The following is a 57,671-nucleotide window of genomic DNA, read 5'->3' on the forward strand; positions in this document are numbered from 1 at the left end:
TTGTTTTTTAAATTTTTATTGTCTTATTTTAACACTTATTTAATGATTTGTAAAATAAAAAATAAAATTTTTAAATCAAATAACATTAAATTTAGATTAAAATTTAATTAAGATTTGTTTTATATAATTTATTATATGCATTGTTTTTATTGTAAAAATGTTGGTTTTTATCTTAATGATAAAAATTTTAAGTTTTTCAAATGCTAATACATTCATTAATATTTTATATTTTAAAAAAAATAGATATATTTTTCACTATATATCTAATCATTTTTTCTATTCAAAAATCTTTTCTAATACATAAAATACTATCCCTAAGACGATAGCAACAAGACTTGCTAAAAGCATTCCAGTGTAACTTACACCAAATACATTAAGTTTCAAATTACTTAAGCCTGTTACTAAAACTACTGATGATAAAATTAAATTTTTAGAGTTGCTATAATCTACTTTTCTATCAACTATTATTCTAATTCCAGAAATTGCTATCATCCCATATAAAATAAAGGTAACTCCTCCAATAACAGCCCCAGGTATAGAAGATATTAAATCTTGCATAGGCTTAATAAAAGCAAACATTATAGAAAAAATACTAGCTCCTACTAAAACCCTATAATCGTATACCTTACTAATTGCCATAACACCTATATTTTCTGCGTAAGTAGTTGTTGCAGGTCCACCTATTAATGATGATAAAACAGTAGAGAAATTATCAGCAAATAAAGTTTTATGTAAGCCTGGATCTTTAAGTAAATCTCTTCCAATAACTGAAGATGTTACAACCTGATGTGATATATGCTCTGATATACTTACAAATACTACTGGTAACATAATTAAAATTGCCTTAATTGAAAATTTGATATGGTAAAATTTTGGAATATATATTAAATTTGCGTAATCAAATTGATTAATACTAACTAATCCAAAATATACTGAACTTATATACCCAATAATTATACTTATTAATATAGCTATTGTTTTATAAAAGCCTTTAAAAAATACAGTCCCTATTATTGCAACTACTAATGTAATTAAAAATACAATAACTTGTTTCGTATCATTTAAGTCAACTCCCAATTTACCTGGTGCTGTAGTATATTTTATTAAATCTAAACCAATTAAAGATACTATAATCCCCATGGATGCTGGTGGCAATACAATATCTAGTATATTTACATTCTCATAATACTTATTTTTGTAATAAATTATTACTGAAAATATAATAGCTAGAACTCCTACAAAGAAAAATCCAGAGATTGCATACTCAATACCATATAACGAACTAATAAGAAGTGTTGGCGCTAAAAATGCACCACTACTTCCTAAAAATGCTGGAGATTTTCCTTGTGTAATTATTATGTAAATTATGGTACCTATACCATTCATTAAAAACGCTGTAGATACATCTATTCCCATAATAAGTGGAATTAAAATAGAACCTCCAAACATAGCCAAAGCGTGCTGCATACTAAGTGGAATTAACTTGTTGTAACTTAATTTTTCCATCTAAACACTTCCTTTCTTTTTTCGTATCATTATATCATTTTTGTATATAAAAAAACTAGAATTATTTATATAAAAATATTTCTAGTTTTATTTTATCTATAATATTTTAAATCCTAATTTTTCAATATCTTCTGCAAAAGTTTTAACTGTTTGATAAGATAATTCTTCTAAACTTGTTCCTCTTTTACTATATTTATATATCATTTCATTTGGAACTGTTATAATATCTACACCTAGCTCATTCGCTTGATGAATATTATAAATTTCTCTCGTACTTGCCCATAAAAGTAAAGCATTTTTCTTTTCACTACATATTTTTACAGCTTCTTTCATTATAGGCATATGATCATAACCAGCATCTGATATTCTTCCTGCAAATACAGAAACATAAGCTTTTGTATTTGGATTTAATGCAGCAACTGTTTCTTTTATTTGCTCTATTGAATAAATAGCTGTTACATTAACCTTAATATTTTCATCACTTAGTTTTTTTATTAAATCTTTTGTGCTTTTTCTATCTATTGTCATTATTGGGATTTTAACATAAACATTATCACCCCAACTTGAAATTTCTTTTGCTTCTTTGTACATTTCTTCTAAATCATTAGAAAAAACTTCAAATGAAACTGGTACTTCACTAATTTTAGATAAAACTTCTTTTGAAAATTTTTTATAATCAGTAACTCCACCTTTTTTCATAAGCGATGGATTTGTTGTAAAACCACTTACTAATCCACTTTCATACATTTTTAACATTTCTTCTATATTTGCACCATCCGCAAAAATTTTTACTGACATATTTATACCTCTACCTTATTTCCATAATAAGCATTTTTTCCATGTTTTCTATTATAGTGTTTATCTTGAATGCTCTTAGGCGCTTCTTCAACTTCATTATTTATTATCTTAGTTAAAACTGCCATTTTTGCAACTTCCTCTAAAACAACTGCATTATATACAGCTTTTTTAGCATTTTCTCCCCATGCAAAAGATCCATGGTTTTTGCATAATACAGCCGGAGTTGCTACATAATCTCTATCCTTAAATGTTTCAATAATAACTTTACCAGTATTTAATTCATACGCACTTTCAATTTCTTCTTTTGTTAAATTTCTACTACAAGGTATTGTTCCATATATGCTATCTGCATGTGTTGTACCATAGCATATAATATCTTTACCTGCTTGAGCAAATGATGTCGCCCATGTAGAATGTGTATGAACTATTCCTCCAATTTTTTCAAAAGCTTTATATAACTCTACGTGTGTCGGTGTATCAGATGATGGTTTGTATTTACCTTCAACAACATTACCTTCAAGATCTACTACAACCATATCTTCTGGTTTTAGTTTATCATAATCAACCCCACTTGGTTTTATTACAAAAAGTCCTTTTTCTCTATCAATTTCAGATACATTTCCCCAAGTAAATTTAACTAAGTTATATCTAGGTAAGTCCATATTAGCCTCATAAACTCTTTTTTTCATTTCCTCTAACATTAATATTCACCCTCTATTTTATCTAGCATTTCTCTAAATGTTTTAACTGCAAATCTTAAATCCACTTTAAAATCTTCTGCTCCTGTATACCAAAGTTCAGTTACATATCTTCTAACCCCTATTTTATATAGTTCAGTTAAACATTCATAAAAATTAACATGCCCAGTTAAAAATGGTATTTCTCTATAATGACCTGGTATAGATTCTTTTATATGAGCTGCAACAGTTTTCCCTTTTCCTAGTCTTATATCATCTAAAACATCATTATTGTATATTACAGAAGCATTTTTAATATTACCTAAATCAGGGTATATCATTAAAAACGGTGAATTAATATACTCTACAACTTCTTTCGCTTTTTTTACAGTATCCATAAAGTCTGTTTCCATAGTTTCAAAAGCTAGTAAAACTCCATATTTAGCTGCAATTTCAACCCCTTTTTGTAGGTTTTCTAAGAAATATTTACGAGTTATTTCATTTCCTTTTCCTTCATAATACACATCATAACCTGCTAATTGTATTACACGAATACCTAAATCATTAGCTAGTATTATTGCCTTTTCTAAAATTTCTAAACTTTTTATTCTAGTAGCTTCGTCCATAGATCCTAGCGGAAATTTTCTTTGACCTGATAATGCCATAGATCTAAAATCAATTCCTACCTTTTTCATATCCATTACTAACTGATCTCTTTCTTCTTTTGACCAATCAAGTCTTGATAATTTTTCAGGTGTTTCATCAACACTTAGTTCTATAAAGTCATATCCAACTTCTTTAGCTGCTACTAATTTTTCATAAAGAGTAAGGCTATTGGGCATAGCCTTTTCATATACTCCTAATACATATTTTTTCATACTTTTATTCCTTATAATATTTGTAAGAATGGTAAATCTGGTTCTAATTCAAAAGCATCTTCAAATCCACGTGGATACATATATTCTCTGTCATCTTTGTTATCTGGGAAGATGAATTTTCCACCTGGTTGCCATATATATGGTTTGAATTTATATCTCATTCTATTTTTTCTCATTTCATATAGAACTTCAATTTCTTTAGGATCTGCCATAAAGTTTGTCCATATATCATAGTGAATCGGTATTATTACTTGTGTATCTAAGCTTTCTGCAACTTTTAATACATCAGAAGAAGTTAATTTATCAGTCATTCCTCTTGGATTTTCTCCGTATCCTACTAATGCAACATCAATCTTATGATCTCTTGCATGTTTAACATAGTAGTTTGAGTAATGTGAATCTCCTGCATGATATATATTTCCACCTTTAGTTTTAACTATATAGTTTACCGCTAAATCGTCCATGTTTGGTGGCATTTTCCCTTTTAATACATCATCATCATTTGCAACTGTTAATAACATTGTTCTATCAAATGATTCAACCATACATATTTTCATATCTTTAATTTCTACTTCATCCCCTGGTCTTACTTCAACCATTCTATCTTCTGGTACTCCCCATTTTCTCCATAAGTCTGTACAAGATTTAGGACCTATAAATTTAGCTTCAGGGCAATTTTGAACTATAGCTGCTGCTACATTTACATCTATATGGTCACTATGACTATGAGTTGCTAAAACAGCATCTATTTTTTTAATTTTAAATGGATCTATAATACAAGGTGTTTTTCTTAAGTTTGGTTGTAATCTAACACATCCTACTGCTCTTTGGTGTTGATGTTTAGGTTTCATAAATGGATTAGTTTTTGTTTTTTTACCAGTTGACACCCATAAGTCAATTACTATATTAGCATCTCCTTCTGTTTTTATCCATGTACCCATATTTCCAAGCCACCACATTGCAACTTTATTAGGTTCTACAATTTCACTTTCTATTTCTTCATTAATCCAAGTCCCCCATTCAGGAAAAGTACTTAGTATCCAATCTTCTCTTGATAATTCATTGATTTTTGACATTTTTTTCACTTCCTTAATTTTTTTTAGATTTTTTTTTAGACAGTTTGATTATTTATTTTATTTACATTCCATTTATACCCTGTTTTTTAGGATATGCAAGGTCCAAATTAAAAACACAATGCTGTACAAAATTAAACCCAATGACATTAAATTCTTTATTTATAAAGAAAAAGTGAAACTTATATAAGTTTCACTAACTGTTTAAAATTTAACTGTTTTTTTCAGTTGTTTTTTCAAAAATCCTAATAATATCTATTTTATTCATTAAACTATCTACTATTATTGTATCAAAATTTGAATTTATATCTATTTCTGTGCTCACAATTAAATCAATATCTAATTTTTCATATACTTGCAAGGCATTTTTATCTATAACAGAAACTATTTCTACATTTGAAATATAGTCTTGTATTTTTTTCACTATATTTCTTTTTATAATTTCTTCTTCATTACTTATAATTAAGATCTTTGTTTTTTTCTTTTCTATAAATAATAAAAACTGCATAACTATACTTGCTATATCATACTCATTAAATTTTAAATTCTCTTTTTTTACTATATTTTTTACTATATCATGTAAATATTTATATTCTTTACTTATCTTATCATAATCCAAATCAACAAAAATTATATTATACTTATTTCTAAAATATTGTACTTTTAAATATGTAACTAAACTATCTATAGCTTTTTCTCTATCATTAATTCTGATATTTGACTCTAACTCAAAATCATCAACAATTTTTTTAGCTAAATTATAGTGCTTTACATAATCTTTACTTGAATTATGTATATCTGTCATTTTTCTAGTACATAGTAATATTAAACTTGATAATAACTTTATTTTCTCCTCTATTACTATATTATACTCGCTTTCAAATACACTACAAATTTCCCCAATCACCTTATACTCTAGTCTTTCTTTTAAAACATTTAATTTTTTTTCAATAGTTTTACCCTTTGTTTTTTTTGAAAATAGGTATATATACGGTAGCGAGAATGCATAGTTTTCAACTGATTTATTAGACATTGTCTTACCTAGTCTATTTTGCAAATATTGCATTTTTTCCATCAGATTTTGAAAAAATTCTTCACTAAATATCTTATCAATATCCTTGTACATTTTTTTTATAAACATATTAATATTGGTATTTTTTAGCCTAGTTATTTTTTTTATTAATCTGTATATATACTGTATCTGTATAAGCTCATCACCTTTTAAATAATATCCTAGTTTAGGACTGTATTCCATTTTAATATTTTTATTAAATTTTAAAATTTCCTCTTTTATGTACTGTATATCCGATAATATAGAATTTTTACTTGTCTTAAACATTTCAATAAAATCATTTATAGTTTGTCTTTTAGGGTATGTTGTTATAAATAAAGCTATAATTAATCTTCTTTCATTTTTATTAAATATGTATTCAAGATCACATAATATAGTTTCTAAAATATCTTTTTGATTTTTATCTAATACTATTCCATTTTTATTATCATTAATAATTAATTTTATATTTTTCTTTTTTAGCTGATCATTTATTTTTTCTATGTTATAGTATACTACACTTCTGCTTTTTGATAAATTTGATGCTATTTTGGATATACTTATACCATCTTTATTTGAGATTAAAATATTTACTATCTCATAAAAACTCTTATCACTATACATAAGCTATTTTTCTAATATGTATAAAGCAATTTCATCAGTTTCTCTATTTGCAGCTATTAAATATTCTTTGCCATCTTTAACAAAGTAGTTTATATTAGCAGCTCCAAATCCTTTATCAATTATTTCATATACATACTCACCATCAATATATCTTAGAACAAATGTTATCATTTCGTCTCTTCTATTTCCTAGAACACAAACATTTTCACTATTTAATTTTCCAGACCATATTGCATGTAAAAAAGTTATATCTTCAGGAAATTCCTTTGCTAATTCAAATTTACCATCTTTTTTTCTGTAAACTCTTAATTTATGACCATGAAATGGTGATATAGCTACTAATTCATCTACACCATCATTATCTAAGTCAATTAATGTTGCATCACTAGCTGCATCAGATACTAATTTTTCTATATCCCAATTCTCACCTTTTTTCTTTGGTGGAGTATATAAATATACACCACTGTCACAAGATACAATTGCTTTTTCTAAACCATCTTCTATATGCTTATAGTACCCATGATTTTTTAGCATATCTTCTTGTATTACAGTAAAATCTTCTTCTTTTAAAACCTCACAATTATCTAAATCACTTGGTAATTCTATAAAATATGTTTTACCTGGTTTTGTCCAGTCATCTTTATACTCATGACCTGATTTTAATGCACAAACTAGTATGTATTTAGTTCCATCTTCTGCTTTTAACACATCAAATCTATGTGCAAAAGGAACTTCTGCTATTATCCTTACTGAAAAGTTATAGTTATTATCTAGTGGTTTTACATACACGATTCTTGCTTCTTTTGAATCATTTGGTGAATGGAATTTTTGAGTCGCTAAAAATGCTCCATTTGCGTTTTCCAGCGGTATTATACTCATTGTCCCACCTGGTTCTTGCCAAATAGTAGCTTTTTTTTCTAAATTATGATTGTATAAAAAACATTCATCTTGTTTTTCAGCAGCTACCACTATATGGTGTTCCCCATTATATTCGATATTTGCCATTTGGTAGCATTTATTTAGTTTATCTAATACTTGTTTTCTAAATTTCATAAATTTCTCCTTTTTAAAAGGGCAGAAATACTGCCCTTTATTTTTATTTATTCAGTAATTACTCCTGCTTCTTTTAATTTTTGTTCCATTTCTTGAGCACTCATAGGATTTTTTAATCCAATTACTATTTTACCAGCATCCACAGCTGATTTGAATTCATTTATAAAAGCTTGAGGACATAATGTTACATCAAAGCTTTTTGCTTGTCCTTTTCCTTCTGATAATGAGCAGTGATGAATTTTTGTGCATTTAATATTGTTTTTCTTTATAACCTTATCTGCTGTTAATTTCATCATTAAACTTGTTCCTGCTCCATTAGCACATGATACTAAAAATGTCATATTTATTCCCCTTTTTCTTCTTGTCTTCTCTTATATTCTTCAAAATCTTCTGTTATTAAGAAGTAATTTTCTTTGTCTTTTAAGTATTGTAATTGAGGTATTAAGATTAATACTATTACAATAAGTGCAACTCCTGCATAGCTTAAGTATTTCATTATAACTGTGAATACAGGCCATACTACTGCCCAGTCCCACATTCCTAAGTATCCACCATAAGCTGCCATTCCTACCCAGCTAGCTATGAATGCTGAACCGAATACTTGACATAATCCTGCTATGAATGGGAATATTAATGTTGCTTTTAATCCACCTTTATTATTTGCATAAACCCCAATTGTAGCGTTATCGAAGAATACTGGAACGAATCCTGCAACAACTAAAACTGGTGATTTTAAAGCTATTAAAGTTGCTATTGCAATACCTTGTCCTATTGCACCTGCTAAGAATCCAATAGTTATAGCATTTGGTGATCCAAAGTTATATGATATAGCACAGTCAACTCCTGGAACAGCTCCTGGTAATAATTTATCAGATATTCCTTTAAAGCTTTGTGTTAATTCTGATATGAATGTTCTAACTCCTAATTGTAATATTGCTAAGTAAACAGCAAATTTTAATGAAGTTTCAACTATATAGAAGAATAAATTTTGTCCTGGTTTCATAAATCCAGCTTCTATTAAGAATGGTTTACCTAATGCTAATAAAATTCCTCCAAAGAACATTAACATTAATACTCCTGTTGCAACCATGTTATCGTTAAATATTGACATCCAACCTGGTAATTCTATATCTTCTATTCTCTTACTTGAAGTTTTACCTTTAGCTCTATCTCTTTTAGCCATTTTTTCAGCTAACCAAGTAAATAAAGCAATACCAAACATTTGTTGGTGAGCTATTGTAAATCCAGCACCATCTGTTAATTCTTGTGAGTATCTAACTAATAAGTTTGATCCAACTGCCCAGTATAGCCCTAAGATTACAGCCATAACTATTAATAATTTCACATCACTAGTTACTAATGCAGGTAATGCAAATAAGATTAACCAATAAGCAGTAGATGCTTGTTGTAATTGTACGTGACCTGTTGTAAATACTGATCTTAGTTTAGTAATTCTAGAAAATCTTACTAAAATTAAGTTTGTAATAAATGCTATTGCAAGTAATAAAACTACATTACTAAATGATTTACCAAAAACTTTTTCAACACCTGCTTGAACTGCGTTTTGTCCAAAATATGGATCTATTACCATAGCTGATAAATGGAATTTATCTCTTAATCCTACTAATATAGGTCTAAAACTTACTACTAATCCACCTGACCCAGCACTTAAAATCATAAATCCAACAATTGCTTTAATTGTACCACTTAAAGTTTCATACCAAGATTTTCTTAATAATAGATACCCTAATAGCACCATAAACCCAATGAAAAAATGTGGTTTAGTTAAAATATTTGCATAAAATATTTGCCAAATTCCACCTAATACTTCTAACATACTAACTCCTCCTATATATCATATTTTTCTGATAATCTTTTTATATCATCTATATTTCTAACATTAAATAATTCTTCTTTTAAATCATCATTTCCTAATACTTCCATTAATTTTTGCATATTTTCTATATGTTTTTCTGGATTAACACTAGCTAGTGTAAAAAATAGCACTGATTTATTTTCTTCATCAAATTCTACTTCTTTTTCAAACTTAGTGAATGCAATTTCTGTTTCAAAAACATTTACTCCTCCTTGTGTTGAGTGTGGCATTGCAATTCCTTCATCAATACATATATATGGACCATATTTATCAACAGATGCTACTAATTCATTTATATAATCTTTGCTTACTATTTTCTTTTCTATAAGTTTACTACAACTTTTTGCAATTGCATCTTTCCAGTCACTAGCATCATCATAGAATGCACATAAATCTTTTTTTATTAGTTCTTTTAGCATAATTTCTCCTTATAATAAAAATTTATATTCCAAACCAAAAATAGGTTATATGAATATAAACTGTCCTAAAATATTCAATTGTAAATAAAATAATCTAAATCAAGAATTTTTCAACTCTAATACTGTATACCTCGATTTTTTAATTTGTCAAATAAATTTATAAAAAAAAAGCTGTAAAATTGTAAAACGTCAAAATTATTGACACCTTTTTGGATTAGTATTTTTTAAATTTTTATCATTGATATTTATTAAAAATTTCTCTAAAATTTGTTTTATGAACCATAAATAAAATATGGTTCTTTTTAATATACAAGGAGGCTATTCTTGTAAAATAGCCCCCATATATTTAATATCTCTTATTTACTTGCTGGTAATAATTCTTTTTGTGTAACTGCTTCTTTTATTCTAGATAAATCTACTGAAGCATCGCTTATACTAAATTGTTTAACTCTTTTATTTACTGGATATAAGTCATATGAATACCAAATAGGTAATAATCCTATCATATTTTCCATATAGTATTTATTCCATTCTTTAATTTTATTTAATCTATATTCTGGATCTCTTAAAGCCTCTAGTGAAACTGTTTCTTTCATTAATTGTTCATTTTTCTTATCTACTAATCTTGCAAAATTAAATCTTGCACTTTCAGCAAAGAATCCTGCTAAATCAAGACTTGAACCTGTACCAAATCCTGCTAGGAATACTTCAAATCCTTCGTTTGATTGTATTACATCATAGAAGTTACTTCCTAATAATCTTCCAGTCGCTAATGTAATATTTAACCCTACAGCTTTCCAATCTTGTATGAATTTTTGAGATAATGCTTCTGCTATGTCAGATCCACCAGCCATAGCTAATCTTATTTCTAATGGTTTACCATCTTTATTTTCTCTTATTCCATCTCCGTCTACATCTTTATATCCAGCTTTATCTAAGATTTCATTAGCTTTTTCTACATTGTAATCATAGTAAGGTGTTTCTGGATGATATTTTTTAAATGCTGGCGGTATTGGTGAGTTAGCTTTTAATTTAAGATTGTTATAGAATTTTTCTACAACTTCTTGTATATTTAAAGCATATCCCATTGCTTTTCTTAATTCTAAGTCTGACATTACCTTATCTTTATCTGTAACATTTATTCCTTTTTCATTATCCCAGTGTCCTAAGTTAAATCCTAAATATGAGAAATTAAGTCCTGGTTTCCCTAATGTTGCTATGTTATCAAAATCTTTATATTCTTTATATGTTGAAGATCCAACATTAACATATGAATCAAATTCTCCAACTTTAATTGATGAAATTAAAGATGATGTTGGTAATATTTTAATTATTTTCTTATCAACCATAGGTCTTGAACTTTCTTCATACCAGTATTCATTAGGAACTAATTCAACACTTTCACCTGGTACTATTTGTGTTAATTTATATGGACCATATGATAATGGTTTAATTCTTACAAGATCACTTTGTTCTAATTTAGATATTTCTATACCTTCAAATAAATGTTTTGGTACAACATATGAAATTAATCCACCTGCACCAGCATATACGTTCGGACTAGCTTCTTTTATATGTATTTTTAATACAGTATCACTTACTTTTTCTAAACCTTTTATAGTATCTGCTTTTTTATCATGATAGTCTTGTAATCCAACAACATTCATTAAATCTTCATCATATCTAACTCCTGTATATTCAGAATCTGCTAATATTTTATATGTATAGATTAAATCATCAACAGTTAATGCATGTCCATCTTCCCATTTTAGACCTTCTCTAAATTTAATTGTTATAACTTTATTATCAACATCAAAATCAATATCTGACATTCCACCATTCGTTACATTGTAATCTTCATCACTCCAGAAAATTGATGGCGCTATATTTTCTATTATTCTCCAGTCAGTATTATCTGTATATAAAGCTGGTGATAATATTCCTTTAAATGGAGTATCTTCTACTAATGCAACATTATATACTCCACCTTTTATAGCTTCTTTTTCTGAAGTATAATTCATTTCAAATTTTGATTTACTTAAGTCTTGTGACTGTTCACTTCTTTTTTTACCTGGTCCACAAGCTATAACTGATACTACTAATAGAGCACTTAGCCCGAATTTTAACATTTTGTTTTTCATATATATTCACTCCTATCCTAATCTTTGTCTTGCATCACTTGCTCTTTTTAGTGCTTGTCCTATATAGTTTATACATAACATTAAAACTAAAATTAGTATTGATGCAGGAACCCAAATCCAAATTTTACTCGTCATAATTTCTGGTTTTCTAGCATAACTTATAAGTGTTCCTAATGAAGGTGTGCTAGGTGGTAATCCATAACCTAAGAAGGTTAATCCAGTTTCTATTCCTATACTTCCAGCAAACATTAGTGTAAGATCTACTAAAATTATTGAACTAATATTTGGTAATAATTCAAATAATATTATTTTAATATCACTTGTTCCTAATGTTTTTGATGCTTGTATATAGTCTTTTCTTGATTCTGATAACGCTTTTGATCTTATAAGTCTTGCTGTACCTATCCATATAAATGCTGATAATATTAATATGAATTTAGGTATTGTGTACTTAGGTATTATAGTAACAAATACTATTATAACCATTGTAGATGGTAGTATCATTATAAAGTCAATTATACGCATTATTGCGTTATCTACCCAACCAGAATAATAACCAGATATAAGTCCTATTCCAATTCCTATTATTTCTGTTATTATAGTAACAGAAAATCCTATTAATATTGAATTTCTAGCTCCAATTATAAGTTGTCCTAAAATACTACGACCACCCATATCAGCACCTAACCAGAATCCTTCTAATGGTCTAGCATATTTATCGCTTAAATTTACTGTCATAACCTCATTTTGATCTAATATAAATGAAGCTATAAATATTGTTCCCATTATTAAAACTAATAATATTAGCGAAAATAGGGCTATTTTATCTTTTTGAAACTCTCTTTTTATTACAGAAAATCCAACAGGAGATTCTATATTTTTTTTATCTTTATTTTTCCCAAACATATTATTCTCCTACTCTATTCTAATTCTAGGATCTACTATACTTAATATTATATCTGATAATAAAGTACCAAATAAAGCAAGTATTCCATATAATAAAACTAATGCTGTAATAATAGAATAGTCATAACTACCTATTGCTTCTATAAATAATTTACCCATACCTGGATATCCAAATATTGTTTCAATAAATACAGATCCACCTAATAGTCCTGTAATTGAATATCCTAAAAAGGCAGCTATTGGAAGTAATGAATTTCTAAATATATGCTTTCTATATATTACTTTTTCAGGTATTCCTTTACTTCTTGCAGTTTTTACATAATCCATATTTTTAGCATCTATTACTTCATTTCTTAGATACTGTATAGTTGCTGTTGTACTTAAAATTGCATATGTAACAGCTGGTAATACTAGGTGATATATCCTATTTATATGATATGCAAATGTACCTGGATTTAGTCCTAAATCAACAGATCCTCCTGTTGGGAATAATTGTAATTTATATCCAAATAACCATAACATTACAAGTGATAATATAAATGATGGTATAGCATAACTTATATAGTTATATACAATTATAGTTTTATCTAATACGCTATCTTGGTATCTTCCTGCTAATATTCCTAAAGGAATTGATATTGAATATGATAATAAAACACTAAATAGTGATAATATCATTGTATTATATGCTCTTTGTCCTATTATTGATGTAACTTTCATTTTGTATGTATAACTTAAACCTAAATCTCCATTAAATAAATTACCTATCCATCTAAAGTATTGTACATACCATGGGTCATATAGTCCTAATTTTTGTCTTAACTCTTCTATACGTTCTGGTGATATATTAGGATCTATTAATCCTGAAAAAGGATCTCCTGGCATTAATTTAGCTAAAATGAAAACTAATACACTAAGTAAAATAATTTGAGGTATCATAATAACAATTCTTCTTAAAATAGTCTTCCACATATTTATTCCACCTCATCCTTCATAGCAACATAGTGAGTATCAGAAATTTTTCTTAAGTCATATACTCTATTATTTTCATCATAGTAAGTTTTTTCATTCTCTTTATAATACTTTTCAATTTCTAATCTATTTTGCTTATTTTTTAGTTTTTCTTTTGGATTAACATCAGGTATAGCTGCTATTAATCTTTTTGTGTAAATATGTTTAGGATTATCGTATATATCTTCTCTAGTACCAGATTCTACAAATCTTCCTTTATACATTATATACATATGATCACACATATGTTTTACAACTCCTAAATCATGTGATATGAAAATATAGCTTAAGCCCATTTTCTTTTGTATTTCTTTCATATAGTTTAGTACTTGTGCTTGAACTGATAAATCAAGTGCTGAAACAGGCTCATCTGCTATTATTAATTTAGGGTTTGTTGCAATTGCTCTTGCTACCCCTATTCTTTGTCTTTGTCCACCACTAAATTGGAATGAATATTTATACATACTCTCTTCGTCTAGCCCAACTATATCTAGTAATTCTAAAACTTTTTTTCTTTCTTCTGTTACTGTTAAATTTTCAAAGTTTCTAATAGGTTCTGCTATTATATCAAGAACTCTTTTTTTAGGATTTAAGCTTGACATAGAATCTTGGAATATCATTTGAACATCTTTTCTAAATTTAGTTTTTCTTCCAACTCTTTTTAAATTTAATTCTTGGCCTTCGTATTCTACCATTCCACTTGTTACTTTTTCTAAGCCCATTATAGCCTTACCAATTGTTGATTTACCACTTCCACTTTCACCAACAAGTCCATATGTTTTTCCAACTTCAATTTCCATGTTTACACCATCAACTGCATAAACATTACTTATAACCTTATTGAAAAAACCTCCCCTTATTGGATAGTGTACTTTTAAATCTTTTACTTTTAAAAAGCTCATCTATATCTCACCATCCTTAAAATAGAAATTTTTATAGCATGTACATTGTACAAAATGCTCCGTAGATACTTCATGCATAGTTGGATTTTCTTCATGTTCGTTTTTATCTATCCAATCTATACGAGATGCAAATCTACAACCATCTCTATTAAGATTTATTATTGAAGGTACTGTACCTTGTATAACATGTAATTTTTCTTCGTTTTTATCTAATTGTGGTATTGAACTAAGTAGTGATCTTGTATATGGGTGAACTGGATTTTCAAATAGTTCGTCAACTGATGCAAATTCAACTATTTGTCCTGCATACATAACAGCTACTCTATCAGCAAGTTCTGCTACTACACCTAAATCATGTGTAATTAAAATAACAGCTGATCCTGTTTCTTTTTGTAATTCTTTAATTAAATCTAGTATTTGTGCTTGAATTGTAACATCTAAGGCTGTTGTTGGTTCATCACATATTAAAAGATCTGGTTTACATGATAATGCTATTGCAATAACTACTCTTTGTCTCATTCCTCCACTTAATTCGTGCGGGAATCTTCTTGCTATTCTTTCAGGATTTGGTATACCAACTTTTTTTATTAACTCTAAAATAATTTCTTTTCTTTCTTCTTTAGTATAATCTGTATGATATATTAAAGATTCTTCAATCTGATCACCTATTCTCATAAGTGGATTTAATGCTGATAATGGATCTTGGAATATCATCCCAATTTTTTTACCTCTTATCTTGTTCATTTCAGCTTCATTTAAATTTTCTATATTTTCCCCTTTAAAAAGTATTTCTCCTTCTACTTTTGTTTTTAACGGATTATGTAAACCCACTATTGAAGTTGCAAGTGTTGATTTTCCGCACCCACTTTCTCCAACTATAGCTAAGATTTCATTTTTCTTAACTTTAAGGCTAACATCATCTACAGCTGCATAGTATTTATCATTTATGCTAAATGATGTTCTAAGGTTTTTTATCTCTATCATATCCTCGTTATTCATATCTACTCCTTAGTTAATTTTTTATTTTTACATTATACCATATATCTTATTAAATTTTAACTAAAAATTCATATTTTCACAATATTACTACTTGGCATTGAATTTAGTATAGATTTACCATAATTCTTACTATATATTCTACTATCTAAAATCACTATATCTCCACTATCTTTTTTACTTCTTATAAGTCTTCCAATACCTTGTTTTAATTTAGTTATCATTAGTGGTAATTGATATTCAATAAATGGGTTTTTCTTATCTTTGGCTATTTTTTCACTAATTGCTTCTATTATTGGGTCATCAGGAGCTACAAAAGGAAGTTTTACAATAATTACATTTTTTAATTTTTCTCCCTTTACATCAACACCTTCCCAGAAGCTATCTGTTCCTATTAAAATAGACTTTCCTTCATCTTTAAACCTATCAATTAAACTTGTTCTAGACATAGTACCTTGTTTTAAAATATTAAATCCATCTACAACTAAGTTACTGTATATATATTCAACCTGCTTATATGATGTACATAATATAAATGTTCCATTACTGTGATCTTTTAAATATTTATGTAAAAAGTCTATTGTAAAATCTAAATACTCATCACTATTTGGATTAAAATTATTTTTTGAAACTATTATTCTCATATTTTTATCATAATCAAAAGGAGATTCCACTGAATAAAATTCAAAATCACGAAGTCCTAATCTTTTTTTTAAGTAATCATAACTATCATCAACTTTTAATGTCGCTGAAGTTAAAACTGTTAGTTTATCAGAAAAGATTTCATCAAATTCTTCTGAAATATCTATTTTACTACTAACTATTTCTAAATTATATCCTATATTATCTAATTTAAACCAATTAACTGACTCAAAACTATCTTTATTTTCATTTATTTCAAATAAGTTTTTTAGATCTAAACTGATTTTATCGTAAATCATAAAAAAGCTAGCTAATATATCTTCTGAAACCGAATACTTATTAGTAAGTTTTAATAAATTATTTTTAAATTCTTCTAGTAGTATGTATTTTTCTTTTATTATTTCTACATATTCATAATATTTTGGAATTTTACTACTTATATTTACTTCTCTTATACTATACTTTTTAGTAGCATATATATTTTGAACTAAGTAATTTGTTAAATTTACAAAAAAATCATATATACTATTTAATACATCTGACATCTCGCTGAATATATCATCAATTTCTTTTTGTCCATCTGATAAATTACTAAGTTCTGTTATAAGTCTTCTTAGATAACCCATTTTAGTATTTCTATTGTATAATATACCCATGTTAGTTAAGAAATTTTTAGAATTAATTTTCTTTTCTAAATAAGCTCTTGCTATATTTTCTATATTATGTGCTTCATCAATAACTAAAATATCGTACTTAGGCAGTATTCCTTCAAATTTTAGTGATGAAAATAAAAGGGAATGATTTACTATTAAAACATTCTTATCTTGTGTTTTTTTTCTATTTTTATAAAAAAAACAATTATCTGTTTTAGAACACGCAAAATTTACACAATAATCTATATCACAGCATACATTATTCCATTCTTCATTTGATAACTCAAAATCTATTTCTTGTCTATCTCCGGTTTTAGTATTTTGATACCACTCAATTAACTTATCATTAGTGCTATTTTTTAATAGTCTATTACCACAAATATAGTTTGATCTTCCTTTTATGATTTGATACTTAATTTTTTCTCCAATAATTTTTTCTAACATAGGCAAGTCTTTTTCTACTATCTGCTCTTGTAAATTTATCGTATTTGTAGAAACTACAACCTTTTTATTATTTTTACTGGCATACAATATAGATGGCAATAAATAAGCAAGTGTCTTACCTACTCCAGTACCTGCTTCTATTACACATGATTTATTCTCATTTATACTTTGTCTTATAATATTTGCCATATTTATTTGACCTTCTCTTACTTCAAAGTTAAAGTCTTTTTGCATTTTATTAAAATATTCTAACATTCTTTCTCCATTTTATTAAAAGAATAGAGAATTTGCATTCTCTAATCTTGTAATATTTCTATAGTGCCTTTTACATTTAATAATGATTTTTTTAATTTTTCAAAGGCTTCTTTATCTTTTATCATAATTCTTATATTAAACAATGATAATACCTGAGAATTTTTCTTTTTTAAAGTTGTATTCATAGATATTATATCTAGCTTATACTCGTTTATAATATTAACATAATCTAATAGTAATCTATCCCTATCAGTAGCTACAATTTTAAAACTATAAGGATATTTTGCATCTGATTTTTCTAATATCTTTTCGTCCCAGTATACATAAACTTCTCTTTCTTTTTCAGTATCTAATAAATTCTCTAGATTCTTACATGTATCTCTATGAATTACTATACCACGACCTCTTGTTACATAACCTTTAATATTTGACCCTGGTAATGGACTACAACATTTAGCAAAATGATATAGTGTATTATCTGCTCCAGAAATTTTAACACCTGATTTATTATTATTATATGTTATTTGTTTATTACCTTTTTCAAGTGCGGTATCTAATATTTCTTCCTCATTAACAACTTTTTCTTCTTTAAATTTATCTAAAAAGGATTGTATATTTAAATCTTTTGTAGCAAATCTATAGTAAAGATTTTTTAAATCATTTATATTATATTTTTTCATATATAAATGCACTTTATTGTCATCTTCTAATTCCTTAAATTTAAGACCTATTTTAGAAAATTCTTCCTCTACTAAAGTTTCTCCTAATTTAACCTTATCTTCAAATTCTTTATCTTTAAACCATTTTCTTATCTTTATTTTAGAAGAGTTATTATTTACCATCTTAGACCAATCTTTACCTGGTCCATTTGTTTTTTTAGATGTTAGTATCTCGACTTTGTCTGCATTTTTTAATACATAATCAAGAGGCACCATAACATCGTTTACCTTAGCACCTATAGTTCTATAACCTATTTGAGTATGTACTTGGAAGGCAAAATCTAATGCTGTTGAATTTGTCTCTAACTCTACTACATCTCCTTTTGGAGTAAATACAAATATTGTGCTATCAAATACAATATTTGTCATTTTTTTAGTAATATCTTCTTTTTGTTCGTATGTCTTTTTTACAGCTTTATAATACTCTTCATTTTTATCTTTTGATTTTTTTTCCTTATATTTCCAGTGAGCAGCAACTCCATCTTCTGCAATTTCATGCATTTTTTTTGTTCTTATTTGTATTTCTACTTTTTTCTCTTTATTATACTCTATTGTTGTATGTATAGACTGATATCCATTTGGTTTAGGAACTGCTATATAATCTTTAAATCTTCCTTGTACTGGTGTAAATAGGCTATGAACTAATCCTAAAACCATATAACACTCTTCTTCTTTTTCAACCAATACTCTTATTGCGATTAAATCCATTATGTCATTAAATTTTTTTTGCTTTTCCACGATTTTTCTGTAAATACTATATAAATGTTTTGGTCTTCCATTAACACTAGCTTTTATATTATACTTTAAAAGATCTTTTTCTATTTCTTCTATAATTTTTTTTGTTTCTCTATCTCTTGTTTCTTTTTTTGTATTAACTAATTTTTTGATTTCTTGATACTCTTCTGGTTTTAAATATTTAAAGCTAATATCTTCTAATTCACTTTTAATTTTACTCATACCAATTCTATGTGCAATTGGTGCAAATATATCTAAGCACTCTCTTGATTTTTCTATTTGTTTTTCTCTACTTTGAAATTCAATAGTTCTCATATTATGAAGTCTATCAGCTAGTTTAATTATTACTACCCTTATATCACGAGACATAGAAATAACCATTTTTCTTACATTTTCTATTTTTTTACCACTTGCTGATGGTAAATTTTTTAACTTTGTAACTCCGTCTACTAACTCAGCTACATCACGTCCAAATTCATATTCAATGTCTGCTAAACTAATTAAAGTATCTTCAACTACATCATGAAGTAGTCCTGCTACTATTGTATCAGTATCCATTTTAAGATCCACTAATATACTAGAAACTTCAATAGGGTGAATAATGTATTCTTCACCACTTTTTCTATATTGTCCTGTATGTGCTTCTCTTGCCAGTATAAAAGATTTTTCAATTTTTTCTAAATCATAATCACTATTTTTTTTAACCTTATCAAATAGCTCATTATATGCTTTTATATAACTCATTTCTATCCTTCTATTATGTTACTCATTTTATCTATACTTTCTTTTAATTTATCAACATAAAACATTTTACCTCTTGTATCATCTAGTGGTATAGATATGCTAATAGCTCCCACTATTTCCCCTTTTATGTTTTTTATTGGTGCTCCTATACAGTAAACACCTAACTGATATTCTTCATATTCAGTAGAATATCCATTTTTTCTTATTCTTTTTAAATCTTGAAGTAATGTATCAAAACTTGTTATAGTTCTTGATGTATATTTAATTATTTCACTACTATCCCATATTTTTTTAACTTCTTCTTGATCTTTATAAGCTAAAATAGCTTTTCCTGAAGATGTACAATACATAGGTGCTTTTTTACCAATTTTCCCTTGTTTTATTATATTCTTATCTTTTTTAGGTACATATTTATCAATATATATTATTTCATTACCATCTTGTATAACGAAATTAATTTCTTGTTCTACTTCATTTGCTAATTTTGTAATAATACGCTTGGAAACTGCAACATAATCAAAATTTTGAACAGCTCTATTCCCTAACCTAAACATTTTAAAAGTTAGGGCATATTTTTTGTTTTTTAACTGCCTTATGTACATATTATCTTTTAATGATACTAATATACGATAAGTTGTAGTCTTATTTAATCCAACTTTTTTACTTATGCTAGTTAATCCAGCTTCTCCTTCTTCAGATATTATTTCTAATACTTTAAGTGCTCTATCTAAACTTTGTAGCGTCGGCATATTTCCACCTCAATTCTAATATTATATAAAAAAACTAGAGAATGCAATTTTTTTGGTTGCCTTTAAAAGCAAGTGGTAGCCATTTATCAAATATGTATAGTATCCGTAAAGCTCACTAGGTCTTTCGTGATTTGTCTAAGCCATAGGTGACAGAGACAGCCCCAATAATATTGAGTAAAGCCCAAAAAAATCTATTTTTTCTCTAGTTAATTAATTATATATTTTTTTACTTATTATTGTCAACAATTTTTTTCAGCTTTAAATCTTCCTCTAATTGTTTTAAATCAACCTCTCCTGGTGCATTTGTAAGTAAGTCTTGACCTTTATTGTTTTTTGGAAATGGTATTACTTCTTTAATACTATCTTCATTTAACATAACCATAAGCCATCTATCTACACCAAATGCAAGTCCTCCATGTGGCGGAACTCCATATTTTAGAGCTTCTAGGAAGAAACCAAATTTATTTTCTTGCTCATCTTTATCAATTAGTAATCTATCAAATACCAGTGATTGTAAATTTGCGTCGTGTATTCTAATACTTCCTCCACCAATTTCAAATCCATTTAATACTAAGTCATAAGCATCTGTTTTTATATCTTCTAATTTATTTTCTTCTAATAATTTAATATCTTCATCTTTAACTTTAGTAAATGGATGGTGCTGTGCTTTATATCTTTTTTCTTCTTCACTATATTCAAACATAGGGAAATCCACTACCCATAAGAAGTTATATTTACTCTTATCAATTAAATTTAACTCATTTGCAAGTTTTAGTCTTAGTGCACCTAATGCATTTAATACAACATTTTTTTCTCCAGCTATAGAAAAGAAAGTACTTTCATTTTCTAGAGCTATGTATGATTCTAATTCATTTTTTATTTCATCATTTAAGAACTTGTATATAGGAGAATTTACTTCATCATTCTCTTTTTTTATAACAACAAGTCCTTTAGCACCATAGTAATTTTTTACAAAATCTTCTAAGTCTTTTACTTGTTTTCTACTAAATAAAGAGTTTACTTTTATTCCCTTTATATATTTAGCTTCATTAAATACAGAAAATTCACTATTTTTTACTATATCTTTAATATCTATTAATTTCATTTCAAATCTTGTATCTGGTTTATCAGAACCGTAGTTTTCCATAGCATAATCATATGTTATTCTTGGGAATGTATAAGTAACTTCAGTTCCAACCACATCTTTAAATACTTTTTTAGCTAAACCTTCAACAAAAGTTATTATGTCTTCTTGATGAACAAAACTCATTTCTAAGTCTAATTGTGTAAATTCTGGTTGTCTATCAGCTCTTAAATCTTCATCTCTAAAACATTTTGCTAATTGATAGTATTTATCTATACCAGCTATCATTAGTGTTTGTTTAAATAACTGAGGTGATTGTGGTAATGCATAAAAGTCACCTTTTGAAGTTCTACTAGGTACAATAAAGTCACGAGCTCCTTCAGGTGTTGCTTTTCCAAGTATTGGAGTATCTACATCTAAAAACCCATTTTCTGTCATATAGCTTCTAATTGAATAAAACATTTGATTTCTTTTCATAATATTATTTAACATTTTAGATCTTCTTAAATCTAAATATCTATGTTTTAATCTTATTGCTTCATTTTGTATATTATCATCACTTATTTCAAATGGTAATTGTTTTGAACTTGATAATATTTCTATATTTTCTGCAGTTACTTCAATATCACCTGTTTCTATCTTACTATTAACACTTGATCTTTTAGTTACAGTACCTTCTACTTTTATTACGTATTCTTTAGAAATCTTTTTTATATCTTCTAATAAGTCTTTTTCTTTTATTAGAACTTGTGTAATCCCGTATCTATCTCTTAAATCTATAAAAGCAAAAGATCCTAAATCACGAATTTTACTTACCCAACCAGCTAATGTAACTTTTTTCCCTTCATCACTTAATCTTAGCTCATTTAATTTATGTGTTCTATACATTACTTCACTTCCTTTATTTTATCAAAACTAATTTCTTCTTGAGTATTATTATTAAAATCTTTTATTGAAACTACTCCTTTTTGTATTTCATCTACTCCTAGTATTATTACCTTATCTGCTCCCCATTTATTAGCTTTTTTCATTTGATTTGAGAAGTTTTTAGCTTCTAATTCATAGTTAATTTCAACTAAAGAATTTTCTAGTTCTTTTATTACTTTAAATAGATAATCTTTTGTTTCATCAAAATATACTATAAACACTTTTTCTAATTTAGCTTTGTATGACTTTTCTTCTAGTAATAACATAAGTCTTTCTATACCAGCCGCAAACCCTATTGCAGGGATTTTTTTACCAGAAAAGTTTTCAAGTAATCTATCATATCTTCCACCTGCTAATACTGTGCTTTGAGCTCCTAAATTACTTGACTTTATCTCAAAAACAGTATCAGAGTAATAATCTAGTCCACGAACCAATTTTTCATTTATTTCATATTTAACTTCCATCTTTTCTAAATATTCTAAAACTTCATTAAAGTATGCTAACGATTCTTCACTATAAAACTCTCTTATTTTTGGTGCATTTAGTATAATATCAGAATCTTCTTTAGAGTCTAACACTCTTAATGGATTTTTTTCTACTCTAATTTTAGAAGTAGGGCTTAGTTTATCATAGTTTTCTAATAAATATTCTTTTAATTTTTTTGTATAGTCTTTTAATGTTTTGCTATCACCTAGTGAGTTAATTTCAACAACTAAATCTTTTAAGCCTAATTTTTCTAAAATTTCTATACCCATTTTAATTATGCTAGCATCTACTAAGGGGTGTCTTTGTCCAAAGTTTTCTATACCAATTTGATTAAACTCTCTAAATCTTCCCTTTTGTGGAGCTTCATATCTATACATAGTACCATAGTAAAACCACTTCGTACTCGCTTCAACCTTATTTAACTTATTTTCTAAATAAGCACGCACAATTCCTGCTGTTCCCTCTGGTCTTAGAGCTATATGTCTATCACCCTTATCATTAAAATCATACATTTCTTTTGATACTACATCACTTTCTTCACCACTACTCCTTTTAAATAGTTCATATTCTTCTAATATTGGTGTAGAAATTCTTGAGTATCCGTATTTTTTTAAAACACTACTCGAAACTTCAACTATATGTGTATATTTATCCATATCTTCATAAAAGACATCTTTCATACCTTTTAATATTTGCATTTTGTCCTCACTTTTTTATTTTGATTTTATCACAATTATTCGCTTGTCGCAACATTTTCTTTTTCTTCAACATGAGCTATTGCGACTTCTGTTGTAATAAATATTGCTGCTGCACTTAGGGCGTTTTGAATAGCGACTCTTGTAACTTTTGCTGGATCTATTATACCATTTTCTATCATATCAACATATTTTTCTTTATTAGCATCGTATCCAAAATTTTTCTTATTAGAATTTGTAATTCTTTCTATTATAACTGCTGGCTCTAGTCCTGCATTTAATATTATTTGTCTTAGTGGTTCTAAAAGTGCTTTTTTCACTATTTTTCTCGCTAGATCTTCATCTTGATTAAGTTTATACTTATCTAAATCTTTTGCAATTTTAGCTAGTGTTACCCCACCACCAGAAACTATCCCTTCTTCTATGGCTGCTTTTGTAGCTGCTAGGGCATCTTCAATTCTCATTTTCATTTCTTTCATTTCAGTTTCAGTAGCAGCTCCTACTTTTATTAAACCAATACCATCAGATAATTTTGCTAATCTTTCATTTAATTTTTCTTTTTCGTATTCACTTGTTGTTTCTTTAATTAATGTTCTTAATTGCTCTTGTCTATTTTTTATTTCATTTTCATATCCGTTACCGTCTATTATTATTGTTTTATCTTTTGATATTTTTATACTTTTACATTGCCCTAAATCATCTAGATCAATTTCACTAAAATTCATCGCCTTATCTTCACTTACAACATTTGCACCAGTTAAAATTGCTATATCTTCTAACATATCTTTTCTTCTTGACCCAAATGCAGGTGCTTTTACAACTGCTATATTAAGTGATCCTCTTATCTTATTTACTACTAATGTTGCTAATACTTCTTTATCTATGTCTTCTGTTATTATCACTAAAGCTCTTGATGTTTCTACTACTTTTTCTAAAATTGGTAGTAATTCTTTCATGCTATTAATTTTTTTATCAGTTAATAGTAAATATGGATTAGTAAAACTTGCTATCATCTTATTTGTATCTGTAACCATATACGGAGATAAATAACCGTTATCAAATTGCATACCTTCAACTATTTCTAAGCTTGTATCTATTGATCTATTTTCTTCAACCGTTATTACACCATTTTTTCCAACCTTTTCTATAGCTTGTAGTATTAAATCACCTATATATTCATTATTAGCGGAAACTGTTGCTACATTTTTTATTTGGTTATTATCCACTACTTCATACGAATATTCTTTTATCTTTTCAACTATTATTTTTGATAATTTTTCTATACCTTTTCTAATTACAACAGGATTATGCCCAGATGATATTAATTTTAACCCTTCATTTATAAGGGAACCTGCTAAAACAGTGGCTGTTGTTGTCCCATCTCCTGCTATATCATTTGATTTAGTTGCAACTTCTTTTACAATTCTAGCTCCCATATTTTCAACTATATCGTCTAATTCTACTTCTCTTGCAATAGTTACACCATCATTTGTAATAATTGGTGCTCCGTATCCTCTATCTAAAACTACATTTCTGCCACGAGGTCCTAGTGTTACTTTTACAGCATCAACTAATATATTAACTCCACTTTGTAATGATTTTCTTGCTTCTTCATTAAATTTAATAAGTTTACTCACTATTTAATATCCTTTCCTAGAACATCTTTTTCTTCTATAATTATATATTCAATATCATCAATTTTAACATTTTCACCCTTAAATTTAGAAAAATATACTATATCATCTAATAAGATGTTAGATACTTCATCTGAAACTTCTACTACTTTTGCCTTATATATATCACTTTCTGTAGTGCTATCTTTTAGTATTATTCCAGTTTTTGTTTTTAAAACTTCCTCTATTTTTTTTAATAAGACTCTTTTACCTAATGGTTTTATCATTTTACACTCCTATTTCTAAAATACCACTTACCTTTTAATTCGGTTAAATTTTTTGAATTTGTTGATAAGATAAGTAACTTAATTTCATATATCATTTCATTTAAATCATTTATTATATCATCATCACTTTCATTATTATATATTTTCTTTAATATATATGCAGAAATTCCAACAGATTTTGCTCCCATAGCTAGCGCCTTTACAATTTCTAATGAATTTGATATTCCACCACTTGCTAAAACTTCTATTTTATCTATATACTCACTAGCATTTATCATAGAATCTTCTAGCTTATACCCAAGATTATATAAATGCTCTCTATTTTTATTATTTCTCATATCTTCTATACGACTAAAATTAGTTCCATCATTTGAACTTAAATCTATCGTTTTAACACCTAGTTTAACTAATTCATCTATAGTTGACTTACTCATACCATAACCAGTTTCTTTTATTATTAAAGGTATATCAATATTAGCTACTAAGTCTTTTATTTTTTCTTTATAGTTAAAGCTCCTGTCACCTTCATGCATAATAAGTTCTTGTATAGGGTTTATGTGAGCCTGTATTATTCTAGGTTCTAATTCTAAAATACATTTTTTAAAATCTTCTAATGACTTATCTAAGCCTAAATTTGCCCCCATTTTTTTAGGATAATAATAGCTATTTTCAGATAAATTTGGTGAATATGATCCAGAAAACATAAAAATGTCTATTTTTTTAGCTATGTTATATAGCCTTTTATTTATATTATCCGATTCATCTGAACCACCTGTCATAGCATTTATATATATTGGATATTTAAAATTAATATCACAAAAACTTGTACTTAAATCAACATCCTCTATCCCAAAATCTATAAGAGAGTTATATTCTAAAAAAACATTTTCTAAAACTTCTTTTTTCTCACATAAAAGCGCGTACTTTATATGTTCTATTTTTCTCATCTATATCACCCTGTCATAGCCTTATTTTTACATTTACCTTATTTTCTCTTTTTTCACCAATATTAACCGAGATTATAAAGTCACCATTCCCCGAGCCACTAATTTTTGTATTTTTATTAGCTCCTATCATTTTTTTAATATTATCATTATGAATTATTACATCTGCGTTTTTTTCAAGATATTCTAAATTAGAACTTAAATTTTTAATACTTTTTTCTAACTTATCTGAATCGCTATTTTCAATAGCTTCTATATACTCATTTACATATTTATTTGAAGCTTTATAGAATATATCAAATTCTTTTTTTGTAATATCTATTTTTTCTATTTGTTTACTTGTACTTGATACTTTTCTTGTATGTATAAGTTCTACATTTAACTCATTTTTTAATTTTATCTCTTTTACACTATATTCAAATGTATTTTTATCTATACTTTCATATGCTATTAGTTTTTCATAAACTATGCATGCAATATCTCCCATACTACCCTTACTATTTGATTCTAACATAGCCTTTACCGATAACTTAAAAAGTGTATCTTTTGAAAAATTAATACCTAGTTCTGATAAAATTGCTTTAATCGTTAATACAACTATACTAGCAGATGACCCTAAACCTAGTTTCATATTATTTTCATATAGCTCTGTTGTATACCTATATTTAAACTTTTCATACTTATTAGCATATGAAAAAGCAACTTTTCTTGCATGATATATTAAATTATCTTTATCTAATACATCACTTAAAACTTCTTCATAATCACTTTTTTGTATATCTAAATAAGTATATTTTTCAACAGGTAAAATAACTGCAATACCACTTTTTTTTAATATTGCGTACTCTCCTGCTAAATATATTTTTGACATAGCTTTATATAACATCTATAATTTTTCCTTCATATTTTTCATTAAATATTTTCTTTATTTTTACTTCATCTTTTTTCTCAAATAAGACTTTAACATTAGCACCTGCGTCCATTGTGTAGTAAATATTTATTCCATCTAACCTTAGTTTTTTTACAAATTCTATTATCTCGTAAGATAAAGGCATAAAATAGTCAATAGACGGAGTCGAACTTTTCATAACTTCGTGCATTAGATTTGTGCTTTTTTCCATAATAATACCAACTTTATTAAAGTCATTTTCTTTTAACGCTCTTTTCATAATATCTGCATACTCTGTATTTTTTTCTATCCATACATCTAATAACTTAGATGTATCTTTTGAAATTTGCATAGCAGCTCTACTACTAATTTTTTTTCTATTTGCATTTACAATAACAGCTATCATTGAAAACTGTATATTGGATTCTAATTTTTCTATTTCTCCATTTTTATCAAATAAGGCTATAGGATATAGGCTACGAGAAGCTGAACCTGACCCTATACTAGCAATTTTACATAGCATATTATCTTCTAAATCAAGATTGAAAAATTTATTTAATTCTATACTTAATGCCATATATCCACTAGAGCTTGATGCTAATCCTGCTGCTGTTGGCATATTATTGTATGTATTTATACATATTTTTTTATTTCTATTTTTTACTACCTTGTCAACAAATGTAAATACTTTATTAGTTTCTTTTTCATCTTGTAAAATATCATTTAAATAAAACAAGTCTTTGCCAGACTCTTTAATTTCAGTTTTTGTATATAGCTTAGTAGAAAGTAGTGAAATACTTGGAACTAATGGTATTAAATATGGTGTAAATTTATCTTTACACCAATATTTAACTATAGCTATATTCATATATGCAATACTACTCATTTATACTCTCTTAATATCAAAATCTAATAAGTATTTTTCTTCTTTTTCTCTCATTACTTTTTGCTCATCTTCTACCATATGATCATAACCTAATATATGTAGCATACCATGAGTTAATAAGTAGTAAAATTCTCTTTTATCAGAATGACCAAAATCTTTTGCTTGTTGTCTTACTTTATCAATAGATATTATTATATCCCCTACAACTTCAACTGGTCCAAAATTTTCAGTTTCATTATATGCAAAAGAAATTACATCTGTTGGTCTATCTATCCCTCTATAATCCTTATTTATTTTATGTATAGTTTCATTGTCTGTTATTACAAATGAAACATAAAAATCTTTTTTATCAAAATCTTCTTTTTCTCCTCTTAAAATATTTTCTACATACTCTTTTATATTTTCTTCAGAAAAATATTCTTCAACATCATTTATATCATACGATATATCCATTTCTACCATTTTTTACCCCTTGTATAATATAGTTATCTAAAATTAGATAATCTATATGTTAAATTTTATTTATATAATATTGTTTATATATTGTTTTATATATATAATATACTTAATTAGATAGAGTGACATCGTTTACTCCTTGTAGCTTGACTTCGTTTATTAAGAGTGATGCCTCTTCTGATAAAGTGTTTACGAATTAGTTAGATGTTGACATATTAGTGTACTTCGCATTTAGAACAAGGTAGTGACTTTTATCAGCCTTTGAGGACTTCTATCTATAAATATATTAATGGTAGGTGATTTTATGTTTTATTTAGGTATTGATATTGCTAAAAATACTCATGTTGCTTCATTGCTTGATGATAATGGTAATACAATCTTTAAAGCTCATTCTTTTTCCAATTCTATTAAAGGTACTGATTCTTTAATTGAAAAATTAGAAAAATATTCAATAAATGATATTCTAGTAGGTATGGAAGCTACTGGTCATTATTGGCTATCAGTATATTCATATCTAATAGAAAAAGGTTTTAATATTATTGTAATTAACCCTATTCAAACTGATGGTTGGCGTCGTGCTACTGAAATCAGAAAACGTAAAACAGATATTATCGATTCTATTATGATTGCTGATTTTATTAGATACGGCAATTTTGAAACAACTTCACTTGCTGATGAAAAATACTTAAATCTACGTAATATGACTAGATTTAGACATTATTTAATTGAGCAAACAAGTGATTTAAAAAGAAAAATTATAGCTAACTTAGATCAAGTATTCCCTGAATATTCATCACATTTTAGTGATATTTTTGGACAAACTTCTAAAGAAATACTTCTTAATTTTAATACTGCAGAAGACTTTAAAAAACTTAAAGCAAACGATTTTAAAAAAGTATTGAAAAATGTTACTCTTAAAAATTCTGCGAAAGTAAAATTAAACAATCTAAAAAAAGCAGCTAAAACTTCCTTTGGTATTAATTTTGCTCTTGATTCTTACTCTATTCAAATTAAATGTTTAATTGAACAAATTAAAGTTATTGAAGAACAAATTGATCTTCTTGAATCTGAAATAGAGTCAATAGTCAAAGACCTAAATACTCCAATTCTAACAATTCCTGGTATAGGACCTGTAACAGGTGCTACCATACTTGCAGAATTAGGTGATATTAACAAATTTTCTAGTGATAAGAAAATTGTTGCTTATGCTGGTTTAGATTCAACTGTTACCCAATCAGGAGAATCTAACGGTACAAATGGACATTTAAGTAAACGTGGCTCAACACACCTAAGAAAAGCCTTATTTCAAGCTGCATTTATTGCATGTACTAACGATACTGTTTTCAAAGAGTTTTATGATAAAAAACGTTCTGAAGGTAAACATCATTTAGTAGCTGTTAATGCTGTTGCTCGTAAAATGTGCCATATTATTTATGCTGTTCTAAAAAAGAATGAACCTTATGTAGAACTAAAATAAATATTTCAAAAAATTCTATATTAGTATAGTTATTTTTGTTGTGCATAAATTTTAAGATAATTATTTAAATTTTATTATTGACTTTTAATAGTTAGTCTTATTTATCATTTATTTTTGGATATTTAATTCTTTCATGATAAGCTGCTTTTAATACAGTTAAAAATGCTTCAACAATTTTTTCTATATCTGTAAATGTAAGTCCCGAATTTATTAACTGATTATCATCCATCTTGTACTTTATTAAATATCTTATTGTTTCTTCTATACCCTCTCGTGATTTATCAGAGTTAGCACGAACCGCTGCTTCAACTGAGTCTGCTAACATGACTATAGCTGCTTCTTTTGTACTTGGCTTTGGACCTATATATCTAAAATCATATTCACTTACTTTTTCCCCAATTTCTACCGCCTTATAATAAAAGTATTGTACAGCTGTTGTACCGTGATGTTCTACTATGATTTGTAGTATCTCATTAGGTAATCCATATTGTTTCGCTAGTATAAATCCATCTCTTGGATGACTTGTTAAAATTAAAGCACTAACAGATGGATTTAACTTATTATGTAAGTTTTCTATCCCGCCTTGATTTTCAACAAAATATAGTGGCCTTTTTAATTTTCCTATATCGTGGTAATATGCACCAACTCTAGCTAATGTGGGATTTGCTCCTATTTTTTGTGCAGCTTGTTCTGATAGTGCTCCTACCATTATGCTATGATAAAATGTACCTGGAGCTTCTAATAATAATCTTTTAAGAAGTGGGAATGAATAATCTCCTAGTTCTAATAACTTTATTTCAGTTAATATGTTAAATGTATTTTCAAAATATGGTGCAAGTCCTAAACATATCATACCTGTTAAAAATCCACTTAAAAGTGAAAATAAGTATATTAAAGCTAAATCAGTAAAATCATAGCTATAAACTAAGCCCCATATTAAAGCTAGAAAAGCCTGTATTACACTTATTTTAAATCCATTTTTTACTAAATCTATTCTATTTTTTAGTTTTTCATTATTTGTTATAGCTATTAATGATATTAATCCCATTGCTAAAAACCATTCTAAATTAGGTGCTAGCATATAATTAGTAAGTAAAGAAATTGCAATTGAGTAATTCTTATCCTTTGTTAGCATGCTAGATATAATAGAAATGCTTGCAAATGGAATTAAAAACAACAATATTACTATATCATTTGTAAGTATTTGATTTAATATATTTATCAAGATAAACATGATAAGAGTTGGATAAAACCCATTTGAATTAACACCTTTTTCTAATAATTTCTTTGAATAGAAGAAAATTACAAAAGAAAATATTAAAACAAATACAAAATTGAAAATCAAACTAGCTTTATACTTCATATCAACTAATCCTAATACACTTAACTTTCTATATACATCTTTTGTTATTACATCACCTTTTTTAGCAATAACATCCGACTTATTTATCTTAGCTTTACTGTTTTTAACTAGTTCTATTTTATCATCAATACTTTTTTTAGTTTTTTCTGCATTTACACTTAAATTAGGTGATATAAAACTTTTTAGTATATTTGTTTCATATTCATTTAAACTTACATTATTATCCTCAAACAATTTTTGTATATTATAATCTTTCGTTACACCATTTTCATATAGTAAACTAAGGATCTTAACTAAATTTAAATAATACTCTATATTATTATTTCCCTTAATTAATTTCAATACATCACTTGAGTTAATATTTAAATTATTATCTTTCAAATACTTCTTTATTACATTTTTATTAATATTTTGATCAATTACTGTATTATCAGCGTTTTCTATGTTATTAAGATCTATTTTCGTAATAAATTCTAAAAAACTAACAAACTTCGCTGTATTTATATCTTCAATTTCCTTATTTTTATCATATACAGGTTTTGCTTCCCTATATATCTTATCTCTAACTAAGTCATCTAAAATATTCTCACTATATTCTATACTTTTACTAGAAACAATATTCGTTGTTAATTTACTCCCTAACTTATATTCATTAAAATTTATCTTCCTAACTAAAGTTAGTAAAGAAAATAGAATGAAAAATAGAAGTAATAAACTTATTCTATTTTTATATCTATCTGTTTTTTTCTCATTTGACTTTTTATTATCTATATCATTTAATGCAATATTTAGGTATAATTCTTTTCTAAAAATTTTAATTTTCATTTATTTACCTCTTTATTTAATATCTAATATTATAGCATAAAATAATATAAAAAAAAAGAAGCCAAGGCTTCTATAATATAAAATAGCAACTACCTATTTTCCCGCTTACGAAGTATCTTTGGCGTACATGTGCTTAACTGCTAGGTTCGATATGTTACTAGGTGTACCCACATGGCTATTATCACTATTTTTTAATTTGGCAACTACCTATTTTCCCGCTTACGAAGTATCTTCGGCGTACACGTGCTTAACTGCTAGGTTCGATATGTTACTAGGTGTATCCACGTGGCTATTATCACCAAATTTATTGTTCTAGGACAATTAGAAATAAATAGTAGTAGTAAAATATTACAGTAGTAAAGCTTTCGATATATTAGTACTAGTCAGCTAAATGTATTACTACACTTACACCCCTAGCCTATCTCCTCCTAGTCTCGAAGGTATCTTTGAATACTTATCTTGAAGTCGGCTTCTCACTTAGATGCTTTCAGCGATTATCCGTTCCAAACGTGACTACTCTGCCATGCCACTGGCGTGACAACAGATACATCAGCGGTTTGTCCATCCCGGTCCTCTCGTACTAAGGACAGATCTTCTCAATATTCTACGCCTGCAGTGGATAGGGACCGAACTGTCTCACGACGTTCTGAACCCAGCTCGCGTGCCTCTTTAATGGGCGAACAGCCCAACCCTTGGGACCTTCTCCAGCCCCAGGATGAGACGAGCCGACATCGAGGTGCCAAACACTTCCGTCGATATGGACTCTTGGGAAGTATCAGCCTGTTATCCCCGGGGTAGCTTTTATCCGTTGAGCGATGGCCTTTCCATTCAGTACCACCGGATCACTAAGTCCTACTTTCGTACCTGCTCGATCCGTCAATCTCGCAGTCAAGCTCCCTTTTGCCTTTACACTCTTTGGTTGATTTCCATCCAACCTGAGGGAACCTTTGAACACCTCCGTTACTCTTTTGGAGGTGACCGCCCCAGTCAAACTGCCCATCTAGCACTGTCTCATTTTATTGATTAGAATTTCAACAATATATGGTTGGTATTCCAACATTGACTCCATATTTACTAGCGTAATTACTTCTTAGTCTCCCAACTATCCTATACACACATTGCCAAAACCCAATGCCAAACTACAGTAAAGCTCCACGGGGTCTTTCCGTCCTACTGCAGGTAAGCGGTATCTTCACCGCTATTACAACTTCACCAGGTCTCCAGCCAAGACAGCTCCCAAATCATTGCACCATTCGTGCAGGTCAGAACTTACCTGACAAGGAATTTCGCTACCTTAGGACCGTTATAGTTACGGCCGCCGTTCACCGGGGCTTCAATTCGAATCTCTCAATCCTCCTCTTAACCTTCCGGCACTGGGCAGGTGTCAGCCCATATACGTCGCCTTCCGGCTTAGCATAGACCTGTGTTTTTGGTAAACAGTTGCTTGGGACTCTTCACTGCGGCCTATCTCAGCTTCGAAGTACTTATCTTCTCACTTACCATAGGCACCCCTTCTCCCGAAGTTACGGGGCTATTTTGCAGAGTTCCTTAGCTAGAGTTATCCTGTCGGCCTTAGGTTTCTCACCCTGTCCACCTGTGTCGGTTTACGGTACGGGCACTTAATCTCCTCAGTAGAAGTTTTTCTCGGCAGTGTAGGATCTGTGACTTACACTTATTGTGCTTACCCATCACCTTTCACGTTTAATTATACGGATTTGCCTATATAATCACGCTATTGGCTTAGAATAACTATTCCGTCAGTTATCTCACATACCTTCCTGCGTCACTCCATCCCTTCAATCGTTGATTTAGTGGTATAGGAATATTAACCTATTTTCCATTCGCTATGACATCCCTGTCTTCACTTAGGTCCCGACTCCCCCACGGCTGACAAACATTGCCGTGGAATCCTTGGACTTCCGGCCAGTATGATTCTCACATACTTTCTCGCTACTCATTCCTGCATTCTCACTTCTGATACCTCCAGATCGTCTTTCAACTCTCCTTCTACAGCTTACAGAACGCTCTCCTACCAACATATTTACATATGTTCCAAAGCTTCGGTTTATGTCTTAGCCCCGTTAAATCTTCGGCGCAGATACTCTCGACCAGTGAGCTGTTACGCACTCTTTCAAGGTATGGCTGCTTCTAAGCCAACCTCCTGGTTGTTTCTGAATATCCACCTCCTTTCCCACTTAGACATAATTTGGGACCTTAGCTGTTGGTCTGGGCTTTTCCCCTCTCGACCATGGACCTTATCATCCATAGTCTCACTCCTAATTATTAATATATGGTATTCGTAGTTTGCATGACTTCACTAAGCTATACGCCCGCTAGGTCAAACAGTGCTCTACCCCCACATATCTTCTATTAAGGCTGCACCTAAATGCATTTCGGAGAGAACGAGCTATCTCCTAGTTCGATTGGCTTTTCACCCCTATACCTAACTCATCTCCCATCATTTCAACGGCGGTGAGTTCAGTCCTCCACAAAGTCTTACCTTTGCTTCAACTTGGTCAGGCATAGATCACTAGGTTTCGCGTCTATAACATACGACTATCGCCCTTTTAAGACTCGGTTTCCCTTCGGCTCCGCTTTACTTAACCTCGCCATATATCATAACTCGCAGGATGATTAACCAAAATCCACGCAGTCACCCCTTAGGGCTCCTACCGCTTGTAAGCGTACGGTTTCAAATTCTATTTCACTCCCTTACTCAGGGTTCTTTTCACCTTTCCCTCACGGTACTCTCCACTATCGCTTAGTAAAAGTATTTAGCCTTATGTGATATGGTCCACACTGATTCACACCAAATTCCTCGTGCTTGATGCTACTCGGGTTATATATATACTCATATACTATTTACGCCCTACAGGACTATCACCTTCTTTGGTCTAACTTTCCAGTTATGTTCTGCTTCGTAGTATACTCATACTGTCTTATGGTAATTGACTAATATATACCCTCTACCCCATAATAGCAACGATACCCTCTTGGCACTACTATGGTTTAGGCTCTTTCCCGTTCGCTCGCCGCTACTTAGAAAATCGTTTTTACTTTCTTTTCCTCCTGTTACTTAGATGTTTCAGTTCACAGGCTTACCTCTTTCGTGTATATTCTTCTAATATACAGGTTCTCCCATTCGGATATCTTAGGATCTATGTCTATATGCGACTCCCCTAAGCTTTTCGCAGCTTATCACGTCCTTCTTCGGCTTTTACTAGCTAGGCATCCTCCGTACGCCCTTATTTAGCTTTCTCTTTCTCTTTTTAACTCTATCTATCTCTTTTGTTAAAGTTGTAATATTTTACCTACTATTCATTTCTCATTGTCCTATTTTTTTAATTTAAAGATAATTTGCAAACAAGATAAGAAGTCTTTTCATTTCTCCTTAGAAAGGAGGTGATCCATCCGCACCTTCCGGTACGGATACCTTGTTACGACTTCACCCCAATCACTATTCACACCTTAGGTACTTCCCTCTTTACAGTTAGGCCAGTAACTTCAGGTGCAAACAACTCTCGTGGTGTGACGGGCGGTGTGTACAAGGCCCGAGAACGTATTCACCGTGATATTGCTGATTCACGATTACTAGTGATTCCAACTTCATGGAGTCGAGTTGCAGACTCCAATCCGAACTAAGAGTAGCTTTTGAGTTTTGCTTAATGTCGCCATCTTGCTTCTCATTGTACTACCCATTGTAGCACGTGTGTAGCCCAGATCATAAGGGGCATGATGACTTGACGTCATCCCCACCTTCCTCTAGCTCTTCGCTAGCAGTTTCATTAGAGTCCCCAACTTAATGATGGCAACTAATGATAGGGGTTTCGCTCGTTGCGGGACTTAACCCAACATCTCACAACACGAGCTGTCGACAGCCATGCACCACCTGTCTTACGGTTCCTATAAGGCACAACAAAGTCTCCTTTGTCTTCCGTAGATGTCAAGATCTGGTAAGGTTCCTCGCGTAGCGTCGAATTAAACCACATGCTCCACCACTTGTGCGGGCCCCCGTCAATTCCTTTGAGTTTCATTCTTGCGAACGTACTCCCCAGGCGGATCACTTATCGCTTTTGCTTCGGCACAGAGATTTGACTCCCCACACCCAGTGATCATCGTTTACAGCTAGGACTACCAGGGTATCTAATCCTGTTTGCTCCCCTAGCTTTCGCACTTCAGCGTCAGTTTCTGTCCAGTGAGTTATCTTCATCATCGGCATTCCTACACATATCTACGAATTTCACCTCTACTCGTGTAGTTCCACCCACCTTTCCAGTACTCTAGCATTACAGTTTTGTAGGCAAGACTATGGTTGAGCCACAGCTTTTCACCTTCAACTTGTTTTGCCGCCTAGATGCCCTTTAAGCCCAATAATTCCGGATAACGCTAGCGACATACGTATTACCGCGGCTGCTGGCACGTATTTAGCCGTCGCTTCTTCTGTTGGTACCGTCATTTTTTTCTTCCCAACTAAAAGTGCTTTACAATCCGAAGACCGTCATCGCACACACAGAATTGCTGGATCAGAGTTACCTCCATTGTCCAATATTCCCCACTGCTGCCTCCCGTAGGAGTAAGGGCCGTATCTCAGTCCCCTTGTGGCCGTTCACCCTCTCAGGCCGGCTACCTATCATCGCCTTGGTAGGCCTTTACCCCACCAACTAGCTAATAGGACGCAAAGCTCTCCACTAGTAATCTCTTTTTCATTTGCAGTAGATGCCTACTACTAACTTATCCGGTTTTATCAGAAATTTCTCTCTGTTATCCCAGTCTAGTGGGTAAGTTCTTTACGCGTTACTCACCCGTCCGCCATGTGCCTTGTAAGCAAGCTTACTTAGCTCATCGACTTGCATGTGTTAAGCATTCTGTCAGCGTTTATCCTGAGCCAGGATCAAACTCTTCATTCAATTTATTTTTCCTTGTTTTTTTTCACCTTATTGTCTTTTATCTTAACTTGTTTGCATTTGTTTTTATTATCTTTTCATTGTTCTTATCAAGCTTTCTTTCCCGCTTGACAAGATATATACTAACAAATTTTTAGGTACCTTGTCAAGAAAATTTTTTAAAAAAAAATCAGAAATTGTAAAACCCCTTTATTTCCAACACATTTTTATCATTAACTGAATTTTAACTGAATTTTTTTTAAGTATTCTATCATATATATTTTCTAATTTCATAAAAAAACAACTGAAATATACCTTAATATATCTTTTTACTATTTTATACTTTTGGTGTATATTTACTTTTAAATAAAAGAAAGGAAACGGTTACAGTAAATGAAAAAGTCACTACTTATACTGGGTATTATCCCATATATTGCAATGTCTTCAGATAAAACTCTATATGGAACTAATAATTCTAATGTTAAAGTACAAAATATAAAAAGAGGGAAATTAAAATTAAGCTCTATAACTTATACGCCATTAGATTTCACATTAACATCAAGAAATAATTTTTTTAAATTTAATGTTAAAGTCTCAGGACAAAGAGATCGTATTAATAAATCAAACACTAAGTCTTCTTTTATACCTATTAAAAATAAAAAACTTGGTGAGGAAGAAAATTTTTCAAAAAAACAGGGAGTGTTAACAGATTATTTTAATCCAAAAAAAATATACAATGTAGAATATACAACTATGTTTGGCCAAGATTTTTCAGTTGAAGAAAGTTCGGGAAATATTAGTAAAATTCCTTTGAATAACCTATATAATTTTGGAAATAGTTTAGAATACTTGATTAAAAGAGCTAGTGGTAAAAAATTAGTATTACCTCATGCACACAGTCATGCTGGTCACTCACATAATCATAATCATAATCACGATCATGACCATAACCATGATGAAGAACACACTGGTTATAGAAATGAATTCGATACTTTTATTCCATTCAATTCCAGAGAATATAAAGAAGATGAGGATTTAGGTATTAAAGCTAGTATAGATTACTTTAATAATAAGGTAGGATTTAAACTTACTCACTATTTTAGAAGAATGGTTGAAAATGAAATAAGTCATCCTAATGATGAAACTATAGCTGAGTTAAAAACTCATTTATTATTAAAAGATAAAGTATCTCTTAATTTTAGACCTAGATTAAGTCTTGTTAAATTTAATCCAACTAAGTTTGAATCTGATACTGATTTTAGAATAAAGATAAATGAAAATAATTTTATAAACAGCTATATGTATAATGCTATTCAGTTAAATTCACTTGATGAGAAGATTAAGTTTAAAAATATTTTTAGTATAGACTATGACTATAATAAAGAAAAATTAAGAAGTCATAAATTCTATGAAATAGTCGATCACGAACATGAAAAAGAAGATAGATTTAGAGTAAAATTTAGCCTAACACACGACGCTAAGTATGATAAACCTATATTAAAATTAAAAGACTATAAATACAGTAGAAAAGAGGATTTATTTAGCTATAACGCTGAATTAAATTTAAAAAAATCCAATGCCTTTATAGATAATTTAACTTTAGAAAATAATTTTACATATAACCAAAACATAAGAAAAGTAAAGGCGTTTGATTTTGACTTCTATACTGAAAAAAAATACTTATATAATGATAAAAATAGTAAGGCATTTATCAATGAAAATATAGATCATATAGAAAACCATATACCTAAAAAATTACAAGAAAGACACCTTTTAGTAAAAAAAGACGAAAATGAAAATCAATATATTGAGATTTATGAATTACTTAAATTTGAAAATTCCTGTATGCCATATACAGATAAATATTGTATAAAAAATGAATTTCCAAATGAAGGAAATGATGAATTGGATTCTATTGGTGGAACTGCACCTACTGATGATGATCCTTTTGCTGATATTGGTGGAACTGTACCTACTGATGATGATCCTTTTGCTGATATTGGTGGAACTGTACCTACTGATGATGATCCTTTTGCTGATATTGGTGGAACTGTACCTACTGATGATGATCCTTTTGCTGATATTGATGATAATAGTTCACAAACAACAAATACGCAAATACTGTATAGTCCAGATGAACGATTAGAAAGAACAGATTATGTTTTAATAAAATATACCTATAATTTTTTAGGTCTATCTCGTAAGCCACTTTCATATACAAACTTAAATGAGATTAACTTTAACAATGAATCTAAAATTTCATATAAATATAAAGGATATAAATTCAATTTTAAAAATAATGTACACGTTGATATACCTTCATATGAAAATAGAGAAAATAATTTTATGATTGAGAATAATTTAAGTCTTGGAGTAGAAAAAAAATTCAAAAAAAGATTTAATTTAAAATTTGACTTTAATGATCAATACATATATCACAAATATAATACATATTACAGAAATAACCTAATTAATACTTCATATCAAATAAATAGAAGTTCATATAATTTAGACACAGCATATAACTTAAATGAAAAGAAATTAAATTTAATATATGGTTTAAATTTAAAATATACGCTTGAAGCAAGAAAAGCACCTATTGAACTAATGGAAGGAAATAAAGAAGAAGCTCTTATTTTCGTTGAGCCAACACCTGAACTTTATGAATTTTACTATAGTTTAGGTCCCTTTGAAAGAAACAAATTAATATCACCTAAATCTAATGGTAAAGAAAATGAAGCTTTACTTAACGGATATAAGGAATATTTAGAATTTAAAAATAATAAATACATCGATATCCCAGCTTATAGAAGACAACTTAAATATGAAGTTGATAAATGGGTTTTAGGTAATATCCTAGATATTAAACCATACCTTGAAATAAACTACAATTTTAATAAAAACATTAAATTCTACTCTAAATTAGAAACAAATTTTAATTTTAATAATAGTAGTACTATAGGTATAGATAAAGATGGATATTTTAGACCAGTAGCTAAAAATATGTCTTTAGGTGATATTACAACAAAATTTGAATTTGGAATTAAACAAAAATTTTAAGGAGGAACATTGAAAAAACATATATACATATTATTAATCTTATCTATTGCATCTTGCGCTAAAATAGATTTTAATGATACTTTTGCACCAGATCCAAATAGATTTAAAATTAATGTAGATAGAAATAACTATAAAGTGGTTGAAGAAAAAGTTTTACATGCTACTGATGAATATTCTAATAATATTAAAAACACTGTCACTATAATTGAACACGCAAATAAGATTGAAGAACATAAAAAGACGGTAAATGATGTATTTAAAAATACAATGATTAATGGAACTAATAATTTAGATATAGAACCTTCTAATTTTTGGGAAGATCAAGTTAATACAAGAGATATTACAGGAATTATTAATATGTCATTTGGGGGTTCATATTTTAATCTTGATATGGGGCATTTATTATCACGTTCATACTATATAGACAAAATACAAAATAACCTCGACCCAAATTATTCTATTTTTTTCTCTGATAGGGCTTATGATAAAGACTATCTAAATAATGAAAAATTAAAAGTAATTGCTCTTGGTAATACAAACTATCTTGTCCCTACTAAAAATAATGGAAATAGTATGATGGCTATGTATCAAGTAATGTCACCTTCTATGCAAAAAATAGCAAGATCTGAATCTATATTAGTTAAATTTGAATCGTTAAAACCAGAAGATAAAGATAACTTCTACATTAATAAAGATACTGATAAGCAAATAATAATAAATAAGAACGAAAACAATGAATACTATGGTAATTCTATTAAATTAAAAGAAAATAGCAATACTGATTTTTATATGACAGATGCTCTTTTACTTCGTAGTTTTACAGTTGGTGAAGATGGTTATGTAAAAGGTGATGAAAATAGTAAACTACCTGAAAATATGGGGTCTAGTTTTTCTACTCCCCGTGTATCAAGACTAGCATATGAGATTAAGAAAAAATACCCATTTTTAACTTATCAACAAGTTAAACAAGTAATACTAACAACAGCTAAAAAAGACAGTAAATACATAAGTATATATAACGGTTGGGGTCATGTTGATAGAGAAAAAGCAATGAAGGGGCCATCAGATCTAAATGCTGGTTTAATTGAGGAACAAAAATATTTTAGATCTAACTATGATAAAATTTATGATAAGGATAAAAACCTATACTTTTATGTAGATATAAATGATGGTAAAGAATATACATTCTCAAATGATATAAAATCTGGTCTTGATGGAGATGGTAATACAAATGAAGATTATGATACATTAAAATTTGAGGGAACTCCACAAACAGTTAACCCTCATAGTTCTAACATTTATACCTATTGCAACGAAGGTGAAAAGTCTTGTGGTAATGAATTTAGGCACGGTATTATATATAAATATAGAATACCTAAGGTATTAGATAGTGAGAGAAACTATTATTCTAATGTAAAAAAAGCTGGACTTCGTAAAAATGGTAATGGGACTTTAGTATTAGAAGGTGAGCAACTATATGATACTAAAACACAAATACTAGGCGGAAAACTTGTGCTTAAAAATAATTCTAACTCAGAATATGAAGTATTTGCAGGTTCTAATTTTGAAATTAACTCTAATAATAATCTCACATTAAATAAAATTACATCACAAGGTACTGTAGATTTTAACTCTAATATTTCTAGTTTAAAGTCATATGAAGCAGATAATAATTCTACCACTATATTACACCCTAATAATGTAGTTAATGCAGACTCATTTAAGTTAAATGGTACTGTAAAAATTGGTGATGACACTAAAGAATTATCAGATTTAAAAAATTTAGTAAAAGCTAAAACTATAGACGCTAATATAAATAATATTTACTTAGAGCCTATAGTTATTGATAATGGTAAATATGTAACAATAGACTTTGTAAATAAAATTTCAAAACTTAAAAATGTTGATGAAAACTATACTAAATTAAGAGATTTAAACGAAGAACAATTAAGAAATATTCCATCATATAAAAGAAATGAAAAAACTTTTTTCGATATGTATAAAGTTACAGACAGAGTTAAGTATTTTTATTCATATTATATGAAAATAGATAACCGTACAGGTCATATTCTAAGTCTATCAGCAAAATCTCCTAGTAAAGAAGATAAGAAAAAAGCGATAAGTCAAATATTTACCGATAATTACTCAAGCTATATATCTTCATTACTAGATAATATTGATGATTTAGATAAGAGTAAAAATAATATGATATTTACTAACTCTAATATATTTAATAAGTTGTCATTTTCATTAAATACATATAATAAGACAAACTTTATTAAAGGCAAAAACTATGATCCATTTAATTTAAACCTAAATAGCGTTAATTTAGGAATAAACTATGATAATAAATTTAATGGGTATATTACTTATGCAAAATCTAAGTATAAATTTAATGATGATAGTATTTTTAATAATCATTTTATAAACCTTGATTTTAATTATAACTATAATAAAAATTTAAGTATATTAAATTCCATTGGATATAACTACTCAAAGGTTAACAGACAACTTATAAATGAAATTGTTAAAAATGATTTTCATAGTGCACTTTATCAAAATAAATTAATATTTAAAAACGATATAAACTTAGATAAGATAAAAACAAATCTTAGTCTTTATATTCAAAATACTATGCAATTTTTAAATGTATTTGGAAATAAAGAAAAAAGCATACAAAATGCTGGTATAAAGATAAAAAATACCTTCCTATTTAATGATAAAATTTCATTAGGTATAAATTCTAAAACTAAGTTAAATAATAACATTGATTTAATAAATAGATTAGATGTAAGCTATAATAGTATTAACGATACTTTTATAAATGCAAGTATCCTAGGTATTGATACAAAACTATATGGAAAAAATGTTGATAAAGTATCTGCTAACTACTCTATAGGTTTTAACAGTAAAATAAATAAGTTCATAATTACTACTTCTTTAGATATAGATACTAAGGGTAAAATTGGATTTAATCTTGGAATCACTAGATAGTAAAAATGCAGGTAAAACCTGTATTTTTATTTTTCTAATTTTTTTTATAATTCAGTTATTTTTTATAACTTTAATTTTCACTATTAAAATACAGTAATTTTTTGTAAATACAAATTTCAGTTATTGCTAAAAACCCTTATTTTACAAGACTTTTCATTTGAAAAATATATTTTAAAGTGTTAAAATAAGGTTCAAAGAAGGTGATTAAAATTAAGATAAAAAAAATTTCAAGTGAAAATGATAGACTAGAAAATACTTATGTACTTTTAAGCATAATTTTTATTTTTATAATTTCATTTTTCACAATATTTATAACAACAGAAAGTACAAGTGAACTAATTAATAAAAATCATATAAGTGCAAAATCACTTAGTGGTAAAAATAATATTACATATAACTATTTAAAATTAATTACTGATGATATTGATTTAATAGATATGGATAAATTAAGTATTAAATACTTAAAAGATGAGCTTTTCTATGAACCATTTGCAGAGGGTAGCATAGATAATCACAAGTGGATTGAATTATCTAATAATAAATATATCTTATTTGTAGGTAGCAAAGATAGTAGCACTTTTATTTTAAAAATAAACAAACTTAATAAAAATTCTGAAATTCTTTTCTCTAGCACATATAAAGAATCTAATTTAGAGATAGATAAACTATTAAGAAGTAAAGAATTTAAAGTAATTGACGCTTATACAGGAAAAGAATTCAGAAAGGGGAATTAAATGATAGAAGGTATTTCAATAGAAGTTAAAAACTTATCTTTAAATATTTCAAATAACCAAATACTAGAAAATATAAGTCTTAACTTTGAAAAAGGTAAAATACATGCAATAATAGGTCCTAATGGTGGAGGGAAAACAAGTTTTTTAAAATGTTTATTAGGTCAGATGCCATATAAAGGAGAAATCTTATTTAAATACGAAGATAAAGATAAAATAGGCTATGTCCCTCAAACTCTTGACTTTGAGAAAACTTTACCTATTACAATTACTGATTTTTTATCTATGTGTTATAGTAAAAAACCTGCATTTTTATCTCCTAATTTAAAAAAGAAGGAACTTTTTAATGAGATTTTAGAAGAAGTAGGGCTAAAACACAAAGAAAAAAGACTTCTTGGAAATTTAAGTGGAGGAGAATTAAAAAGACTTTTATTAGCTCAAGCAATAAATCCAAGACCAAATTTACTTATATTAGATGAACCATTTGCGGGAGTAGATACAGTTGGAGAACAATACTTTTTAAATACGATTAAAAATCTAAGAGATGAAGGAATTACAATAATATGGATACACCACAACATTAAAGTGGCTAGAGAGTATGCAGATACTATAACTTGTATAAAAAAAGATCTTAAGTTTCAGGTAAATAAAGATGAAGAAATTTCAAATGAGCGTTTACTTGATATTTATTCATAGGTGATAATATGTATTTATTAAATTTATTTAGAGAATATATTATATCTCTTTCACTAAATTCATATTTGCCATCATTCATGCAATATAATTTTGTTATAAATGCACTAATATCTGCAATATTTCTAGGACCTATACTTGGTATATTTGGTACCTTAATAATAACTAAAAAAATGGCTTTCTTCTCAGAAGCTATAGGACACTCTGCTTTAACCGGTATTGCTCTTGGAATATTTTTAGGAGAAAATCCTACAAGTCCATATATTATGCTGTATGGATACTGTATAATTTTTGCAATTATAATAACATATACAAAAAACAAAACAAAAATGAGTTCTGATACTCTAATAGGTATTTTTCTATCAATTACAATAGCAATAGGTGGAGCTTTAATTATAATAATATCTTCTAAGGCAAATATACATGTATTAGAAAGCTTATTATTTGGTTCTATTTTAACGGTAAATGATTTAGACATAATGATACTTATAGTATCTACAATAGTTCTTTTAATTATAACTATACCAAACTATAATAACTTAATACTTGGAAGCTTCAACTCTAATATGGCAAAAATAAAGGGTATTAATGTTAAATTTTTAGATTATCTATTTATAATACTGGTTACACTTGTAACCTTAGCAAGTATAAAAATAATTGGTACTGCTTTAGTTGAAGCTCTATTTTTAATACCAGCTGCTAGCAGCAAAAATATATCTAGATCAGTTAAAAGTTTTTTCTGGTTTAGTATTTTATTCTCATTATCAAGTACAATACTTGGAATATTACTACCTTTAATATTAAATATACCATTACCTTCGGGTGGATCAATAATAATGGTATCAGCTGTATTTTTCATTATAACAATTATATATAAAACATTAAGAAAGGCTTAGGTGAAAAATCATGAAAAAAATGATCTTAAATTTTATTCTAATTTTTGGATTTATTTCATTTTCAGATACTATACTAACTACAACAAATGCTACATATACATTAACTAATTTATTAACTAAAGACATGGGTGTAAATGTAGTAAGCGTATTTGAAACTGCAACAAGTATGGATACTAATCAAGATATCTACTTTAAAAAATCTGAATATGCACTTGATAGATTTAATGACATTGTAGCTGTAGTTGATTTAAAAAATATTTGGAAGAATGATTTACTGTATAAATATTCAAGACTTTCAAATATTAGAACAGTAGAAATTGATGCTAGTACAACATATACTGATAATTCTAGTTTAATTATGACTTTATTTAAAGACAATCCATATATATGGTTAGATTTTACAAATGCTAAAAAAATGCTAAATATAATACATTCTGATTTAGTAAGTCTTTATCCAAAAAGCAAAAAAATACTAGATAAAAATTTATATGAGGCTTTAAACGAAATTAATAATATAGAAAATATGTATTTAGATATCTATAATATAGATGGAGTTATAATTTTAAATAACTCTTTAGCTTATTTAGTTAGTTATCTTAACATTCCATATATTTTAGTAGATGATTTAAGCAAGCTTGAAAAAACAATTAAAGAAACTGGATTTAATACTGTATTAACTAATAGATATGAAAGTAAAGAAACTAAGGATTTAATTTCAAAAAACAAAGCAAGTCTTACATATATTAAAACAGGTAAAATGCCCGTTGAAGATGAAGACGATGAAGATTTAATGTCTAAATCAGCATTAACTGATATATATTTATACAATTTAAAAGAATTAAAAAAATTAAATAATAGTAAAGGAGAATAGCAATGAAAAAAATTTTATTAAGCTTAGCATTAGTTTTTACAACACTAATTTCATTTTCACATAATCCAGATATTATATTAAAAGATAATAAAGATGGTACAATGAATATCTCTGTAAAATTCCCTAATGATCCAGGAGATGCTATAGGTTCTGAAATATCCATTATATTAGATAAACCATATAATGGAAGTGGTAAAACAATAGGAGGTAGTCTTGTTTTATTCCAAAGAAATTTAGGAGAAACAGAAGAAATGACTATCTATAAACCTAAAACTAAAAAATTCCATATTCATGTATTTGTAATGCCAGGTCATGAATATGATGTTACAGATATTTATCCTCTTAGCAAAGCTGAGAAAGAAAAATGGAATGATATGATAAATAATGATAGTACTTTAACGCAAGATGAAAAAGATTATTTATTAGGTAATAAGGTAGATTAAAAAAAATAGTGTGGTTGATTTTTACCACACTATTTTAATTTATTTATAGTATCTTTTACCATTTCAACATTTTCTTTCATTTTTATGTAATTTATACTGTTTGTACCAAATGATGCTTCTACTATGAATAGCCCTTTTTCAAATAATTCTAAAGATTTTTCTAAATCTCCTTGTAGATATAGTGAGCTTGCTAATGAATTTATTGCTGCACTATACATTGAATGACCTTTACCTACAGTTTTTTCATATAGTTTTAATGCCTTTTTTATGTATTCGTCAGATTTTTCTATGTCTGATACTCCTCTATATGCTAATGCTAAATTATTCATTGTAGTTGCTAAGGCTAATTCATGTTCATTATCATTTTTTAATATTTCATAACTTATTAGGTGTAGTTCTAACGCTTTTTTGCTATCTTTCACATCTTGGTAATATAGTCCTAAATTATTACATATACTAGCATATTCGTAAGTATTATACATATCGTATTTTTCATAAATTTCTTTTACTTTTTGATATAAAACTAAAAGCTTATCAATTTCACCTTTAAATCTATATACTTCTGCTAAATTTAAAGTTGTTGTTGCATATGGAATATTATCGTCTCCAAACTTTTCTTTTATTATATTTCTTGCCTCAACTATAGAATTTATTGCAAGATTATATTCACCTACATATTTAGCAGCTCCACCTACTTCATTTAAAATATCAATTGTTACATTAGATTTTTCTCCATATACATCTATTGTATATTCACAAACTTTTTTTAATAATTCTAATTCTTCTTTTGATTTACTTAATTTTATAAGTTCTTGTCTTTTTATTCTTGCTTCATTTATAAAAGCTATTTTTTCGTTTATAGTCATTATTTCCCCCTTATAGCATATCAACATAAAGCGTTAATGGTGTATTTAATAATTTAGTGTCAATTACTAAATTTGATATTTTATTTTTTATGTCATCTTTAAAATCAGTTTCTTCTGAAATTTGTATAAGTTTAACCTTATCTAATTTTAAATATTTTTTCATCTCATTTACTGCATCTTCTAGGCTCCCAATTCTATCTACTAAACCATTTTCAAATGCCTCTACACCTGTAAATACACGTCCACCTGCTATTTTTTCCAGTCTTTGGTCTGTCATTATACGAGATCTCATTACATTTAACTTAAATTCCTTATATATTTCTTTTATTTCATTTAATAAAATATTTTCTGTTTTTTCTGATAAATCTTGAGTTAAATCTAAATATTCTGTAGTTTCTCCATTTTTTACTCCATCAAAATTTACTCCAACTTTTTTAGCTAATTCAGAGAAATTAGGATACATAGACACAACCCCTATACTCCCTGTTAATGTATTTTTATTAGCAAATATTTTAGTTGCAGAACTTGCAATAAAGTATCCTCCAGATGCACAAACATCTTTCATACTTACAAATATTGGTAAACCTTTTAATTCTTTTCTTAACATTGTTGTTATTAAACTTGATTCATAGGCGCTTCCACCTGGTGAGTTTATTTCTAGTATTACTCCTTTTAAGTTTTCATCATCACTAATTCTACTTACTTTATCATAAACTTTATCAAAACTTAACTCATTTTCTGATATTGTCCCATCAAGCGTTATTACTGCTATATAGTCTTTTGTTTTTTTTATGAATTTTTTAGTTTTTCTATTTAATTTAACTTCATAATCTAGAATATCCATTAAATTTTCATCTTTTTCAATAAATTCATACTTATTTACAGACTTATCAATTAAATTTTCAAAATTATCTTTTAAAAATAGATTCCCCTCTACTAAATCATTTCTAATATCAATTCCTCTGTACTCTTTTACCTTATCTATAAAAAAGTTTAATTTTTGATCAGATAAATTTTTTATACTTTCTTTTAAATTATCTGACATAGATTCTAATTTATAGTTTTCACCATAAGATTTATAGTCTCCAACATTTAGAATTTTTACATTTATTCCTATTTTATCTAGTAACTTTTTATAATAAGGTAAAACTTTATTATATCCATTTATCATAAGATAGCTATTTTTAGTATTTAGTTTATATATCTTACTTGTTAATAATGCTGTTAAATACATTTCCTTTGTAAATATACTACCTATTGAAATTACTTCTTTTGTTTCTCTTAATGTTTTAAATATTTCTTCGACTTCTTCAAATTCAGTAAATGAAAAAGAAAAGTTATCTAAATCTATTATTATTCTTTCTATTTTTTCATCTTTTGAAATAGCTTTTAATTTATTTTTTAGCTTTAAAAAAGAAAAAGTTTCTTTAATAGTACTTTTTTTAGAATCATATGTTAAATCCATTTCTGATATTAGAATTGTCTTAGCTTTTTTTTGCTTTATTTTTGACCTTTTTTTGTTTTTTAAATTAGATAATGCAATAACAAAAACTATAAAAGCTAAAATTGATATTAGTATTATAGTTATTATCGGTATAAGTATTAAGTTTAACATTTTAATTTCCTCCTAGTTAAGTATAAATATTATCAATCCAAATGTGTTTAATAAATAAAATAATGATACAAAAATTCTATGTATTGGTTTTAAGTTATCATCTATCCCAAAATATCCTAATATTAAAATAAAGTTTATAACAAGATAAAATATATTAAATTTTATACTTGAATAAATTATATTATAGAAAAATGATACTTTAGTTATATACGATAATATTACAACTAGCATATTTAAAATTAGTAGTCCCAAAGATAAATTCTCACTTTTTTTTACATTGAATATAAGCATAAAAGAACAAACTAATTCTAAAAATACTAACAGTATAAACATAAAGATATATATTTTCAAAATATTACCTCCTCGATTTTTTTTAATTATATCATATTTTAATTATAAAAAAAATCCAAAAAATTATATCAATAATCTTTTGAATTTAATTTTTATCCACCTAAGTATGCTTTTTTAACCATACTATTATTTAATAATTCTTCTCCACTTCCATTTAGTATTATTTCTCCAGTTTCTAATACATAAGCTCTATCTGAAATTGACAATGCTTGATTAGCATTTTGTTCTACTAATAATATAGTAACACCTTTTTTATTTATCATCTTTATTATTTCAAATATTTCTTGTACTAATAAAGGAGCTAACCCCATAGAAGGCTCGTCTAATAATAAAACTTCTGGTTCTGACATAAGTGATCTTGCTATTGCTAACATCTGTTGTTCTCCACCACTCATTGTACCTGCTAATTGTTTTTTTCTTTCTTTTAATCTTGGAAACATATCATACATTTTTTTTATATTTTCATGCATTTTATCATTAGTCAAAGTATACGCTCCCATTTCTAAATTTTCTTCAACTGTTAATTCCGTAAAAATTTTTCTTCCTTCTGGAGTATGAGCTAACTTTAAATTGACCAATTCATACGGCTTAGTCTTTAAAACATCTAATCCTTTATATGAAATTTCTCCTGATTTTGGCTTTATAAGTCCTGACACAGTTTTTAATATTGTAGTTTTTCCTGCCCCATTAGCCCCTATTAAAGAAACTATTTCTCCTTTTTTAATAAAAAAGTTTACATTTTTTACTGCATGGATTGCACCATAATAGACATTTAAAGATTCTACTTCTAATATTTTCATTTTATTCCCCCAAATATGCTTTTATAACAGTGTCGTTATTTTGTATTTCACTAGGACTTCCACTTGCAATAAGCTGACCAAAATTTAGAACATATAATCTTTCACAGATTCCCATAACAAGACCCATATCATGTTCAATTAACAAAATAGAAATTTTAAACTTCTCTCTTATTTTCGCTATTATTTCCATTAACTCTTTTGTTTCTTGAGGATTCATACCAGCTGCTGGCTCGTCTAATAAAAGTAATTTAGGTTTAGTAGCTAAGGCTCTTGCCATTTCTAATTTTCTTTGTTGTCCATACGATAAACTATCTGCTCTATAATGCGCTAGGTGATCTAAATCAAATATTTTAAGTAACTCTAACGCTTCCTTATTTGATTTATCTTCTTCTTCTCTGTATTTTTTTGATCTAAATATTGAATTTATTGTATTATATTTCATATATCTATCACTAGCTATTTTAACATTATCTATTACAGGTAGTTTTTCAAAAAGTCTAATATTTTGAAATGTTCTAGATATCCCTAGTGCAACTATTTGGTAAGTATCTAACTTATTTATTAAAGTGTTTGCTACGTATACTTCACCTTCTGTTGGCTTATATACTCCTGTTAATAAATTAAATAAAGTTGTCTTACCTGCTCCATTAGGTCCTATTAGTCCTACTAGTTCATTATCTTCTATTTTAATATCTATTTTTTGTAGTGCCTTTAGTCCTCCAAAACTAATCCCCATATTTTTTGTTTTTAATAATTCCATCTTTTATTATTCCTTTTATTTTATCAATAATTTTAACTATACTTATCTCACTTGTACCAAGTAATCCTTTTGGTCTATATAATATGATAATGATTAAAGATATAGAATATATTAGTGCTCTGTATTCTGCTATACCTCTTAAAAATTCATTAGCTATAGTTATAAAGCCTGCTGCAAGAATTGCTCCTGTTATGCTTCCCATACCACCAAATACTACCATTACAAGTATTTCTATTGAGAATATGAAAGAAAACTTATCTGGAGATATAACTCCTAGATTATGAGCAAATAATGCTCCTCCAATTCCTGCAAAAAATGCTGATATGAAAAACCCATATCTTTTAATCTTATTTATATTTATACCAACATTTTCAGCTGCTATTTCATTTTCACGAATTGAAACCATACTTCTACCAAATCTTGAATAGCCTACTAACATTACAACTGAAATCGTTATAACTGCCATTATAAATGTAATTGTAAAGTTTGTGTAGTTTGGTATACCTTTAAATCCAGCTGCTCCACCTAAAAATGGTAAATTTTGTATTACATATTTTATTATTTCACCAAAAGCTAGAGTTATTATTGCCAAATAATCACCACTAAACTTTTGTGTTAAAATAGCTACCAATACACCTACAATTCCCGATACTATTCCTGCTATTATTAGTGCAAATATAAATTTTATATTCTCATTTATCCCTAAATTTATAATTAACTTAGACACATAAGCACCTGTATAAGCACCAACCGCTATAAATCCAGCATGCCCTAGATTAAGTAAACCTAAAAGACCAACTGTTATACTTAAACTTACTGCAAATATTATATATATTAATACATTGATATATACAGATCCTTTATAACTAAATATTCCTTCATTCATTATACTAAGAAAAAGTATTAAGTATAGAATAGTAACTACTGAAAAGTTTTTAAAAAAATCCTTATAATTAAATCTCATTATACTTTCTCCTTAATATTTTTCCCAAAAAGTCCACTAGGTTTAAATAATAATACAGTTATTAGTATCATAAAGACCATTGGATTTGCCCAACTTGTTGATATATATGCTTTTATATATGTTTCAATAAAGCCTAATAAATACCCAGCTAACATACTACCAGGAATGCTACCCATTCCACCTAAAACAGCTGCTATAAATGCTTTAAGACCTGGTAATATTCCCATGTATGGTTCTATTCTTGGGTACATTAATGCGTACATAACTCCGCCTAATGCTCCTAAACCTGCTCCTATTGCAAATGTGATTGATATAGTCAGATTTGTATTTATTCCCATTAATGTTGCTGCTTCACTATCTTGTGCAACTGCACGTGTTGCTTTTCCTAATTTTGTATAAGATATAAATAAATTAAGAAGTATCATACAAATTAATGTTGAGACTATAACAAATATAGATAAATAACTTATTCTACTACCAAATATTTCAATACTTTCTGTTGTTTTTAAAAATGTTGGTACTAAATCTAATTTTATAACTTTTGGTGCTGCACCAAATAATATAAGAGCAAAACTTTCTAAGAAAAAACTTACTCCTATTGCACTAATTAGAACAGACATTCTTGGTGCTTTTCTAAGTGGCTTATATGCCACGATATCAATAACTATTCCTAATACACTACAAAAGATTATAGCTACAACAATAGATGCTGTAAGCGATAACCCTTTACTAGTCCCATAGTAAGTTACATATGCTCCTACCATAAGAAGATCTCCATGAGCAAAGTTAATTAACTTTACTATTCCATATACCATGGTATACCCTAATGCAATTAGAGCATATATACTTCCTATTTGTAGTCCAATTATTGATTGGTCTAACAAATTTTTAAACATTTACTTACTCTCCAAATTTTTCTTTTAATATTACTTTACCATCTTTTACTTCAACAAATAGAACATCTTTTTTAGGATTTCTATTTTCATCAAATGTAATATGTCCTGTAACTAAGTTTACATCTAAACCTTTAAATGCATCTAAATTACCACCTTTTTTGATTCCTTCAACTAATACAGTCGCTGCATCATAACCAAGCGCAGAGAATATTGTAGGTGATTTTTTAAATCTTGCCTTGTACTCTTTAATAAATTCTTTTGATTGTTCTATATTTTCATCATCAACAAATTGAGAAGAAAAAACTGCTCCATCTGCAACTTTAGCAAAGTTTTCTTGTATTCCATCCCAACCATCTGCTCCAAAGAACATAGCATCTAAATTTACTTCTTTTGCTTGGCTTAAAATTAATCCAACTGTATTATAGTAATCTGGGATAAATACATTTTTAATATCTTTATTTTTTATGTCAGTTAATAAACTCTTAAAGTCTGTATCTTCTTTAGTATATCTTAATTCATAAACAGATAAACCTAATTTTTCAGATTGTTCATTAAATGCTTTAGCTACTCCTACTGAATAATCACTTGAATTATTTACTAATAAGGCAACTTTATTTATTTTTTCTTTATTTAAATATTTAGCCATCATTTCTCCTTGGTAAGGATCCGTAAATGATATTCTAAATACATATTCTTTACCTTCAGTAACACTCATAGCAGTTGCTGCTGGTGTTATCATAGGGATTTTAGCTTTATTTGCTAATTCAGCCACAGCTAAAGAATGAGCTGACGCTGCTTCACCTAATATATAGTCAACTTTGTTTGATGCCATTTTTTTGAAAATATTAATGTCTTCTTGTATATCTCCTTTACTATCAACATATTCAGCTACTATTTGCTTATCTAGTATTTTATCATTATTTATCTTATCTATGTATAGTTCTATTCCCTCTTTAATGCTTTGTCCATATTGTGCTAAATCCCCTGTTAAAGGTACTGGTACTCCAACTTTAATTACATTTTTTGCTTCATCATTTGATGTACCACAACTTAATACTAATGATAATAAAACTGTAATTGATAATAAAAATTTCTTCATATTGTGTTCTTCCTTTCATCCTTTTAAAATTTATATTCTCATACTAACAAATTTAAGTATAAATGTAAAATATAATTTTTTAATATATCCATAAATTTTACTTATACTTGAAATTCATTTTCTAATATTTTTAATGCTTCATAGTATTTAGTTTTTTCAATTTCAAGTCCACCATATATTCTAGCACCTTTTACCTTATACTTTAGTAATAGTGCTGTTTCTTTAGGTTCATATATCAAATCAATAATATTATATGATCTTACTTCATTTTCTTTTTCTAACATTGAACTATTTTCTTCACCAACATTACCTAATGTTGTAGCATTAATAATAAAATCACTTTGTTTCATATTCTTTATTTCAACTTTTTTAATTCTTCTGTCCCCCGCTTCTAGGTCCATAAGTTCTTCACTAATTGTTGCTATAAATACCGTAACCTTTTCATATTTATCTTTTAAAACTCTATATATAGTTCTTGCTTTTTTATTACTCCCTAAAAGTAAAACTCTTTTTTCATTCATATTTATGTTATTTCTATCTAAAAATTTAGAAAAACCTATGTATAGTAATTCAGTATATTTAATTTCCCCATTTTTTACATATATTAGGTCTTTTTTTTCATCTAAACAGTCTTGATATTCTTTTGATACAAATATAGCTTCATAGTTTTTTGAATTTACTAAATCTTCAAATTCTTTTTCACTTATATTCAGATATTCATATTCTTTATTTTTATTTTTCAATATATTTTCTAATACATTAAATTTTCTTTCCTTACTTACTATGTATATCATAGTTCTCCTTTTAGTAGTTTTAACTCTTCTTCACTTAATTCTCTAAATTCTCCTAATTTTAAATTACTATCTAATTCTAAATTATTCATCATAACTCTTTTTAAATATGTAACTTTATTAGAAACTGCCTCAAACATTCTTTTAACTTGATGAAATTTACCTTCACTTATGCTAATATATAAAGACTTATCATCTATTAAATTAATTTTTGTATCCGACTTTGTAATATGATCCCCTATATCAACGCCATTTTCTAATTTCAAAATATCACTAGAACTTATCTTACTTTCAATTTCTACATAATATTTTTTTAGTACATGCTTTTTAGGTGCTAATAAATTATGTGCTAATACTCCATCATTTGTAAGTATTAAAAGTCCTTCTGTATCTATATCTAGTCTTCCTACTGGAAATATATCATATGTACTATACTCATTATTTAGTAAATCAATTACTATTTTATGTTTTTTATCAAAAGTAGCACTAATATAGTCTTTGGGTTTATTTAACATTATATATACGTATTTTCTATAACTAATCTTTTTATTATCAAAAAATACTTCTTCGTCTTTAACATCAAATTTAGGATCATTTACTATTTTATCATTTACTTTTATTCTATTGCTTTTTATTATCTTTTTTACAACTGACCTTGTAGCAACCCCTGAATTTGCTAGATATTTATCTAATCTCAATTTTTTTCTCCTTATAAAGTAAATAGGCCCTAAAAGCCTATATTACATACTTATTTATTACATCTGCTAATACACCTTCATCATTTGTTACAGATACATAATCTGCAATATCTTTAATATCTTGTACTGCATTTTTGGCTGCAACTGAAAGTCCTGCTACTTCTAGCATATCACTATCATTATATGAATCTCCACAGGCTATCATATCTTTTATATCTATACCTAATATTTCACATAATTTTTTTAGACTTCTTCCTTTACTAACATCTTTGTTTAGTATTTCTAAAAAATATGGACTAGATAAAGTAATATAGAATTTATCTTTATAGATTCCTTTTAAATATTCCATAAGTTTAGCTAATTTATCAACATCACCTATAAACATACATTTTCCAACAGTAGATACCTTAATATCATCAATAGTTTCATATTTATGTTTAGTAAATGTTGTTATTTTTTCTTCCTCATCTACATATTTATGTTCCTTATTATAGTATAAAAGTCCATCTATATATGTAACTAAAGCTACATCATATTTATTTGATATTTCTAGTAATTCTTTTATTTCATCTCTTGAAATTGATTTATTATATATTACTTCATTTGATTTACACTCAATTATTCTAGAACCATTATATGATAAAATATATCCTCCATATTGATCTAATTTTAAAAGTTTAGCTTGATTTATCATAGCTTCTTCTACTCTACCACTAGCTAATACAAATTTAACTCCTTTTTCTTTTTGCGCTTTTATTATCATATCTATATTGTTTTGACTTATCTCTCTTTTACTATTGACTAGTGTTCCATCCATATCAGTTGCTATTAGCTTATACATCTTCTCTCCTTATGCTAACTATAATTTTTTCTATTCTTCTATTTCTAGCTTTTTGAATTTTAAATTCCATATTATCTATAACTATATCATCAATTTTATCATTTTCTTTTGGTATAAATCCAATTTTTTCAATTAAAAGACCAGCTATAGAGTCATAATACTCTGATGATAAGTCAGTATCAAAATAGTCATTAAAATCATGAATTGATACTTCACCATTTACTAAATATTTTTGTTTAGAAATTTCTGTAATGTCTAGGTTTTCCTTATCATATTCATCGTGAATATCTCCTACTATTTCTTCTAATAAATCTTCCATAGTAACTATTCCACTCATACCACCATACTCATCAATTAGTATAGCTAGGTGATTATTATTTTTTTTCATTTCAGAAAATAAAGAACTAATTTTTTTAGTTTCTGGTACAAAAAAGGCTTTTTTTAATACTTCTTTAACTAAAATATTTTTATCATCTATTAGTAATAAATCTTTTAGATGTAATACACCCACTATATCATCTAAATCTTCCTCATAAACAGGTACTCTAGAATATCTTGTTATATCTTCAATTTTTAGTATTTCACTTAGTGTTTTGTCACTTTGTACTGCCATTACATTTGGTCTTGGTATCATT

47 protein-coding genes and 4 rRNA genes (1 of these 51 only partly in view) are annotated in these 57,671 nt (G+C 27.8%); 8 read left to right on the top strand and 43 right to left on the bottom strand.

Annotated elements, in window-relative coordinates:
• Positions 1–276 precede the first annotated feature (276 nt).
• The 26 genes from OMES3154_RS04805 to ybeY form a co-directional block, all read right to left on the bottom strand.
• Positions 277–1,506: a solute carrier family 23 protein gene (locus OMES3154_RS04805; protein ID WP_156683656.1), complete on the bottom strand. Its 1,230-nt coding sequence runs from the start codon at positions 1,504–1,506 to the stop codon at positions 277–279.
• A gap of 96 nt (positions 1,507–1,602) precedes the next feature.
• On the bottom strand, positions 1,603–2,304 hold the full coding sequence (locus OMES3154_RS04810; protein WP_156683657.1) for a transaldolase: 702 nt from the start codon (positions 2,302–2,304) through the stop codon (positions 1,603–1,605).
• A gap of 2 nt (positions 2,305–2,306) precedes the next feature.
• Positions 2,307–3,005 carry an L-ribulose-5-phosphate 4-epimerase gene (locus OMES3154_RS04815; RefSeq protein WP_156683658.1) on the bottom strand — a complete coding sequence of 233 codons (699 nt, stop codon included), beginning with the start codon at positions 3,003–3,005 and terminating at the stop codon, positions 2,307–2,309.
• Positions 3,005–3,859, bottom strand: coding sequence for an L-ribulose-5-phosphate 3-epimerase (locus OMES3154_RS04820; protein ID WP_156683659.1), 855 nt, complete (start codon positions 3,857–3,859; stop codon positions 3,005–3,007). The genes OMES3154_RS04815 and OMES3154_RS04820 overlap by 1 nt, the downstream gene beginning before the upstream one ends.
• Positions 3,860–3,870: 11 nt before the next feature.
• Positions 3,871–4,935: an L-ascorbate 6-phosphate lactonase gene (ulaG, locus tag OMES3154_RS04825; RefSeq protein ID WP_156683660.1), complete on the bottom strand. Its 1,065-nt coding sequence runs from the start codon at positions 4,933–4,935 to the stop codon at positions 3,871–3,873.
• A gap of 208 nt (positions 4,936–5,143) precedes the next feature.
• Positions 5,144–6,607 carry a BglG family transcription antiterminator gene (locus OMES3154_RS04830; protein ID WP_156683661.1) on the bottom strand — a complete coding sequence of 488 codons (1,464 nt, stop codon included), beginning with the start codon at positions 6,605–6,607 and terminating at the stop codon, positions 5,144–5,146.
• A 3-nt stretch (positions 6,608–6,610) separates the two neighbouring features.
• Positions 6,611–7,660, bottom strand: coding sequence for a hypothetical protein (locus OMES3154_RS04835; protein WP_156683662.1), 1,050 nt, complete (start codon positions 7,658–7,660; stop codon positions 6,611–6,613).
• 47 nt (positions 7,661–7,707) lie between these two features.
• Positions 7,708–8,001 carry a PTS sugar transporter subunit IIB gene (locus OMES3154_RS04840; RefSeq protein ID WP_197271508.1) on the bottom strand — a complete coding sequence of 98 codons (294 nt, stop codon included), beginning with the start codon at positions 7,999–8,001 and terminating at the stop codon, positions 7,708–7,710.
• 2 nt (positions 8,002–8,003) lie between these two features.
• The gene (locus OMES3154_RS04845) at positions 8,004–9,497 is read right to left on the bottom strand and encodes a PTS ascorbate transporter subunit IIC (RefSeq protein WP_156683664.1); all 1,494 of its coding nucleotides are present in this window, start codon (positions 9,495–9,497) and stop codon (positions 8,004–8,006) included.
• Between the two features lie 11 nt (positions 9,498–9,508).
• Entirely contained in the window at positions 9,509–9,955 is a 447-nt protein-coding gene (locus OMES3154_RS04850; RefSeq protein ID WP_156683665.1) for a PTS sugar transporter subunit IIA, read from the bottom strand.
• 356 nt (positions 9,956–10,311) lie between these two features.
• Positions 10,312–12,096 (bottom strand): ABC transporter substrate-binding protein, encoded by a 1,785-nt coding sequence (locus OMES3154_RS04855; RefSeq protein WP_156683666.1) that lies wholly within the window; start codon positions 12,094–12,096, stop codon positions 10,312–10,314.
• Between the two features lie 12 nt (positions 12,097–12,108).
• Positions 12,109–13,002 carry an ABC transporter permease gene (locus tag OMES3154_RS04860; RefSeq protein ID WP_156683667.1) on the bottom strand — a complete coding sequence of 298 codons (894 nt, stop codon included), beginning with the start codon at positions 13,000–13,002 and terminating at the stop codon, positions 12,109–12,111.
• A 9-nt stretch (positions 13,003–13,011) separates the two neighbouring features.
• Positions 13,012–13,974, bottom strand: a complete 963-nt coding sequence (gene opp4B / locus OMES3154_RS04865; RefSeq protein ID WP_156683668.1) for an oligopeptide ABC transporter permease — start codon at positions 13,972–13,974, stop codon at positions 13,012–13,014.
• A 2-nt stretch (positions 13,975–13,976) separates the two neighbouring features.
• Complete coding sequence (locus tag OMES3154_RS04870; RefSeq protein WP_156683669.1) at positions 13,977–14,915, bottom strand: ATP-binding cassette domain-containing protein; 939 nt, start codon at positions 14,913–14,915, stop codon at positions 13,977–13,979.
• Positions 14,916–15,914 (bottom strand): ABC transporter ATP-binding protein, encoded by a 999-nt coding sequence (locus OMES3154_RS04875; protein ID WP_156683670.1) that lies wholly within the window; start codon positions 15,912–15,914, stop codon positions 14,916–14,918.
• A 68-nt stretch (positions 15,915–15,982) separates the two neighbouring features.
• Positions 15,983–17,905, bottom strand: coding sequence for an ATP-dependent DNA helicase (locus OMES3154_RS04880; RefSeq protein WP_156683671.1), 1,923 nt, complete (start codon positions 17,903–17,905; stop codon positions 15,983–15,985).
• A 41-nt stretch (positions 17,906–17,946) separates the two neighbouring features.
• Positions 17,947–20,103, bottom strand: coding sequence for a RelA/SpoT family protein (locus OMES3154_RS04885; protein ID WP_156683672.1), 2,157 nt, complete (start codon positions 20,101–20,103; stop codon positions 17,947–17,949).
• Positions 20,104–20,105: 2 nt separating this feature from the next.
• Positions 20,106–20,852 carry an IclR family transcriptional regulator gene (locus OMES3154_RS04890; protein ID WP_156683673.1) on the bottom strand — a complete coding sequence of 249 codons (747 nt, stop codon included), beginning with the start codon at positions 20,850–20,852 and terminating at the stop codon, positions 20,106–20,108.
• A gap of 226 nt (positions 20,853–21,078) precedes the next feature.
• Complete coding sequence (gene aspS, locus OMES3154_RS04895; protein ID WP_156683674.1) at positions 21,079–22,824, bottom strand: aspartate--tRNA ligase; 1,746 nt, start codon at positions 22,822–22,824, stop codon at positions 21,079–21,081.
• A complete protein-coding gene (hisS, locus tag OMES3154_RS04900) occupies positions 22,824–24,047 on the bottom strand; it encodes a histidine--tRNA ligase (RefSeq protein WP_156683675.1) in 1,224 nt (407 codons plus the stop codon). Before hisS ends, aspS begins: the two co-directional genes overlap by 1 nt.
• Positions 24,048–24,082: 35 nt before the next feature.
• Positions 24,083–25,681: a chaperonin GroEL gene (gene groL / locus OMES3154_RS04905; protein WP_156683676.1), complete on the bottom strand. Its 1,599-nt coding sequence runs from the start codon at positions 25,679–25,681 to the stop codon at positions 24,083–24,085.
• Positions 25,681–25,944, bottom strand: coding sequence for a co-chaperone GroES (locus OMES3154_RS04910; protein ID WP_156683677.1), 264 nt, complete (start codon positions 25,942–25,944; stop codon positions 25,681–25,683). The genes groL and OMES3154_RS04910 overlap by 1 nt, the downstream gene beginning before the upstream one ends.
• Entirely contained in the window at positions 25,941–26,891 is a 951-nt protein-coding gene (locus OMES3154_RS04915; RefSeq protein ID WP_156683678.1) for an alpha-hydroxy-acid oxidizing protein, read from the bottom strand. The genes OMES3154_RS04910 and OMES3154_RS04915 overlap by 4 nt, the downstream gene beginning before the upstream one ends.
• A 13-nt stretch (positions 26,892–26,904) precedes the next feature.
• Entirely contained in the window at positions 26,905–27,774 is an 870-nt protein-coding gene (locus OMES3154_RS04920) for a mevalonate kinase family protein (RefSeq protein WP_156683679.1), read from the bottom strand.
• On the bottom strand, positions 27,764–28,663 hold the full coding sequence (gene mvaD, locus OMES3154_RS04925; protein WP_156683680.1) for a diphosphomevalonate decarboxylase: 900 nt from the start codon (positions 28,661–28,663) through the stop codon (positions 27,764–27,766). The genes OMES3154_RS04920 and mvaD overlap by 11 nt, the downstream gene beginning before the upstream one ends.
• Positions 28,664–29,125, bottom strand: a complete 462-nt coding sequence (ybeY, locus tag OMES3154_RS04930; protein ID WP_156683681.1) for an rRNA maturation RNase YbeY — start codon at positions 29,123–29,125, stop codon at positions 28,664–28,666.
• Positions 29,126–29,423: 298 nt separating this feature from the next.
• Between ybeY and OMES3154_RS04935 the strand changes: the two genes are divergently transcribed.
• Complete coding sequence (locus tag OMES3154_RS04935; RefSeq protein ID WP_156683929.1) at positions 29,424–30,596, top strand: IS110 family RNA-guided transposase; 1,173 nt, start codon at positions 29,424–29,426, stop codon at positions 30,594–30,596.
• A 97-nt stretch (positions 30,597–30,693) separates the two neighbouring features.
• Here the strand turns inward: OMES3154_RS04935 and OMES3154_RS04940 are convergent, their stop codons facing one another.
• The 5 genes from OMES3154_RS04940 to OMES3154_RS04960 all read right to left on the bottom strand — a co-directional run bounded on the left by OMES3154_RS04940 (position 30,694) and on the right by OMES3154_RS04960 (position 37,691).
• Positions 30,694–32,784: an HD family phosphohydrolase gene (locus tag OMES3154_RS04940; RefSeq protein WP_156683682.1), complete on the bottom strand. Its 2,091-nt coding sequence runs from the start codon at positions 32,782–32,784 to the stop codon at positions 30,694–30,696.
• An 80-nt stretch (positions 32,785–32,864) separates the two neighbouring features.
• A 5S ribosomal RNA gene (gene rrf, locus OMES3154_RS04945) occupies positions 32,865–32,973 on the bottom strand.
• Between the two features lie 5 nt (positions 32,974–32,978).
• Positions 32,979–33,087: ribosomal RNA gene (rrf, locus tag OMES3154_RS04950) — 5S ribosomal RNA — on the bottom strand.
• Between the two features lie 50 nt (positions 33,088–33,137).
• Positions 33,138–36,043, bottom strand: a 23S ribosomal RNA gene (locus OMES3154_RS04955).
• A 136-nt stretch (positions 36,044–36,179) separates the two neighbouring features.
• Positions 36,180–37,691, bottom strand: a 16S ribosomal RNA gene (locus OMES3154_RS04960).
• Together the 16S, 23S and 5S rRNA genes form the textbook arrangement of a ribosomal RNA operon.
• Positions 37,692–38,060: 369 nt before the next feature.
• Between OMES3154_RS04960 and OMES3154_RS04965 the strand changes: the two genes are divergently transcribed.
• The 7 genes from OMES3154_RS04965 to OMES3154_RS04995 all read left to right on the top strand — a co-directional run bounded on the left by OMES3154_RS04965 (position 38,061) and on the right by OMES3154_RS04995 (position 47,355).
• Positions 38,061–40,727 carry a hypothetical protein gene (locus OMES3154_RS04965; protein WP_156683683.1) on the top strand — a complete coding sequence of 889 codons (2,667 nt, stop codon included), beginning with the start codon at positions 38,061–38,063 and terminating at the stop codon, positions 40,725–40,727.
• A 9-nt stretch (positions 40,728–40,736) separates the two neighbouring features.
• Complete coding sequence (locus OMES3154_RS04970; RefSeq protein ID WP_156683684.1) at positions 40,737–43,721, top strand: S8 family serine peptidase; 2,985 nt, start codon at positions 40,737–40,739, stop codon at positions 43,719–43,721.
• A gap of 200 nt (positions 43,722–43,921) precedes the next feature.
• A complete protein-coding gene (locus OMES3154_RS04975) occupies positions 43,922–44,455 on the top strand; it encodes a hypothetical protein (RefSeq protein ID WP_156683685.1) in 534 nt (177 codons plus the stop codon).
• Positions 44,456–44,458: 3 nt separating this feature from the next.
• Positions 44,459–45,148: a metal ABC transporter ATP-binding protein gene (locus tag OMES3154_RS04980; RefSeq protein WP_197271544.1), complete on the top strand. Its 690-nt coding sequence runs from the start codon at positions 44,459–44,461 to the stop codon at positions 45,146–45,148.
• An 8-nt stretch (positions 45,149–45,156) separates the two neighbouring features.
• A complete protein-coding gene (locus OMES3154_RS04985; protein ID WP_156683687.1) occupies positions 45,157–46,041 on the top strand; it encodes a metal ABC transporter permease in 885 nt (294 codons plus the stop codon).
• 10 nt (positions 46,042–46,051) lie between these two features.
• Positions 46,052–46,912, top strand: a complete 861-nt coding sequence (locus OMES3154_RS04990) for a metal ABC transporter solute-binding protein, Zn/Mn family (protein WP_156683688.1) — start codon at positions 46,052–46,054, stop codon at positions 46,910–46,912.
• A gap of 2 nt (positions 46,913–46,914) precedes the next feature.
• Positions 46,915–47,355: a hypothetical protein gene (locus tag OMES3154_RS04995; protein WP_156683689.1), complete on the top strand. Its 441-nt coding sequence runs from the start codon at positions 46,915–46,917 to the stop codon at positions 47,353–47,355.
• A gap of 29 nt (positions 47,356–47,384) precedes the next feature.
• Here the strand turns inward: OMES3154_RS04995 and OMES3154_RS05000 are convergent, their stop codons facing one another.
• From OMES3154_RS05000 to OMES3154_RS05055, 12 genes are all read right to left on the bottom strand, one after another.
• Positions 47,385–48,221, bottom strand: a complete 837-nt coding sequence (locus OMES3154_RS05000) for a tetratricopeptide repeat protein (protein ID WP_197271509.1) — start codon at positions 48,219–48,221, stop codon at positions 47,385–47,387.
• 10 nt (positions 48,222–48,231) lie between these two features.
• Complete coding sequence (gene sppA / locus OMES3154_RS05005; RefSeq protein WP_156683691.1) at positions 48,232–49,836, bottom strand: signal peptide peptidase SppA; 1,605 nt, start codon at positions 49,834–49,836, stop codon at positions 48,232–48,234.
• Positions 49,837–49,848: 12 nt separating this feature from the next.
• Positions 49,849–50,187, bottom strand: a complete 339-nt coding sequence (locus OMES3154_RS05010) for a hypothetical protein (protein WP_156683692.1) — start codon at positions 50,185–50,187, stop codon at positions 49,849–49,851.
• Between the two features lie 92 nt (positions 50,188–50,279).
• The gene (locus OMES3154_RS05015) at positions 50,280–50,987 is read right to left on the bottom strand and encodes an ABC transporter ATP-binding protein (RefSeq protein ID WP_156683693.1); all 708 of its coding nucleotides are present in this window, start codon (positions 50,985–50,987) and stop codon (positions 50,280–50,282) included.
• A gap of 1 nt (position 50,988) precedes the next feature.
• Entirely contained in the window at positions 50,989–51,747 is a 759-nt protein-coding gene (locus tag OMES3154_RS05020) for an ABC transporter ATP-binding protein (protein WP_156683694.1), read from the bottom strand.
• Positions 51,713–52,711: a branched-chain amino acid ABC transporter permease gene (locus OMES3154_RS05025; RefSeq protein WP_156683695.1), complete on the bottom strand. Its 999-nt coding sequence runs from the start codon at positions 52,709–52,711 to the stop codon at positions 51,713–51,715. The genes OMES3154_RS05020 and OMES3154_RS05025 overlap by 35 nt, the downstream gene beginning before the upstream one ends.
• A complete protein-coding gene (locus OMES3154_RS05030; protein ID WP_156683696.1) occupies positions 52,711–53,607 on the bottom strand; it encodes a branched-chain amino acid ABC transporter permease in 897 nt (298 codons plus the stop codon). Before OMES3154_RS05030 ends, OMES3154_RS05025 begins: the two co-directional genes overlap by 1 nt.
• 4 nt (positions 53,608–53,611) lie before the next feature.
• Positions 53,612–54,706 (bottom strand): ABC transporter substrate-binding protein, encoded by a 1,095-nt coding sequence (locus tag OMES3154_RS05035; RefSeq protein ID WP_156683697.1) that lies wholly within the window; start codon positions 54,704–54,706, stop codon positions 53,612–53,614.
• 101 nt (positions 54,707–54,807) lie between these two features.
• A complete protein-coding gene (locus tag OMES3154_RS05040) occupies positions 54,808–55,500 on the bottom strand; it encodes a Rossmann-fold NAD(P)-binding domain-containing protein (protein ID WP_156683698.1) in 693 nt (230 codons plus the stop codon).
• Positions 55,497–56,195: a pseudouridine synthase gene (locus OMES3154_RS05045; protein ID WP_156683699.1), complete on the bottom strand. Its 699-nt coding sequence runs from the start codon at positions 56,193–56,195 to the stop codon at positions 55,497–55,499. The genes OMES3154_RS05040 and OMES3154_RS05045 overlap by 4 nt, the downstream gene beginning before the upstream one ends.
• A gap of 37 nt (positions 56,196–56,232) precedes the next feature.
• Positions 56,233–57,036 carry a Cof-type HAD-IIB family hydrolase gene (locus OMES3154_RS05050; protein ID WP_156683700.1) on the bottom strand — a complete coding sequence of 268 codons (804 nt, stop codon included), beginning with the start codon at positions 57,034–57,036 and terminating at the stop codon, positions 56,233–56,235.
• Positions 57,029–57,671 carry the 3' portion of a hemolysin family protein gene (locus tag OMES3154_RS05055; RefSeq protein ID WP_156683701.1) on the bottom strand. 638 nt of this gene lie beyond the right edge of the window, so the window shows 643 of its 1,281 coding nt (coding positions 639–1,281); the start codon falls outside the window, past its right edge — the gene reads right to left on this strand; it ends in the stop codon at positions 57,029–57,031. Before OMES3154_RS05055 ends, OMES3154_RS05050 begins: the two co-directional genes overlap by 8 nt.

Origin of the sequence: Oceanivirga miroungae, from assembly GCF_902505095.1 — a bacterium.
GTDB lineage: Bacteria > Fusobacteriota > Fusobacteriia > Fusobacteriales > Leptotrichiaceae > Oceanivirga > Oceanivirga miroungae.

Excerpts from the sequence above, each read along its gene's own strand:
- OMES3154_RS04805 (WP_156683656.1), bottom strand. The coding sequence starts at position 1,506 with ATGGAAAAATTAAGTTACAACAAGTTAATTCCACTTAGTATGCAGCAC.
- OMES3154_RS04810 (WP_156683657.1), bottom strand. The coding sequence starts at position 2,304 with ATGTCAGTAAAAATTTTTGCGGATGGTGCAAATATAGAAGAAATGTTA.
- OMES3154_RS04815 (WP_156683658.1), bottom strand. The coding sequence starts at position 3,005 with ATGTTAGAGGAAATGAAAAAAAGAGTTTATGAGGCTAATATGGACTTA.
- OMES3154_RS04820 (WP_156683659.1), bottom strand. The coding sequence starts at position 3,859 with ATGAAAAAATATGTATTAGGAGTATATGAAAAGGCTATGCCCAATAGC.
- ulaG (WP_156683660.1), bottom strand. The coding sequence starts at position 4,935 with ATGTCAAAAATCAATGAATTATCAAGAGAAGATTGGATACTAAGTACT.
- OMES3154_RS04830 (WP_156683661.1), bottom strand. The coding sequence starts at position 6,607 with ATGTATAGTGATAAGAGTTTTTATGAGATAGTAAATATTTTAATCTCA.
- OMES3154_RS04835 (WP_156683662.1), bottom strand. The coding sequence starts at position 7,660 with ATGAAATTTAGAAAACAAGTATTAGATAAACTAAATAAATGCTACCAA.
- OMES3154_RS04840 (WP_197271508.1), bottom strand. The coding sequence starts at position 8,001 with ATGACATTTTTAGTATCATGTGCTAATGGAGCAGGAACAAGTTTAATG.
- OMES3154_RS04845 (WP_156683664.1), bottom strand. The coding sequence starts at position 9,497 with ATGTTAGAAGTATTAGGTGGAATTTGGCAAATATTTTATGCAAATATT.
- OMES3154_RS04850 (WP_156683665.1), bottom strand. The coding sequence starts at position 9,955 with ATGCTAAAAGAACTAATAAAAAAAGATTTATGTGCATTCTATGATGAT.
- OMES3154_RS04855 (WP_156683666.1), bottom strand. The coding sequence starts at position 12,096 with ATGAAAAACAAAATGTTAAAATTCGGGCTAAGTGCTCTATTAGTAGTA.
- OMES3154_RS04860 (WP_156683667.1), bottom strand. The coding sequence starts at position 13,002 with ATGTTTGGGAAAAATAAAGATAAAAAAAATATAGAATCTCCTGTTGGA.
- opp4B (WP_156683668.1), bottom strand. The coding sequence starts at position 13,974 with ATGTGGAAGACTATTTTAAGAAGAATTGTTATTATGATACCTCAAATT.
- OMES3154_RS04870 (WP_156683669.1), bottom strand. The coding sequence starts at position 14,915 with ATGAGCTTTTTAAAAGTAAAAGATTTAAAAGTACACTATCCAATAAGG.
- OMES3154_RS04875 (WP_156683670.1), bottom strand. The coding sequence starts at position 15,914 with ATGAATAACGAGGATATGATAGAGATAAAAAACCTTAGAACATCATTT.
- OMES3154_RS04880 (WP_156683671.1), bottom strand. The coding sequence starts at position 17,905 with ATGTTAGAATATTTTAATAAAATGCAAAAAGACTTTAACTTTGAAGTA.
- OMES3154_RS04885 (WP_156683672.1), bottom strand. The coding sequence starts at position 20,103 with ATGAGTTATATAAAAGCATATAATGAGCTATTTGATAAGGTTAAAAAA.
- OMES3154_RS04890 (WP_156683673.1), bottom strand. The coding sequence starts at position 20,852 with ATGCCGACGCTACAAAGTTTAGATAGAGCACTTAAAGTATTAGAAATA.
- aspS (WP_156683674.1), bottom strand. The coding sequence starts at position 22,824 with ATGTATAGAACACATAAATTAAATGAGCTAAGATTAAGTGATGAAGGG.
- hisS (WP_156683675.1), bottom strand. The coding sequence starts at position 24,047 with ATGCAAATATTAAAAGGTATGAAAGATGTCTTTTATGAAGATATGGAT.
- OMES3154_RS04910 (WP_156683677.1), bottom strand. The coding sequence starts at position 25,944 with ATGATAAAACCATTAGGTAAAAGAGTCTTATTAAAAAAAATAGAGGAA.
- OMES3154_RS04915 (WP_156683678.1), bottom strand. The coding sequence starts at position 26,891 with ATGAGAAAAATAGAACATATAAAGTACGCGCTTTTATGTGAGAAAAAA.
- OMES3154_RS04920 (WP_156683679.1), bottom strand. The coding sequence starts at position 27,774 with ATGTTATATAAAGCTATGTCAAAAATATATTTAGCAGGAGAGTACGCA.
- mvaD (WP_156683680.1), bottom strand. The coding sequence starts at position 28,663 with ATGAGTAGTATTGCATATATGAATATAGCTATAGTTAAATATTGGTGT.
- ybeY (WP_156683681.1), bottom strand. The coding sequence starts at position 29,125 with ATGGTAGAAATGGATATATCGTATGATATAAATGATGTTGAAGAATAT.
- OMES3154_RS04935 (WP_156683929.1), top strand. The coding sequence starts at position 29,424 with ATGTTTTATTTAGGTATTGATATTGCTAAAAATACTCATGTTGCTTCA.
- OMES3154_RS04940 (WP_156683682.1), bottom strand. The coding sequence starts at position 32,784 with ATGAAAATTAAAATTTTTAGAAAAGAATTATACCTAAATATTGCATTA.
- OMES3154_RS04965 (WP_156683683.1), top strand. The coding sequence starts at position 38,061 with ATGAAAAAGTCACTACTTATACTGGGTATTATCCCATATATTGCAATG.
- OMES3154_RS04985 (WP_156683687.1), top strand. The coding sequence starts at position 45,157 with ATGTATTTATTAAATTTATTTAGAGAATATATTATATCTCTTTCACTA.
- OMES3154_RS04990 (WP_156683688.1), top strand. The coding sequence starts at position 46,052 with ATGAAAAAAATGATCTTAAATTTTATTCTAATTTTTGGATTTATTTCA.
- OMES3154_RS04995 (WP_156683689.1), top strand. The coding sequence starts at position 46,915 with ATGAAAAAAATTTTATTAAGCTTAGCATTAGTTTTTACAACACTAATT.
- OMES3154_RS05000 (WP_197271509.1), bottom strand. The coding sequence starts at position 48,221 with ATGACTATAAACGAAAAAATAGCTTTTATAAATGAAGCAAGAATAAAA.
- sppA (WP_156683691.1), bottom strand. The coding sequence starts at position 49,836 with ATGTTAAACTTAATACTTATACCGATAATAACTATAATACTAATATCA.
- OMES3154_RS05015 (WP_156683693.1), bottom strand. The coding sequence starts at position 50,987 with ATGAAAATATTAGAAGTAGAATCTTTAAATGTCTATTATGGTGCAATC.
- OMES3154_RS05020 (WP_156683694.1), bottom strand. The coding sequence starts at position 51,747 with ATGGAATTATTAAAAACAAAAAATATGGGGATTAGTTTTGGAGGACTA.
- OMES3154_RS05025 (WP_156683695.1), bottom strand. The coding sequence starts at position 52,711 with ATGAGATTTAATTATAAGGATTTTTTTAAAAACTTTTCAGTAGTTACT.
- OMES3154_RS05030 (WP_156683696.1), bottom strand. The coding sequence starts at position 53,607 with ATGTTTAAAAATTTGTTAGACCAATCAATAATTGGACTACAAATAGGA.
- OMES3154_RS05035 (WP_156683697.1), bottom strand. The coding sequence starts at position 54,706 with ATGAAGAAATTTTTATTATCAATTACAGTTTTATTATCATTAGTATTA.
- OMES3154_RS05040 (WP_156683698.1), bottom strand. The coding sequence starts at position 55,500 with ATGATATACATAGTAAGTAAGGAAAGAAAATTTAATGTATTAGAAAAT.
- OMES3154_RS05050 (WP_156683700.1), bottom strand. The coding sequence starts at position 57,036 with ATGTATAAGCTAATAGCAACTGATATGGATGGAACACTAGTCAATAGT.